43 protein-coding genes (1 of these 43 running past the window's edge) are annotated in these 57671 nt (G+C 61.0%); 16 read left to right on the forward strand and 27 right to left on the reverse strand.

Annotated features, from left to right (window positions below; all coding sequences use genetic code 11):
• Positions 1-242: 242 nt before the first annotated feature.
• The gene (locus FEZ21_RS12055) at positions 243-866 is read right to left on the reverse strand and encodes a TetR/AcrR family transcriptional regulator (RefSeq protein ID WP_010656114.1); all 624 of its coding nucleotides are present in this window, start codon (positions 864-866) and stop codon (positions 243-245) included.
• 119 nt (positions 867-985) lie between these two features.
• On the opposite strand from FEZ21_RS12055, the gene FEZ21_RS12060 reads away from it, so the two are divergent.
• Positions 986-2182, forward strand: a complete 1197-nt coding sequence (locus FEZ21_RS12060; protein WP_010656113.1) for an MFS transporter — start codon at positions 986-988, stop codon at positions 2180-2182.
• A gap of 180 nt (positions 2183-2362) precedes the next feature.
• Here the strand turns inward: FEZ21_RS12060 and FEZ21_RS12065 are convergent, their stop codons facing one another.
• The gene (locus tag FEZ21_RS12065; RefSeq protein WP_238143955.1) at positions 2363-3223 is read right to left on the reverse strand and encodes an IclR family transcriptional regulator; all 861 of its coding nucleotides are present in this window, start codon (positions 3221-3223) and stop codon (positions 2363-2365) included.
• A gap of 601 nt (positions 3224-3824) precedes the next feature.
• On the opposite strand from FEZ21_RS12065, the gene FEZ21_RS12070 reads away from it, so the two are divergent.
• The 6 genes from FEZ21_RS12070 to FEZ21_RS12095 all read left to right on the forward strand — a co-directional run bounded on the left by FEZ21_RS12070 (position 3825) and on the right by FEZ21_RS12095 (position 11640).
• Positions 3825-4877, forward strand: coding sequence for an NADP(H)-dependent aldo-keto reductase (locus tag FEZ21_RS12070; RefSeq protein ID WP_003447519.1), 1053 nt, complete (start codon positions 3825-3827; stop codon positions 4875-4877).
• A gap of 281 nt (positions 4878-5158) precedes the next feature.
• A complete protein-coding gene (locus tag FEZ21_RS12075; protein WP_160627212.1) occupies positions 5159-6844 on the forward strand; it encodes an ABC transporter substrate-binding protein in 1686 nt (561 codons plus the stop codon).
• Between the two features lie 13 nt (positions 6845-6857).
• Positions 6858-7838: an ABC transporter permease gene (locus tag FEZ21_RS12080; RefSeq protein WP_003447522.1), complete on the forward strand. Its 981-nt coding sequence runs from the start codon at positions 6858-6860 to the stop codon at positions 7836-7838.
• Positions 7835-8698 (forward strand): ABC transporter permease, encoded by an 864-nt coding sequence (locus tag FEZ21_RS12085; RefSeq protein WP_003447523.1) that lies wholly within the window; start codon positions 7835-7837, stop codon positions 8696-8698. Before FEZ21_RS12080 ends, FEZ21_RS12085 begins: the two co-directional genes overlap by 4 nt.
• Complete coding sequence (locus tag FEZ21_RS12090) at positions 8695-10407, forward strand: ABC transporter ATP-binding protein (protein ID WP_127196731.1); 1713 nt, start codon at positions 8695-8697, stop codon at positions 10405-10407. Before FEZ21_RS12085 ends, FEZ21_RS12090 begins: the two co-directional genes overlap by 4 nt.
• 24 nt (positions 10408-10431) lie before the next feature.
• Entirely contained in the window at positions 10432-11640 is a 1209-nt protein-coding gene (locus FEZ21_RS12095) for an acyl-CoA dehydrogenase family protein (RefSeq protein ID WP_127196730.1), read from the forward strand.
• 58 nt (positions 11641-11698) lie between these two features.
• On the opposite strand, the gene FEZ21_RS12100 is transcribed toward FEZ21_RS12095, so the two are convergent.
• Genes FEZ21_RS12100 through FEZ21_RS12110 form a run of 3 tightly spaced genes read right to left on the reverse strand, consistent with a single transcriptional unit; the run spans position 11699 to position 17472 of the window.
• Positions 11699-13111, reverse strand: coding sequence for an efflux transporter outer membrane subunit (locus FEZ21_RS12100; RefSeq protein ID WP_160627214.1), 1413 nt, complete (start codon positions 13109-13111; stop codon positions 11699-11701).
• On the reverse strand, positions 13095-14261 hold the full coding sequence (locus tag FEZ21_RS12105) for an efflux RND transporter periplasmic adaptor subunit (RefSeq protein WP_160627216.1): 1167 nt from the start codon (positions 14259-14261) through the stop codon (positions 13095-13097). Before FEZ21_RS12105 ends, FEZ21_RS12100 begins: the two co-directional genes overlap by 17 nt.
• Complete coding sequence (locus tag FEZ21_RS12110) at positions 14251-17472, reverse strand: efflux RND transporter permease subunit (protein WP_160627217.1); 3222 nt, start codon at positions 17470-17472, stop codon at positions 14251-14253. The genes FEZ21_RS12105 and FEZ21_RS12110 overlap by 11 nt, the downstream gene beginning before the upstream one ends.
• A gap of 217 nt (positions 17473-17689) precedes the next feature.
• On the opposite strand from FEZ21_RS12110, the gene FEZ21_RS12115 reads away from it, so the two are divergent.
• The gene (locus FEZ21_RS12115; RefSeq protein ID WP_003447536.1) at positions 17690-18100 is read left to right on the forward strand and encodes a hypothetical protein; all 411 of its coding nucleotides are present in this window, start codon (positions 17690-17692) and stop codon (positions 18098-18100) included.
• Positions 18101-18408: 308 nt separating this feature from the next.
• On the opposite strand, the gene mapR is transcribed toward FEZ21_RS12115, so the two are convergent.
• The 4 genes from mapR to FEZ21_RS22485 form a co-directional block, all read right to left on the reverse strand.
• Positions 18409-19818 carry a GntR family transcriptional regulator MpaR gene (mapR, locus tag FEZ21_RS12120; RefSeq protein WP_003447539.1) on the reverse strand — a complete coding sequence of 470 codons (1410 nt, stop codon included), beginning with the start codon at positions 19816-19818 and terminating at the stop codon, positions 18409-18411.
• Positions 19819-19936: 118 nt separating this feature from the next.
• Positions 19937-21358 (reverse strand): cytochrome c oxidase accessory protein CcoG, encoded by a 1422-nt coding sequence (ccoG, locus tag FEZ21_RS12125; RefSeq protein ID WP_003447541.1) that lies wholly within the window; start codon positions 21356-21358, stop codon positions 19937-19939.
• Positions 21359-21623: 265 nt separating this feature from the next.
• Positions 21624-21860 (reverse strand): DUF3203 family protein, encoded by a 237-nt coding sequence (locus FEZ21_RS12130; protein ID WP_003447543.1) that lies wholly within the window; start codon positions 21858-21860, stop codon positions 21624-21626.
• 157 nt (positions 21861-22017) lie between these two features.
• Positions 22018-22176, reverse strand: a complete 159-nt coding sequence (locus FEZ21_RS22485; protein WP_165439661.1) for a hypothetical protein — start codon at positions 22174-22176, stop codon at positions 22018-22020.
• A gap of 214 nt (positions 22177-22390) precedes the next feature.
• Between FEZ21_RS22485 and FEZ21_RS12135 the strand changes: the two genes are divergently transcribed.
• Genes FEZ21_RS12135 through glgB form a run of 3 tightly spaced genes read left to right on the forward strand, consistent with a single transcriptional unit; the run spans position 22391 to position 30021 of the window.
• The gene (locus FEZ21_RS12135) at positions 22391-24388 is read left to right on the forward strand and encodes an alpha-1,4-glucan--maltose-1-phosphate maltosyltransferase (RefSeq protein ID WP_160627219.1); all 1998 of its coding nucleotides are present in this window, start codon (positions 22391-22393) and stop codon (positions 24386-24388) included.
• A 60-nt stretch (positions 24389-24448) separates the two neighbouring features.
• A complete protein-coding gene (gene treS, locus FEZ21_RS12140) occupies positions 24449-27796 on the forward strand; it encodes a maltose alpha-D-glucosyltransferase (protein WP_160627221.1) in 3348 nt (1115 codons plus the stop codon).
• Complete coding sequence (glgB, locus tag FEZ21_RS12145) at positions 27796-30021, forward strand: 1,4-alpha-glucan branching protein GlgB (RefSeq protein ID WP_160627223.1); 2226 nt, start codon at positions 27796-27798, stop codon at positions 30019-30021. Before treS ends, glgB begins: the two co-directional genes overlap by 1 nt.
• A gap of 234 nt (positions 30022-30255) precedes the next feature.
• Here the strand turns inward: glgB and FEZ21_RS12150 are convergent, their stop codons facing one another.
• The 12 genes from FEZ21_RS12150 to FEZ21_RS12205 form a co-directional block, all read right to left on the reverse strand.
• Positions 30256-31056 carry an endonuclease/exonuclease/phosphatase family protein gene (locus tag FEZ21_RS12150; protein ID WP_010656101.1) on the reverse strand — a complete coding sequence of 267 codons (801 nt, stop codon included), beginning with the start codon at positions 31054-31056 and terminating at the stop codon, positions 30256-30258.
• 61 nt (positions 31057-31117) lie between these two features.
• A complete protein-coding gene (locus FEZ21_RS12155; protein WP_010656100.1) occupies positions 31118-31819 on the reverse strand; it encodes a glycosyltransferase family 2 protein in 702 nt (233 codons plus the stop codon).
• Positions 31816-32415, reverse strand: coding sequence for a class I SAM-dependent methyltransferase (locus tag FEZ21_RS12160; RefSeq protein ID WP_160627225.1), 600 nt, complete (start codon positions 32413-32415; stop codon positions 31816-31818). Before FEZ21_RS12160 ends, FEZ21_RS12155 begins: the two co-directional genes overlap by 4 nt.
• Before the next feature lie 3 nt (positions 32416-32418).
• Positions 32419-33183 carry a PIG-L deacetylase family protein gene (locus FEZ21_RS12165; protein ID WP_003447564.1) on the reverse strand — a complete coding sequence of 255 codons (765 nt, stop codon included), beginning with the start codon at positions 33181-33183 and terminating at the stop codon, positions 32419-32421.
• Positions 33180-34181, reverse strand: coding sequence for an acyl-CoA dehydrogenase family protein (locus tag FEZ21_RS12170; RefSeq protein ID WP_160627227.1), 1002 nt, complete (start codon positions 34179-34181; stop codon positions 33180-33182). Before FEZ21_RS12170 ends, FEZ21_RS12165 begins: the two co-directional genes overlap by 4 nt.
• A 2-nt stretch (positions 34182-34183) precedes the next feature.
• Positions 34184-36346, reverse strand: coding sequence for a glycogen debranching protein GlgX (gene glgX, locus FEZ21_RS12175; RefSeq protein WP_160627229.1), 2163 nt, complete (start codon positions 36344-36346; stop codon positions 34184-34186).
• Positions 36347-36511: 165 nt separating this feature from the next.
• Positions 36512-36763, reverse strand: coding sequence for a DUF2934 domain-containing protein (locus FEZ21_RS12180; RefSeq protein WP_010656096.1), 252 nt, complete (start codon positions 36761-36763; stop codon positions 36512-36514).
• 16 nt (positions 36764-36779) lie between these two features.
• Complete coding sequence (locus tag FEZ21_RS12185) at positions 36780-39548, reverse strand: malto-oligosyltrehalose synthase (protein ID WP_160627231.1); 2769 nt, start codon at positions 39546-39548, stop codon at positions 36780-36782.
• Positions 39545-41626, reverse strand: coding sequence for a 4-alpha-glucanotransferase (gene malQ, locus FEZ21_RS12190; RefSeq protein ID WP_160627233.1), 2082 nt, complete (start codon positions 41624-41626; stop codon positions 39545-39547). Before malQ ends, FEZ21_RS12185 begins: the two co-directional genes overlap by 4 nt.
• Positions 41619-43430, reverse strand: coding sequence for a malto-oligosyltrehalose trehalohydrolase (gene treZ / locus FEZ21_RS12195; RefSeq protein ID WP_160627235.1), 1812 nt, complete (start codon positions 43428-43430; stop codon positions 41619-41621). Before treZ ends, malQ begins: the two co-directional genes overlap by 8 nt.
• Before the next feature lie 14 nt (positions 43431-43444).
• Positions 43445-45013, reverse strand: a complete 1569-nt coding sequence (gene glgA / locus FEZ21_RS12200; RefSeq protein WP_003447579.1) for a glycogen synthase GlgA — start codon at positions 45011-45013, stop codon at positions 43445-43447.
• 396 nt (positions 45014-45409) lie between these two features.
• Positions 45410-45856 (reverse strand): DUF411 domain-containing protein, encoded by a 447-nt coding sequence (locus tag FEZ21_RS12205; protein WP_003447581.1) that lies wholly within the window; start codon positions 45854-45856, stop codon positions 45410-45412.
• A gap of 176 nt (positions 45857-46032) precedes the next feature.
• Between FEZ21_RS12205 and FEZ21_RS12210 the strand changes: the two genes are divergently transcribed.
• Together FEZ21_RS12210 and FEZ21_RS12215 are read left to right on the forward strand one after the other, a co-directional pair.
• On the forward strand, positions 46033-46818 hold the full coding sequence (locus FEZ21_RS12210) for a helix-turn-helix transcriptional regulator (RefSeq protein ID WP_003447583.1): 786 nt from the start codon (positions 46033-46035) through the stop codon (positions 46816-46818).
• Between the two features lie 84 nt (positions 46819-46902).
• Positions 46903-47862, forward strand: a complete 960-nt coding sequence (locus FEZ21_RS12215) for a zinc-binding alcohol dehydrogenase family protein (protein ID WP_160627236.1) — start codon at positions 46903-46905, stop codon at positions 47860-47862.
• A 287-nt stretch (positions 47863-48149) separates the two neighbouring features.
• Here the strand turns inward: FEZ21_RS12215 and FEZ21_RS12220 are convergent, their stop codons facing one another.
• Positions 48150-48803, reverse strand: coding sequence for an HD domain-containing protein (locus FEZ21_RS12220; protein ID WP_003447588.1), 654 nt, complete (start codon positions 48801-48803; stop codon positions 48150-48152).
• A gap of 32 nt (positions 48804-48835) precedes the next feature.
• Positions 48836-49366, reverse strand: a complete 531-nt coding sequence (locus FEZ21_RS12225) for a DUF4946 domain-containing protein (protein ID WP_010656090.1) — start codon at positions 49364-49366, stop codon at positions 48836-48838.
• A 227-nt stretch (positions 49367-49593) separates the two neighbouring features.
• On the opposite strand from FEZ21_RS12225, the gene FEZ21_RS12230 reads away from it, so the two are divergent.
• The gene (locus FEZ21_RS12230) at positions 49594-50871 is read left to right on the forward strand and encodes a serine/threonine transporter (RefSeq protein ID WP_003447591.1); all 1278 of its coding nucleotides are present in this window, start codon (positions 49594-49596) and stop codon (positions 50869-50871) included.
• A gap of 531 nt (positions 50872-51402) precedes the next feature.
• Positions 51403-52392, forward strand: coding sequence for an ADP-glyceromanno-heptose 6-epimerase (rfaD, locus tag FEZ21_RS12235; protein ID WP_160627238.1), 990 nt, complete (start codon positions 51403-51405; stop codon positions 52390-52392).
• 129 nt (positions 52393-52521) lie between these two features.
• Here rfaD and tal read toward each other — a convergent pair whose 3' ends face one another.
• From tal to ccoN, 3 genes are all read right to left on the reverse strand, one after another.
• Positions 52522-53445 (reverse strand): transaldolase, encoded by a 924-nt coding sequence (tal, locus tag FEZ21_RS12240; protein ID WP_010656088.1) that lies wholly within the window; start codon positions 53443-53445, stop codon positions 52522-52524.
• Positions 53446-53601: 156 nt separating this feature from the next.
• On the reverse strand, positions 53602-53829 hold the full coding sequence (locus FEZ21_RS12245; RefSeq protein ID WP_003447596.1) for a hypothetical protein: 228 nt from the start codon (positions 53827-53829) through the stop codon (positions 53602-53604).
• A gap of 61 nt (positions 53830-53890) precedes the next feature.
• Positions 53891-55318 (reverse strand): cytochrome-c oxidase, cbb3-type subunit I, encoded by a 1428-nt coding sequence (gene ccoN, locus FEZ21_RS12250; protein ID WP_003447597.1) that lies wholly within the window; start codon positions 55316-55318, stop codon positions 53891-53893.
• Between the two features lie 315 nt (positions 55319-55633).
• Between ccoN and FEZ21_RS12255 the strand changes: the two genes are divergently transcribed.
• A complete protein-coding gene (locus FEZ21_RS12255; RefSeq protein WP_003447598.1) occupies positions 55634-56305 on the forward strand; it encodes a DUF3313 domain-containing protein in 672 nt (223 codons plus the stop codon).
• 75 nt (positions 56306-56380) lie between these two features.
• Here FEZ21_RS12255 and FEZ21_RS12260 read toward each other — a convergent pair whose 3' ends face one another.
• Positions 56381-57671, reverse strand: partial view of a DUF1254 domain-containing protein gene (locus FEZ21_RS12260; RefSeq protein WP_160627240.1) — the 3' portion only. It continues 149 nt past the right edge of the window; the window shows 1291 of its 1440 coding nt (coding positions 150-1440); its start codon lies off the right edge, out of view; the stop codon is at positions 56381-56383.

The raw sequence follows: 57671 nt of genomic DNA on the forward strand, positions 1-57671 counted from the left end.
ACCAGGCCCTGTAGGAGCGAGCTTGCCTCGCGATAGAGCAATGTCAGCGCCGGATGCATAGACTGACTCACCGCCATCGCTGGCAAGCCAGCTCCCACAGGGTGGTAGCGGTTGCATCCCACCCACCCCACCGTAGGAGCGAGCTTGCTCGCGAGCTGTTGGCGATTCGAAATACCGCACTGAAAAGCTCGCGAGCAAGCTCGCTCCTACAGGGTGTCCGGGCCAGAGATGAGCGAGCCCTTTCAATCCGCCGTGTCGCTGCGCATGGCATCCCAGGCGCTCATTACCTGAGTAATGGCAGCCTCCATCACGCCATGGGCTACGCCATCTCTGGCCAGGGTTGTAAGCCCCAGCAAAAAGCTTTCAAACACCGTGGCCAGGGCGACGGGACTGGTTTGTGCCAGCAACTCGCCCGAGGCAATGCCGCGCTCCACACAGGCAACAAACCCGGCCCGGTTGCGCGCCCGGGCTGCGGCGAGCGGGGCGCAAATGGCGATGGCTTCAGCCGAGCTGGCACTCATAAGTCCCAACGCCACCAGACAACCCCGGGGGTGGCCATCCTCGCATTGCATTCTGGCGGAACCACGCAATGTTCTTTCAATTGCCTCGCGGGCAGGCAACTGCAGGTCAAACAGGCATTCGGTGACCTGGCCATGGGTGTTCAGGTAGCGCTCCATGACTTCCTTGAACAAGGCTTCCTTGGAGCCGAAGGCCGCGTAAAAACTGGGCGCGGAGATGCCAGAGCCGATGCTCGCCTTGAGTTGGCTGAGTGAAGTCGAGTCGTAGCCGTGCTCCCAGAACAGGTGCATGGCCTGGGTGATTGCCGCATCCCGGTCAAACGTACGCGGGCGTCCCATCTGTGCCATTGGAGTCTCCTCGGTAACAGGACTTAAATACTATTCGATACAAAAGTCGTTGACCATTAATCTTTCCCGTGACTACATATGTACTCATCGATACATAACTAACAAGGCTGGAACAAGCGATGGCGGCAGCACAACACAACACTGAACGATTACCCATGGGGGCACTGCTCGCGCTGGCCATGACCGGCTTCATTTGTATCGTGACCGAGACCTTGCCAGCGGGTTTGCTGGCACAAATCAGCAGCGGTCTGCAGGTTTCATCTTCACTGGCAGGGCAGATGGTCACGGTGTATGCGCTGGGATCCCTGCTGGCCGCCATCCCGCTGACCATTGCTACCCAGGGCTGGCGTAGGCGCAATGTGCTGCTGTTGACGATTGTCGGCTTTTTGCTGTTCAACTCGATTACCGCCTGGTCTTCCAGCTATGGCGTGACCCTGGTTGCGCGCTTTTTTGCCGGTGCTTCTGCAGGTCTGGCCTGGAGCCTGCTGGCGGGGTATGCCCGGCGCATGGTGGCACCGCACCTGCAGGGGCGGGCGATGGCAGTGGCCATGGTCGGCACGCCGATCGCGCTCTCGCTCGGCGTGCCGCTGGGCACATGGTTGGGGGCAATGGTGGGCTGGCGCACGGCCTTTGGCCTGATGTCGGGTCTGACCCTGGTGCTGATGGTCTGGGTTCTGGTCAAGGTGCCCGATTATCCGGGGCAGTCGGCATCGCAGCGCACCGGTCTGCGGCAGGTGCTGCTGACGCCGGGGGTGCGCTCCGTGCTTGGGGTGGTGATGACCTGGATGCTGGCGCACAACATTCTCTACACCTACATCGCACCTTTCGTGGCGCCGGCAGGTCTGGGCAATGACGTCGATATCGTGCTGCTGGTATTCGGTCTTGCGGCGCTGGTGGGGATCTGGCTCACCGGCAGGCTGGTGGATCGGCACTTGCGCAAAGCGGTGCTGGCAAGCCTTGGAACATTCGCTGCGATCGCGCTGGTATTTGGTTTTTTTGCTCAATCAGTGGCGGTGATATACACCGGCGTGCTGGTGTGGGGCTTATCGTTTGGCGGTGCTGCCACCTTGCTGCAAACCGCATTGGCGGACTCTGCAGGCGAGGGCGCCGATGTTGCGCTGTCATTGAACGTGGTGGTCTGGAACAGCGCCATCGCGATCGGCGCACTGACCGGTGGCGTGTTGCTGGATCAGGTCGGGGTTGGCATCTTTCCCTGGGTATTGCTGGTGCTGTTGCTGGCGGGACTGTGGATTGTATTCAGCGCCCGTAACCACGGCTTTCCCGAAGGTCAGCGGCAATTGCCAGACTTATCGTAGCTCCCCGATGATAATCGCTGCGTGACCGGACGCAGCCTGCGCCAACGGCTACAAAATGCGCGGATTGTGTAGTCGCTGACCATGAACCAGGCTGTGATAAGGGCCCCAGGGCCCTCAGTTGCGGGGACTGCTGCGCAGTTCATCGCCGCCTCGTGCCTGGTCAGCGACCTCAAGCCCCGATCAGTAAATCCCCAGCATGCCCTCGATGCTGCGCACCATCGATACCAGCCTTGGCCCGATATCGTTTTTAAGTTGCCCCTCATTCAACATAAAGGCCGAAACCCCGCAGTTGAATACCAGGATTTCGCCATCCGGCATGGGCCGCATCGGCACCGCAACCGCATGGATCTCACGCCGCAGATCACCATAGGACACGCAAAATCCGCGCTGGTTATATTCCTGCACACTCTCTTCGATGCGGGTCTGGAACATCTTCCAGTCGTCAGGGGTTTTGACTTTGATTTCGTTGAGCAATGCCGTGCGCTCTTCCCGTGAAGAGGCAGCAATCAATGCCCGCCCCATGGCCGTGCGCACAATCGGATAGCTCAAGCCAACATCCGGTGGATGGCTCATGGGCGCCGCACTGCGGCTGCTCTCCAGATACACCACGCTGAGCCGGTCACGCATGCCAAGGGAAACCGAACCGCGAATATGATCGGCCATCTCTTTCATGAAAGGCCGGGCGATTTGCCGGATGTTGAGGCTGGCGAGCAACGGATAGCCCAGGGATAAAACAGCCGAACCCAACTGGTATTTATTGTTCAGCCGATTGATCCGCAAATAGCCCAGGCGCACCAGGGTGTAGGTGAAACGCGAGATCGTCGCTTTCGCCATACCGGTGCGTGACGCCAGTTCGGCATTGCCCAGTTGCGTGTCCCGCGGGGTAAAGCAATGCAGGATCTCCAGGCCGCGGGCCAGGGTCGCGGCAAATTGCCGGTCATCCGCGAACTCATCCGCCACGTTGGTGTATGGCGCGTGCCGCCATCGTCCTCTGCTCAATGGCACCCCGGTGACAGCCCCCGGGGTGCTGGCGGTTGCCACGGTGACAGGAGTTTCGTTGCTGGCCTGTATGGTCGGGGTGGCTTCAATGCTGGCGGGTTACCCACCGTAGGAGCGAGCTTGCCTCGCGATAGAGCAATGTCAGCGCCGGATGCATAGACCGACCCACCGCCATCGCTGGCAAGCCAGCTCCCACAGGGTGGTAGTGGTTGCATCCCACCCACCCCACCGTAGGAGCGAGCTTGCCTCGCGATGGCGCGATGTCATTGCCGGATGCATAGACTGACCCACCGCCATCGCTGGCAAGCCAGCTCCCACAGGGTGGTAGCGGTTGCATCCCACCCACCCCACCGTAGGAGCGAGCTTGCCTCGCGATGGCGCGATGTCATTGCCGGATGCATTGACTGACTCACCGCCATCGCTGGCAAGCCAGCTCCCACAGGGTGGTAGCGGTTGTCCTGAATATCCCGCCGCTCCTCCGTAGGAGCGAGCTTGCTCGCGAGCTGTTGATGTTTAAAAAGCTATCTGTCCGGCCTTCAACCATCCTGGGCGTTCATTGGGCCCGGGGACACGGGCTTGTGCTACGTGGCATGCTAGCTGCAAGGATCCGCCTGCGTTTTAAACCTCAATCAAAGGATTACCCATGCGTTATCGCCAACTGGGCAGAAGTGACATCAAGGTCAGCGTCATCGGGCTTGGGACCATGACCTGGGGCCATCAAAACAGCGAAAGCGATGCCCACCAACAGATAGAGCTGGCGCTGGCTGAAGGCGTCAATCTGATCGACACCGCCGAGATGTATCCCACCCCGACCCATGCCGATACCTGGCGCACCACTGAACGCTACATCGGCAGCTGGCTGGCCCGCAGCGGCCGTCGCGACGATGTGGTCCTGGCGAGTAAAATTGCCGGCCCGGCCCGTGAACCCGGCGGGCAGTTGCACATTCGTGACGGCCTGACCCGGCACGACCGGCGCAATATTGTCGAAGCGCTGGACGGCAGTCTCAAGCGTCTGAACACCGACTATCTGGACCTCTATCAACTGCACTGGCCGGACCGGGCGACCAATTTTTTCGGCCAGCGTGAATACCCCTATGCCGAAGACAACCAGAGCGTGGCCATTGAAGAAACCCTGTCGGTGCTGGCCGAGCAGGTCAAGGCCGGCAAGATCCGCCACATTGGCGTGTCCAATGAAACCCCCTGGGGTGTGGCCGAGTTCATCAAGCAGAGCGAGCGTCTGGGCTTGCCGCGTATTGTCAGCGTGCAAAACCCCTACAGCTTGCTCAGCCGCCTGTATGAGGGCGGGCTCTCGGAGTTCAGCCATCGCGAAGGCGTAGGGCTGCTGGCGTATTCGCCCCTGGCCTTCGGTTCGCTGACCGGCAAATACCTGGGCGGTGCGCGTCCCGAGGGCTCGCGCCTGGCAGCGGTGTACCGCACCTTCAACCGCTATGACGGCCCGGCGGTGGACCAGGCCGTCAATGGCTACCTGGAGATCGCCAGACAACACAACCTGAGCCCGGCGCAACTGGCCCTGGCTTACGTCATCAACAAACCTTTTGTGGCCAGTGCACTGACCGGCCAGACCAGCCTGGCCCAGTTGCGCGAAAACCTCGGCGCGCTGCACCTGACCCTCGATCCAGACATCCTGGCCCAGATCGAGGCTGTCCATCAGCGCACACCCAACCCGGCGCCTTAGAAGTACGGCACCTGCGATGGACAGCGCCGCAGGCCCCATGGATGACGGGCCTGCGGCCCTTATCGCAGCCTCGTGCGTCGTCAGCGACTGCACAAGAGATATAGGCTTTTCCTGGCCGTTGCCGCAGGTGACGTCCGGCAACTGTTGGCCCACCAACAGTGACCGCACACAGTGTTGGTTTTTACCCCGCATCCCCCCGCGCATTACCCCTGTTTACTAGCCGAAAAACCCGGCATGCCTTGTGCAATAGCCCTGTTCCCGGACTTTAGGCAGTAAGCCCCATGCTCGAACGCTCACCCCATCTGCGATATCAAGGCAGACGATCCAGGTCGCTGCTCAAACGCACACCCCTCATCGGTTTTGCTGCACTGTGCAGTCTGCTGGTCGGCTGCGGCCCGGATACCTCCACGGTCGCGCGCAGTGACAAGCCGGTCAGCGGCGGCACGCTGGTGTACGCCACTGACCGCGAACCCACTTGCCTGGACCCCCATGTCAGCGGGGACATGCCTCAGGTGTTTATCGGCCAGCAGTATCTCGACTCGCTGGTATCGATGGACGAGCAGGGGCAAATAGGTCCGTGGCTGGCCAAGGGCTGGGAGGTGTCGGCCGACGGCCTGGTGTACACCTTCCATCTGCGCAATGACGTGCACTTCACCGACGGCACGCCGTTCAACGCGGCAGCGGTCAAGGCCAACCTGGACCACATGGCCAATCCGAAAACCCAGTCCAGTACCGCCGGTGGTTATATCCGCCAGTACCGCAGCACCGAGGTGCTCGATGACTACACGGCAGTGGTGCATCTGGCCACACCCTATGCCGCGTTTCTGGAGGTGCTGGCCCAAGGCTTTCTGGGCATTGAATCGCCGACGGCATTGCTGCGCTCCCGTGACCAGAACTGTGAAAGCCCGGTGGGCAGCGGCCCGTTCAAGATCGTCAAATGGGACCGCCAGAGCCAGGTCGAACTGGTACGCAACCCGGATTACAACTGGGCGCCACCCACCGCCAGGCATCAGGGCCCGGCATGGCTGGAGCGCATTGTGTGGAAGTTCATCCAGGAGCCATCGGTGCGTTTTGCCTCGTTGCAGGCAGGCGAGGTCGACGTGATCGAGGCGCTGCCGCCCGAGTCCCATGAGGCGGCGCGGCGCAATCCGGACCTGACCATGCTGGTCGCCCTGCGTCCGGGCAACCCCACCAACGGCACGCTGAATATCACCCGCGCACCCTTCGATAACCTGAAGGTGCGTGAAGCCTTTGTGCGCAGCGCCGATGTCGAGGGCGCGCTGAAAAGCGTGTACTTCAATGAATTCCCCCGGGCCGGTGGCGCGCTGAGTTCGGCCACGCGCTTTTACAGTCCGGACTTCGAACATGCCCAGGATTACGATCAGGGCCGGGCCGCGCAGCTGCTGGATGAAAGTGGCTGGACCGGGCGCGACGCCGAGGGTTATCGCACCCGTGACGGCAAGCGCCTGCAGGTGCATGTGGTGATTGGCAACCGCACGCCACCCTCGGAACTGACGCTGTGGGAGCAGGTCCAGGCCACCACACGCAAGGCCGGGTTCGAGTTGCTGGTGGAGCAGATGAGCGATGTCCAGGCCACCCAGCGTCAGGCCGACTGGGACTACGACATCCGGGTGGGCTACTGGAACACCAACAGCGCAGACGTGCTGCGGATTGTGTTCGGCTCGGAGTTCGTGCAGCCGGCAGGCGTCGGTGGCTACCACCAGAACACCGCAGGGTTCGCCAGCCCGCAGTTCGACGCAATCAACCAGCAAGCCCTGGCCACCCAGGACCCCGAGCAGCGTCGAGCCCTGTACTACCAGACCCAGCAGATTGCTTCGCAGCAATACCTGCAACTGACCACCTACCCGCAAAGTTCGCGTCTGGGGATCTACAAGACCACCCAGGGCGTGCGTCTGGAGCCTTCGCTGGCGGTGACTTACCTGTATGACGCCTGGGTGAACAAATGAGAGGGGTAAACCAATGAGCGCAATCACATACTCCAATGCGCGGCACGAACGTCTGGCCCGGCTGGCCCGTCGTGCAACATGGCGTCTGGCAGGCGGGGTGCTGGTGCTGTGGGCCGTCGCGACCCTGACCTTCTTCGCCTTGCACCTGATGCCGGGTGATCCGGTGCTGGCCATTCTTGGCGGCGCCAGTGGCAACCCGACCGCAGAGACCATTGCTCAAGCCACCCGTGAGTTTGGTCTGGACAAGCCGTTGGCGGTTCAATATGCGCTGTACCTGGGGCGTCTGTTGCAAGGCGACCTGGGGATGTCCTACTCCCAGCACTTACCGGTCACGCAGGTGCTCGCCGAGCAATCCTGGGCGACCTTGCAGCTTACCTTCAGCGCCCTGGCGCTGGCCTGGCTGCTGGTCCTGGCGCTGACCGTGCTCACCGCCGGCCGTGGCCGCTGGGTGTCCAGTCTGGCCTCGCTGGCCGAAACCCTGGCCGCTGCCTTGCCGCACTTCTGGCTGGGTATTTTGCTGCTGGCGGTGTTCGCCTTCGGCCTGCGCTGGTTCCCCCCGGCCGGTAGCGATGGCTGGCGCACCCTGGTATTGCCGGCGGTGGCACTGGCCATTCCGCTGGCCGGTTTTATCGCCCAGGTCACCCGTGAATCCCTTGAACTGACACTGGAACAACCCTTTGTCCTGACTGCCCGCACCCGGGGTCTGAGCGACACCGCCGTGCGCTTCAAGCACGCCCTGCGCCATGCGGTGTTGCCCGGTATTTCATTGTCTGGCTGGGCCATCGGCGCGCTGATCAGCGGCGCGGTGGTGATTGAAGTGATCTTTTCGCGCAAGGGCCTGGGCCGCCAGTTGTATCAGGCAGTGCAGGCGCAGGACTTGCCGCTGACCATCGGCATCAGTCTGGCGGTGGCCGCCGTCTATGTGCTGGCCAACATTGTGATCGATCTGCTGTACCTGTGGATCGATCCCCGGCAACAGGGGAAAACAGCATGAGTGAACTGACTTTCGAAACCACGCTGCCCGCTGTCCGGGTTCAGCGCACAGCGTCCCGGCTGCGTCCCGGCCCCTTGCTGGCCGTAACCTTCCTGGCCTTTCTGATCATCGCGGCGCTGGCGCCGCAACTGTTTGCCCACAGCGATCCATTGGCGATTGTTCCCCACGATGCCTTTCACCCGCCGGGCTGGGCGCACTGGTTCGGCACCGATCAATCGGGGCGGGATATTTTCTCGCGGGTTATCTACGGCACCCGCCAGTCCTTGTTCATCGGCCTGGCCGCCACGGCATTGGCCATGGGCATTGCGATTGTCCTGGGTTTGCTGGGTGGCCTGGGCGGCGCCTATCTGGATCGCGGTGTCGGCTGGCTGCTGGAGATTCTGTTTGCCTTCCCCAGTCTGGTGCTGGCGCTGCTGTTCGTGGCGATCTTTGGCAGTGGCGTCGGTCCGTTGATCGTCGCCACCGGGCTGGGCGGGGCACCGGGCTATGCGCGCATGGTGCGCGGTCAAGTACTGGCGGTGCGTAACGCCGGCTACATCGAAGCCGCCGTGGCCCTGGGGCATCCGACACGGCGGATCATCCTGCGCCAGCTGTTGCCCAATGCCATGCGCCCACTGATCGTGACCCTGACCATGGGCGTCGGTCAGGCCATTGTCTGGGCCTCGGCCCTGAGCTTTCTGGGGCTGGGTGCGCCGCCGCCCGCGCCGGAGTGGGGGACCATGCTGTCGATGGGGCGTGACTTTGTCGCCAATGCCTGGTGGCTGACCTTCTTCCCCGGGCTGTTCATCGTACTGACCACGCTCTCGACCACGGTCGCGGGCCGCTATCTGCAACAACGTCTGGAGGGACGCCTGTCATGAGTGACAAACACTTGATCGTTGAAGGCCTCTCCATCGAATTCGACGGCCAGACCGTGGTGCACAACCTGTCGTTTACCCTGGCCCCGGGCAAGACCCTGGCCCTGGTCGGTGAGTCCGGTTCCGGCAAGAGCGTGACTGCCCGCAGCCTGATTGGCCTGGCGGGCGCCGGTGCGCGGGTGACTGCGCGCACTCTGAGTTATGGCGGGCAGGATCTGCTGGGGTTGTCCGAGCGCGGCTGGCGTCGACTGCGGGGCAAGGGCATCGGTTTCGTGCTGCAGGATGCGCTGGTGTCCCTTGACCCCTTGCGGCCAGTGGGCAAGGAAATCCTTGAAGTGCTCAAGGCCCACAACTGGGGCGATCGTCGCAGCCGCGCCGAGCGGGTGATCGAGTTGCTGGATAAAGTCGGAGTGCCGCAGCCCCGGTTGCGCGCCCGGCAACGTCCCGATCAACTGTCCGGTGGCCTGCGTCAGCGGGCGCTGATTGCCAGTGCGCTGGCGCTGAGTCCGGGGCTGGTAATCGCCGATGAACCGACCACCGCACTGGATGCCACGGTGCAGGCGCAGATCCTTGAAGTGCTGCAGGAAATCAAGGCCCGCGGCGACTCGTTGCTGATCATCAGCCATGACCTTGCGGTGGTGGCGCAGCTGGCGGATGAAGTGCTGGTGCTGCGCCACGGCGTAACGGTGGAGCAGGGGCCAATGCAGCAGGTGTTGCGCAACCCGCGCCACCCTTACACCCGCGCCTTGCTGGATGCGGTACCTGCCGAACATGCGCGGGGTACGCGCCTGTCGCCGGGGCAGCCGGCAGTGGGCGGGCAGCCCCGTCCGGCGGCTGACTCGCCGTTGCTGCTCAGGGCCAGCGGGCTGGGCAAGGCTTATGTCGGCCCCGATCATCAATCGCGGCAAGTGGTTGATGGCGTCAGTTTTGAACTGCGGGCCGGGCGTACTCTGGGCATCGTCGGCGAGTCCGGCTCGGGCAAGACCACTGTCGCACGCATGGTGCTGGGCCTGCTGGAACCGGATGCGGGACGGGTCGAGTTTCTCGGTCAGCCGTGGACGGCGGCGGGCAGCCAGCGGGTCACGGAAAAACAGCGGCGCCTGCATCGACGGGATATCAGCGTCATTTATCAGGACCCCCTCAGCTCGTTCGACCCGCGCTGGAGTGTTGCCCGAATCCTTGCCGACGCCCTGGATGTAGCAGGGTTCGAGGCCGGGCAACAGGCTGTGCGCATCCGCCAGTTGCTGGAGCAGGTGCGCTTGCCGGCCGACCTGGCCACCCGCCGCCCGTTGCAATTGTCGGGTGGTCAGCGCCAGCGGGTGGCGATCGCCCGGGCCATTGCCAGCAACCCGAAAGTGATTATCTGCGATGAACCGGTATCGGCCCTGGACGTATCGGTACAGGCCCAGGTGCTCGACCTGCTGGCGGACCTGCAGGCCAGCCTGGGGCTGGCGTATCTGTTTATTTCCCACGACCTGGGGGTGATCCGCCATGTCAGCGACGAAGTGCTGGTGATGCGTCACGGCAAGGTCGTGGAAAGCGCCCCAGTCGAGGCGCTGTTTGACAACCCGCAGCATGAATACACCCGTCGCCTGCTGGGGGCCGTACCGCGTCTGCCCGGTGCCCAGGTGCAACTGGTGGTGCCGCCGCTGGAAGCAGAGAACAGCGCGTGGCTGTTTGATGAATCACAGCTTTGGAAAATCGCCATTTAAGCGTCATCAACCCAAGGAACTGCCATGAGTAAGCTGTTTGCTGTAACCGAACGTCCCGTTGCTACGGTGGCAGAACTCAATGCCCGTGCCGACCGCCTGTTGCCGGAGATCGGCCAGGGCGCGGCGTTGCGCGAACGCGACCGGCTGCTGCCGTTTGAGGCGGTGGCGCAGATTGCCAAAGCCGGCTTTTTTAGCGCCAGAATTCCGGTCCGCTATGGCGGCAGTGGCGGCTCGGTGAAAGAGGTCATCGGTTTATTGATCCGTATCGCGGCGGTGGACTCCAACGTTGCCCAGGCATTGCGTCCCGGCTTCGGTTTTGTCGAAGGGTTGCTGGCGTCCCGGGCGGATGATGCCGAAGGCGAGCGCGAACGCTGGTTCGAGCGCTACCTGCAGGGCGCGGTGATCGGCAATGCGGGCTGGGAAGTCGGTGGCGCCAACGGCTCGATCAGCGCCCGGATAGTGCGTGACGGCGAGCATTACCGGGCCACGGGCAACAAGTACTACAGCACCGGTTCGTTGTATGCCGACTGGGTCAGCGCGGTGGCGCTGGACGAAAACGATCAGCCGGTGTCGTTCATCTTGCCGCGTAACCGTCAGGGGCTTGAGCTGCTGGACGATTTTGACTCCATGGGCCAGCGCCTGACGGCCAGCGGTACTACCCGCCTGAACAACGTACAGGTGCTGGCGCAAGAGATTCGCACCCGGACCGTGGAGGAGGGCAAGCGCACCATCGTCACGCCATTTTTGCAATTGTTCCTGGCGGCGGTGCAGGCGGGTATTGCGCGCAATGCCTTGAATGATGCGGTGGCGTTTGCCAATGAGCATGCGCGGCCGATCAAGCACAGCAGCGCCAACCGTTCGGTGGACGACCCTTACGTGGAGCTGAGCGTGGGGGACATCTCGGCCCGGGCTTTCACGGCCGAGGCGGTGGTGCTGCGTGCGGCTGAGGCCATAGACCGGGCGTGGGCAGGGGATCTTGATCCGCTGTTGGTAGACCGGGCGGCGGTGGACGTGGCGCAGGCGCAATATATAGCTGCGGAGTCTGCGCTCAAGGCGGCGGAGCTGGTATTCGACGTGGGCGGGGCCTCGACCACGGGGCGGGCGCACAACCTTGACCGGCACTGGCGCAATGCCCGCACTGTGGCCAACCACAACCCCCGGCAGTGGAAAGCCGCGGCGGTGGGGGCCTGGCAACTCAAAGGCACCCCACCCCCGACCTCCGGGTTGTTCTGATCAAGGTCTGTGGACAGGGCCGTGGGCTGTTACGCCGACTGCGTCGTCGAGCGCAGGCTCAGCCTGCCCAGCCCCCTCCCAGTGCGGTCAACAATCCCACACTGGCCTGCAACTGCCGGGTGCGCAGGGCTTGTACCGCGCGCTGGGCCTGCAACGCCGCGGTCTGCGCCGTGACTACATCCAGGTAGCTCACGGCTCCGGCTTCATAACTGTTGGTGGCCAGCGCCCGGGTGTGCTCGGCGGCATTGGCCGCCGCCTGTTGGTCCAGACCTTGCTGCCTCAGGTCGCGCAACTGCGCCAGGTTGTCTTCGACCTCGCGCACCGCATGCAGCACCTGGCTGCGGTAGTGTGCCGAGGCTTCTTCGAATTCGGACCTGGCCTGGCGCTCCTCGGCATTCAGTCGCCCGCCATCAAAAATCGGCAGGTTGACCAGCGGCCCCAAGGCCCAGAAACGATTGCTCGCGGCCAGTAAATTACCGCTGCCCTGGGTTTGCCCGCCCAGTAGTCCGGTCAGGCTGAAGTCAGGGTACCAGGCGGCTTTGGCCACGCCGATTTGCGCATTGGCGGCAAACATCCGCCGTTCCGCCGCGGCGATATCGGGCCGGCGCTGCAACAGGGTGCTGGGCAAGGCGCCCGGTTGCGCCGGCAGGCTCAGGGTCTGCTTGCCGGCCGGCAATTCAAAGTTGCTGGCCGGTTCGCCCAGCAGTTCGCCAATGGCGTGTTCGGTGAGGTTGCGCTGGCCGCGCACATCGTCCAGTTGGGCCTCGGCTTCGGCCAGCTGGCTCTGGGCGCGGGTCAGGTCAAGCTCGGATGAAATCTGCCCCTGATAGCGGGCGCGGGTCAGTTGCAGGGCCTGGCTGTAATCATCCAGCGAACTGGAGAGAATGCGCTGCTGCGCATCCAGCCCGTCAAGCTGCACATACAGGCTGGCAAGCTGGCGCTGCAAGCTCAGGCGAGCCACGGCCAGGTCATCTGCCGAGGCCTGAGCCCGGGCATCGCCCGCCGCCACCTGGTTGCGGATTTTACCCCACAGGTCGAGATCGAAATTCAGCGCAAAGCCTGTGGTATTGCTGTTGTATACCGCAGGCTGGTCGGAACCGCGCAGAGGCCGACTGTCCGACTGGCGCTGGCGCAGCGGTTGCCCGCTGGCGGTTATCTGCGGCAATAGCCCGGCATGCAGCTGGCTGGCATAGGCCTGGGCACCCTGGTAATGGGCCAGGGCTGCCGCCAGGTCCGGGTTGGTCTTGAGCAGGCGCTGCTGCAGTGCATTCAGGCGCTCGTCGTGATACAGCCGCCACCACTGGGGTGACAGTTGATCGGCCGGTTGCGCGCTGTGCCACGGGTTGTCGCTGCTCTGTTCGCGATAGTGCTGTGGCAGGTCCAGTTGCGGCGGCTTGTAGGCCGGTGCCAGCGAGCAGCCCTGCAACGCCAGGGCCAGCAACAGGGCGCCGCGTTTAAGCTTTGGCTGCATGGGTGGCTCCTGCATCGGCAAGTTTCACCGGGTCACCTTCGCGCAGGGCGTCGGGCGGGTTGTCGATCACGGTATCGGCAGGTTTGAGCCCTTGATCAATCACCAGCCGGTCACCCAGATCCAGGCCGATATGGATGTTTTGCATGTGCACATGCCGGGCGCTGTCGAGCACCGCCACCTGGGTGCCCTGGGCACGGAAGATCAAGGCACTGGCCGGAATGCTGACGCCATGGGTGTCGGGCGGGATCGCCAGGGTCGCCTCGGCGTAATCCCCGGGCATCAGCACATCGCCGGGGTTTGGCGCGACAAACTGTGCCATCAGGGTGCCCGAGTGCTGATCAATGGCGGCCGAATTGCCGATCAATTTCGCGCTGAAAGTCTGCCCCGGATGCTCCGGCACGCTGAGCTGCACCGGCATGCCCGGACGAATCACGCTGGCGTAGTTCTGTGGCACCGGCACGTACAGGCGCAGCTGATGGGTATCGGCGATGTCGAACAGCTCGGTGTCGCTGTCGGTATCGGCCTTGATCAGTTGGCCGATGTCGGTATGGCGCGCGGTGATGGTCCCGGCAAAGGGCGCGCGAATGGTCTTGTAGTCTTCCAGGCTGGACAGGCGCGCGTAGTCAGCTTCGGCGGCCTGGGCACTGGCCCTGGCGGCGGCAGCGTTGGAGGTTTTCTCGTCCGCCTCCTGGCGTGAGACCGAGTGGCTGGCCAGCAGGTTTTGCCAGCGCGACGCGGTGGTGGCAGCCAGTCTGGCATTGGCCTGCTCTTGCAGCATGTGGGCCCGGGTCTGCGCCAGTTGCTGATCCAGGTCGGGGCTATCAATGACCGCCAGCACCTGTCCGGCGGTGACCTTGCTGCCAATATCGCTGTGCCAGCTTTTCAGGTAGCCGCTGACCCGGGCATGGATCGAGGCCTTGCTCCAGGCTTCCAGATGCGCGGGCAAACGCAGGGTGTCGCCATGGGCGTTCTGCAGCGGCTGGAACACGCTGACCACTGGCAGGGCGGCGACTTCGGTCCAGTTGGCAACCTCATGCCCGTGGCGGCTGCGGGCCGCCAGACCATTGGCCACCAGCAACGCGGCCAGGGTCAGGCCACCGATACCCAGGTACATCAAGCGCTTGGGCGAAGGTTTTGGATCAGACGACATGGGTGGTTTCTCCAGCTGCAGAGCGATTTTTTTCACGACCGTGCACCAGGCTGAACACCACGGGCACGAACAACAAAGTGGCAACAGTGGCCAGCATCAGGCCGCCAATCACAGCGCGGCCCAGCGGGGCGTTCTGTTCTTCGGAGAGGGCCAGCGGCAGCATGCCGATCATCATTGCCAGGGCAGTCATGCACACCGGCCGGAACCGGGTGTAGCCCGCTTCGAGCGCAGCCTTGAGGGCGTCGCCATGTTCCGCCAGGCGCTCGCGGCAGAAACTCACCACCAGAATCGAGTTGGCAGTGGCCACCCCCATGCACAGGATGGCCCCGGTCAGGGCCGGCACCGACAAGGAGGTGCCACTGAGGAACAGCATCCAGACGATCCCGGCCAGGGCGGCGGGTAGAGCGGTGATGATCACGAACGGGTCCAGCCACGACTGGAAGTTGACCACGATCAGCAGGTAGATCAGCACCACCGCCCCCAGCAGGCCCAGGCTCAAACCGCTGAAGGCTTCATGCAGCGCGTCGATCTGGCCGTGCAGGGTGATGGTGGCGCCTTTGGGACGCAGGTCCGAGGCGCCATCAATCACTTTTTGCACATCGGCGGCCACCGAGCCCAAATCGCGGCCCTGAATGTTGGCGTACAGATCCAGGGTTGGCTCGATGTTGTAATGGGTGACCACCGCCGGGCTCTCGCCCCGGGTGATGGTTGCCAGTCCGCCAAGGATTTGTGACTGGCCGCTGCTGCCGGTGACCGGCAAGGCTTCCAGCGAGGGCAGGCTGTCCAGCCGGTATTGCGGGGTTGCGGCCACTACCCCGTAAGACACGCCGTTCTGCGGGTTGAGCCAGAAAGTCGGTGCCACCTGGGAACTGCCCGCCAGTGAGGCCACCATGCTGTTGGTAACGTCACGTTCGGTGATCCCCAGGCCATTGGCCCGTAGCCGGTCAACCTTGACTTGCAGGGACGGGTAGCCGACCGATTGCTGAATCCGCAGATCGGCTATCCCCGGCACATGTTGCAGGCGCCGTTGCAGCTCCAGGGCATAGGTGCGATTGGCGGCGTCGTCGCGGCCGGAGACTTTCACGTCCAGCGCAGCCGGAGCACCGAAGTTGAGGATCTGGGTGCTGATATCGGCCGGCATAAAGGCAAACTGGCTGCCGGGGAAACTCTCGGGCAGGGCTTCACGCAAGCGTTTCACATAGTCGGCGGTCGGGCTGTGGTCGGCTTTGAGGGTGACTTGAATATCGCCATCCTGGGGGCCGATGGTGCCGCTGCTGCTGTAGGCCATGTCGATGCCGCTCAACGGAATCCCGATGTTGTCGATGATGGTGTCCAGCTGGTCGGCGGGGATGATTTCACGAATGCGCGATTCGATCCGGTCGAAGGCCGCCGCGCTTTCTTCAATGCGCGTACCCAGCGGCAGGCGCACATGCAGGGCCAGTGCCCCGGCATCGGTGGCCGGGAAGAAGTCCTGGCCCAGACTCGGCAGCAACACGAACGACGCCAGCACACAGGCCATGAAACCGGACAAAAAGCCTTTGCGATGGGCCAAAGCCAATTTCAGCACGCCGTAGTACCCATCGCGCACGGCCGAGAAGCGCCGTTCGAACCCTTGCTGAAAACTCAGCAGCGCCCGCACCGCTGCGCAATGTTGTGGGGTGTGCCGGTCGCCCTCGTGATGGTTGATGTAGCCATCTTCGGGGTGATGGCCCGGGCCTTGCTCCGCAACATGGGGTTTGAGCAGGAACATCGCCAGGGTTGGCACCAGGGTGCGCGACAGAATGAAGGACGAGCCCATGGCGAAAATCACCGACAGCGCCATCGGCCGGAACAGGTAGCCGGCAATTCCCTGCAACATGAACATCGGCACAAACACGATGCAGATACACAGCAGCGAAACGAATGCCGGGCCGACGATCTGCCTGGCGCCATCGAGAATCGCATCACGTACCGACTTGCCTTGTTCAAGGTGCCAGTTGATGTTCTCGATGGTCACCGTGGCATCGTCCACCAGAATCCCCACCGCCAACGCCAGCCCCCCTAGGGTCATGACGTTCAGGGTTTGCCCGCTGAGGGCCAGCAGGGCAATGGCCGAGAGCACCGCCAGCGGGATCGACACGGCAATGATCAGGGTCGAGCGCCAGCTGCCGAGGAACAGCAGAATCATCGCGCTGGTGAGCAGGGCGGCGATGATCCCTTCCTGGGCCACACTGCCCACCGACTGTTTGACGAATACCGAAGCATCGCCCAGCAGGGATGTCTTGAGTGAAGGTGGCAAGGTTTCGTTGATTCGCGGCAGCATCGAGCGGATGCCGTCGACAATCGACAGGGTCGAGATATTGCCGTTCTTCAAGGCCGGCATCAGTACTGCCCGTTGCCCGTCCACCCGCACGATGTTGGTTTGTGGCGGCGAACCGTCACGCACGTGGGCCACCTGGCCGATGGTAATCAGGGCGCCATTGACGGTCTTGATCGGCAAGTCATTGAGTTCGTCGATGGCTTTGGGGCTGTTGTTGAGCAACACCGTGTATTCATAGGTGCCGAGCTTGGCGGTGCCCACCGGGATGATCTGGTTCTGCGCCGCCAGTGCGTTGCCCACGTCCTGGGCCGACAAGCCCTTGGCTGCCAGAGCCTGGGGGTCGAGGTCGAGGGTGATCTGCCGCTGTTTACCGCCCATGGGAGTCGGCATGGCCAGACCGGGCAGTGAGCTCAGGGGCAGGCGGATGTTGTTCTGCACCAGATCGCGGATTTTGGCTTCCGAGAGCGTGGGGCTGGAAAACGCCAATTGCAGGATCGGTACCGTGGAGGCGCTGTAGTTCAGAATCAGCGGCGGGGTGATCCCCGGCGGCATCTGTTTGAGTACGGTTTGAGATACCGCAGTCACCTGGGCATTGGCGGTGCGGATATCGACGCCGGGCTGGAAGAAAATCTTCACGATGCCCATGCCGGGCAAAGACTGCGACTCGATGTGTTCGATGTCGTTGACCGTGGTACTGAGCGAGCGCTCGTAGGTGTAAATCACCCGGCCGGCCATATCTGCCGGTGCCAGGCCGGTGTATTGCCAGACGACGGCGACCACCGGAATACCAATGTCGGGAAATACATCAGTGGGCGTGCGCAGAGCTGCCAGCGGCCCGATGATGCAGATGAAAATCGCCAGCACGATAAACGTGTAGGGCTTGTGCAGTGCGGTCTTTACCAGCCCGAGCATGCCTGAACCTCCGAGGAGTGGAATTGCAAACCTCGGCAGTCTTACCGCCGGATCTTAACGATCCGCTTTCAGCCAGGTGAAGGATCCTTTAGGAAAGAGCTGAAAATCCCTTCACTTTCATTCATTTGGCGCAACACACGCTGAGTCGCAAGCTTGAGGCCTGTTCGACGGGTCAGTCTGTCGTCCCTTTTTCAACTTTGTGCGAGGCGTACTTGCGATGACTCTTAAACCGCTGTTGCTGGTTCCGTCCCTGGGCCTGGTGTTGTTGCTGTCGGCCTGTGCCGGACCGATGCCCAAACAAGACCCGGGTGAAGCCTGGATCGGTCTTAAGGAAGAGGGCAACAGTGACCTGATGGCCGAGCGGGTAGACGGCAAGAACATCAATGATGGTCGCTATTTTGAAGTCACCCCTGGCGCTCACCGGCTGGACGTGACCTTGTTTGAGGGGGCCACCGGTGATGAAAACCAGGTCGATTGCCAGGGCAAGGTCAATTACCGGCAATTCAAGGCCGGAGAGCGTTACCAACTGATCGAGTCGAGCCTGGGGCCTGAAGTCAGCGCGACGCTGGTGGACTCCCACGGCAAGGAAGTGGCGCACACCGCGGACTTCACCTGCATGCCGGGCTGAGATCCCCGGACCCACAGCCTCTGCAGGAGCGAGCTGTTGCGAATTGCGCTGAAAAGCTCGCGAGGCAAGCTCGCTCCTACAGAGGGGGGGAGGCGTACTGGGGGATACGATTTCACTGACACCCCGCACACCTGTAGGAGGGAGCTTGTCTCGCGAGCCGTTGCGAATTGCGCCGAAAAGCTCGTGTGCTGCGGGATACGATTTCACTGACACCCCACGACCTGTAGGAGCGAGCTTGCTCGCGAGCTGTTGCGATTTTCGCCGAAAAGCTCGCGAGCAAGCTCGCTCCTACAGGTGTTGCGGGGGCTTTAGAATGAGCGGACGATCTTGCCCAGGGTCTCCATGGCCTTTTCACTGGCTTCGTTCCACGGGCTGCCGTAGTTCAGGCGGATGCAGTTGCGAAAGCGCTGGGTGGCCGAAAAAATGGGCCCCGGGGCAATGCTTATGCCTTGGGCCAAGGCCATCTGGAACAACTTGAGAGAGTCCATTTGCTCGGGCAGTTCCAGCCACAAGAAATACCCGCCCGACGGCTGGCTGACCCGGGTTTGCGCCGGGAAGTAGCGGGCTATCGCCGCCAGCATCGCGCTCTGTTGTTCTTCCAGGGCATAGCGCAGTTTGCGCAGGTGGCGATCGTAGCCGCCATGTTGCAGGTAGTCGGCAATCGCGGCCTGGGCCGGCATCGAGGCGCACAGCGAGGTCATCAGTTTGAGACGCTCTATTTTCTGCGCATATCGACCCGCCGCCACCCAGCCGATGCGATAGCCCGGGGCCAGGCTTTTGGCAAACGAGCCGCAATGCATCACCAACCCTTCGCTATCAAAGGCCTTGGCCGGTTTGGGCGCGTGCTGGCCGTAATACAACTCGGCGTACACGTCATCTTCAATCAACGGCACCTGGTGGCCGCGCAACAGTTCCACCAGCGCCTGTTTTTTGGCCTCGGGCATGGTCGCGCCAATCGGGTTCTGAAAACTGGTCATGCACCACACCGCCTTGATCGGATGGCGCTCCAGGGTTTGCGCCAGCACCCCCAGGTCGATGCCGTCACGGGGATGCACCGGGATTTCCACGGCTTTGAGTTTGAGCCGCTCCAGCACTTGCAGGCAGGCATAGAACGCCGGCGCTTCGATGGCCACCAGGTCGCCGGGCTCGGTGACGGCCTGCAGGCACAGGTTCAAGGCTTCCAGGGCACCATTGGTGATCAGCAGCTCTTCCATGGGCAGCATCAGCCCCCCGACCATATACCTCAGGGCAATCTGGCGCCGCAGTTGCGGGTTGCCCGGGGACATGTCGGTGACCACCATGCGCGGGTCCATTTCACGGCTGGCGGTGGCCATGGAGCGGGCCAGCCGCTGTAGCGGGAATAAGGTCGGGCTGGGGAACGCCGAACCGAAGGGCACGGTGTGCGGGTCTTTCATCGAGTCCAGCACCGAGAACACCAGAGCACTGACATCCACTTCGGTGGACTCGGTTACATGGCTGCTGAATACCGGCTCGGAAAACGGACTCGGCGCATGCACGTTGACGAAGTAGCCGGAACGCGGCTTGGCCCGGATCAGGCCACGACGTTCCAGCAGGTAATAGGCTTGAAACACGGTGGAGGGGCTAACCCCGTAGGTCTGGCTGGCATAACGTACCGAAGGCACGCGCTGGCCGGGGCCGAGCACCCCGCTGCGAATCAGTTCAGCAATATCGTCGGCGAATTTTTCGTAGCGTTTCATTAATAAGGCTCGGCTAATCCTGCAGGAGCGAGCGTGCTCGCGATGGCTCACCCCGGTCAGTCTGATTGACCGTGCTGATGCTATCGCGAGCACGCCCGCTGCCACAGGGATTTATCGTTTATCGATTCAACGGTGCCACAAAACGGCTTTTGGCCACACTGCGTACGCTCGGTTGATCTGTGTCGGTGACCACAAACCCGATGGTTTGCGAACTGCTTTTCGGGCGTTCGGCCAACAGCGCGACCGATACCGGTACATCGACAATTTCGCCGGGGGCCAGGGTCAGCTCGGTCTTGCCCTGCAGGCGGAAGTCCTGGTTGTCTTGCAGCGATACCCGGTAATGCTGCGGCTCCTGGGTCTTGTTGATGATTTTGAGGCTGTAGATGTTCTCGATCTGGCCCTGACTGTTTTCGCGAAACAGCCCCCGGTCCTTGATCACATCCAGTGACACCATTGAGCGCTGGTCAAGCGCCACCACCAGGGCCCCGATCATCAGCACCAGCACCGCTGCGTAGCCAATCAGGCGCGGGCGCAGCAAATGGGTGGTGCCGCCCTGTAACTGGTGTTCGGAGGTGTAGCGCACCAGCCCGCGGGCGTAGCCCATTTTGTCCATCACCGTATCGCAGGCGTCGATACAGGCCGCGCAGCCGATGCATTCCATCTGCAGGCCATCGCGAATGTCGATGCCGGTGGGGCAGACCTGCACGCACATCTGGCAGTCGATGCAATCGCCCAGACCTGCCTGCGCCGGTTCGACCCCGCGTTTGCGCGGGCCGCGGCTTTCGCCACGGTTCACGTCATAGGAAATGGCGAGGGTGTCCTTGTCGAACATCACGCTCTGGAACCGCGCGTAAGGGCACATGTGCATGCACACCGCCTCCCGCAGCCAGCCGGCATTGATATAGGTGGCGCCGGTGAAAAACAGCACCCAGAACAGACTGATGCCGGCCATTTCCAGGGTCAGCAGCTCAGTGGCCAGGGGCCGGATCGGGGTGAAATAACCGACAAAGGTCAGCGCCGTCATCACGCTGATTGCCATCCACAGCGCGTGCTTGGCAGTGCGGCGCAGGATCTTGTTCAGGCGCCAGGGTGCGGCCTGGAGTTTTATGCGCTGATTCCTGTCACCTTCGGTGATCTTCTCGCACCACATAAACAGCCAGGTCCAGGTACTTTGCGGGCAGGTGTAACCACACCACACCCGGCCAGCGAATACCGTGATCGCAAACAGGCCGAAGGCGGCAATGATCAGCAACGCCGACAACAGGATGAAATCCTGCGGCCAGAACGTCGCCCCGAAAATATGGAACTTGCTTTCGGACAGGTCCCAGAGGACGGCTTGTCGACCGTCCCAATTGAGCCAGACCGTGCCAAAGAACAGCAAAAACAGAAAGCCGGCACCGACTATGCGCAAGGTTCGGAACAGACCGGTGAAACTGCGGGTGTGGATCAGGTTGTCGCTGGAGCGGCTTTTATTTTTTGCGGCCCGGGGTCGCGAAGCCTCGAATGTTTCAAGTATCTGGACGGGAATTTGTTCGCTCATGGTCTTTCGCTCATCAGCCTCCATCAGGCCTGAGCACTATCCCCTGCGAACTGTTTGCATAACAGACTCAGTTATTTGATTAAAAACCGGATCAGATGTGTTTTCAGGGTGACCTGCGACAACTTGCTGCACCCTGGTCGCGGCCACGTGCAGCAGGGGCCGGGCGCCTTTAACCCAGGCGCCGGCGGGTAATCCTGATCGGGGTCAATTAAATCACCGAATCACCCAGGATGAGCCCATGCTGGGGCTCATCAGTCCTGCAGCTTCAGATAATCGACTCACTGCCCCCGGCCCGCAGCAACTCGCGGCTGTCCTTGGCGCCCGCCGCAACCAGGGCTTCGGCTTCGTCCGAGGTAATGGCAATGCGCAGGCCGTTCATCAGCGCCATGCACATTCTCGAGGCGTGGTCTGTGATGACTTCTACCCGCTCGGCCGGGGAGTGCTCCGAGCCTTCGGGTGATTCATACCAGCAGCTTTTGTCGGCATCGATTGTGATAGTCATCAGCGTGGTCCTTTTATGGGGGTTAAACGTTAGTGCGTGGAAAACCGGCCAGGTTCGATCGAATGGATTGGCGGTCATCGGCTGCGGGTTGCGCCCGCTGCGGCCCCGATCGCAACCGTCAGCGACCGGGCAGGTCAAACAGCGCTCAAGACGGGCATCAGATTCTCATCGGCGCATCTTCGCAGGGGGGATCGCCAATCGGGTCGGGGTCCTTGAGCGGCGGATCTTCTTCCGGAACCGGCTCGGCATCACCGGGCGGTAACACCGGGTCGTCAATATTGGGATCGGGGGTTTCTGCGGGAATGGGGATATTCATGGACATGGCCTCATTGCTGCATGGAAAGGATTACAGCCGGTCGACCTCATTGAAGGCCGCTCGGTTCCCCGGCCAATGACCAACGGAGTATCGGCAATTAGTCTGAACTTTTAATTCTTTCCCCCGCTCCCAACCAGGTGCCCGGTGATCGATGCCGGGAATGGCTTTGATACGACCACCCATAAACGTCTGCGGGCGTGAGGAGTGCTGCTCGATGACTGCTGATTTCCCGCAAGACCCTGATTCCACTGTGACGTTGCCGTTATCCCAGGCATTGCTGTTGCCGCGCATTGTTATTGAAGCCACGTCCCCGGTGCTCGAAAACGGTGAGTTCGCGGTCAAGGCGACTGCGGGGCAGCAGGTCGACGTGCTCAGCAAAGTGTTTGTTGACGGTCACGAGCAGCTGGCGGTCATGCTGCACTGGCGTCTGGCCAGTTCCGCGCACTGGTCGGCAACGCCTATGCATTTTTTAGGCAATGACAGCTGGAACGCACAGTTCCCGGTGCCCGAAGTGGGGCGCTATCTGTTTTGCATCGAGGCCTGGATTGATCGCTATGCCAGCTTTTGCCATGAGCTGGAGAAAAAGCATCAGGCAGGCATTGCCGTCAGTCTGGAGTTGCAGGAAGGGCGGATTCTGGTACAGCACGCCATCGAGCTCAGTCAGGGTGAACGGCGCGAACAGTTGCAGGCGTTGCTCGGGCAACTGTCTGGTCTGCTGGAGACCGAGCAGGTGGCGCTGTTCATGCACGAACACAGTGCGCAATTGATGGCCGAGACACAAAACCACGCGTATTTGAGCCTGAGCCCCGAGTACCCGGTGGAGGTTGAACGGTCATTGGCGCAGTTCGCCAGCTGGTACGAGCTGTTCCCCCGTTCGGTCACTGACGATCCTGCCCGCCACGGCACTTTCAATGATGTACACCAGCGCCTGCCGATGATTCACGACATGGGCTTTGACGTGCTGTATTTCCCGCCGATCCATCCCATTGGCCGCCGACATCGCAAGGGCCCCAATAACGCGTTGCAGGCCGGGCCGGACGATCCGGGCAGCCCCTATGCCATCGGCAGCGAAGAGGGAGGGCATGACGCGATCCATCCGCAACTGGGCAGCCGTGACGACTTCCGGCGCCTGGTGGCCGCTGCCGCGGACCACGGTCTGGAAATCGCTCTGGATTTTGCCATTCAGTGTTCTCAGGACCACCCGTGGCTCAAGCAGCACCCCGGATGGTTTAACTGGCGCCCCGACGGCAGCATTCGCTACGCGGAAAACCCGCCGAAAAAGTATCAGGACATCGTCAATGTCGATTTCTATGCCCCGGATGCGATTCCCGGCCTGTGGCTGGAGTTGCGCGACATCGTGCTGGGCTGGGTGGACGAGGGGGTAAAAATCTTCCGCGTCGACAACCCGCACACCAAGCCTCTGCCGTTCTGGCAATGGCTGATCGCGGATGTACGTGCCCAGAACCCCGAGGTGATGTTCCTCGCCGAGGCGTTCACCACCCCGGCCATGATGGCGCGCCTGGGCAAGGTCGGTTACACCCAGAGCTACACCTATTTCACCTGGCGCAACACCAAGGCCGAGCTGGCAGCCTATTTCACTGAGCTGAATCAAAGCCCGTTGCGGGAGTGCTTCCGGCCCAACTTCTTTGTCAATACCCCGGACATCAACCCCGGCTTCCTGCATGACTCGGGGCGCCCCGGCTTTTTGATCAGGGCCGCGTTGGCAACCATGGGCTCGGGCCTGTGGGGCATGTACAGCGGCTTCGAGCTTTGCGAGTCGGCGGCGGTGCCGGGCAAAGAGGAATATCTGGACTCGGAGAAGTATCAGATCCGCCCCCGTGATTTCAGTGCGCCGGGCAATATCGTGGCCGAAATTGCCCAGCTCAATCGCATCCGCCGCCAGAACCCGGCCTTGCACAGCCACCTGGGCCTGACCCTGTACAACGCCTGGAATGACAACATTTTGTACTTCGGCAAACGCAGCGCCGATGGCAGCAATTTTGTGCTGGTGGCTATCAGTCTCGATCCCCATAACGCCCAGGAAGCTCATTTCGAGTTGCCGTTGTGGGAAATGGGCCTGGCCGATGACGCCTGGACCTCGGGGGAAGATTTGATGAACGGCCATCGCTGGACCTGGTATGGCAAAACCCAATGGATGCGCATCGAGCCCTGGCATCAGCCGTTCGGCATCTGGCGGATCAAACCCCTTTAAGCCCCTCTTGCCGGGCGGCTTCACTGGCCCCGGGCAACCGAATCAGCAGGTATTTCCCTTATGGCAAACCAACCCGCATCGGCCAGCTTTATCAAGGACCCGCTCTGGTACAAGGACGCGGTGATCTACCAGGTGCATATCAAGTCATTTTTCGATTCCAATAACGACGGTATCGGCGACTTTCCCGGCCTGATCAGCAAGCTGGATTACATCGCCGAGCTGGGGGTCAACACCCTGTGGCTGCTGCCGTTCTATCCCTCGCCGCGGCGCGATGATGGCTACGATATTGCCGATTATCGAGGCGTGCATCCGGACTACGGCACCCTGGCCGACGTCAAACGCTTTATCGCCCAGGCCCACAAGCGCGGTCTGCGGGTAATCACTGAACTGGTGATCAACCACACCTCGGATCAACACCCCTGGTTTCAAAAGGCCCGCCGTGCCAAGGCCGGCTCCAGGGCTCGGGATTACTACGTGTGGTCGGATACCGATGAAAAATACGACGGCACCCGGATCATTTTTCTCGACACCGAAACCTCGAACTGGACCTGGGACCCGGTCGCCGGCCAGTACTTCTGGCACCGCTTTTACTCCCACCAGCCGGACCTGAATTTCGACAACCCGCAGGTGATGAAAGAAGTGCTGGCGGTGATGCGCTACTGGCTGGACATGGGCATCGACGGCCTGCGCCTGGATGCCATTCCGTACCTGATCGAGCGCGATGGCACCAATAACGAAAACCTGCCCGAGACCCATCAGATCCTCAAGCAGATCCGCGCCGAAATCGATGCCCATTACCCCGACCGCATGCTGCTGGCAGAGGCCAATCAATGGCCCGAAGACACCCAGCAGTATTTTGGCGACAGCGATGGCATCAATGGTGATGAGTGCCACATGGCCTTCCACTTTCCGTTGATGCCGCGCATGTACATGGCCCTGGCCCAGGAAGACCGCTTCCCGATCACCGATATCCTGCGCCAGACCCCGGAAATTCCGGCGAACTGCCAATGGGCAATTTTCCTGCGCAACCATGATGAGTTGACCCTGGAAATGGTCACCGACAAGGAACGCGATTACCTGTGGAACTACTACGCCGCCGACAAGCGGGCGCGGATTAACCTGGGGATTCGTCGGCGTCTGGCGCCGTTGATGGAACGTGATCGCCGGCGCATCGAGCTGCTCAACAGCCTGTTGTTATCGATGCCGGGCACGCCGACCCTGTATTACGGCGATGAAATTGGCATGGGGGACAATATTTACCTCGGTGACCGCGACGGGGTGCGTACGCCGATGCAGTGGTCGATTGACCGTAACGGCGGATTCTCGCGGGCCAACCCGGCGAGCCTGGTGTTGCCGCCGATCATGGATCCGCTGTATGGCTATCAATCGGTGAACGTAGAGGCCCAATCCGGCGATCCGCATTCATTGCTCAACTGGACCCGGCGCCTGCTCTCCGTGCGCCAGCAGCAACAAGCCTTTGGTCGCGGCACCTTGAAAATGCTGTCCCCCAGCAACCGGCGGATTCTGGCGTACATTCGCGAATACACCGACGGCGACGGCAAGACTGAAACCATCCTCTGCGTGGCCAACGTGTCGCGCAGCGCCCAGGCGGCAGAGCTGGAGCTGTCCGAGTTCGCCGGGCGGGTACCGGTGGAGATGCTGGGGGGCAATGCCTTTCCGCCCATTGGCCAGATGGACTTCATGCTGACCCTGGCGCCCTACGGTTTTTACTGGTTTTTGCTGGCTACCGAGAATCAGATGCCGAGCTGGCACGCAGAACCGGCGCAAAGCCTGCCCGAACTGCTGACCCTGGTGCTCAAACAACGCCTTGAAGAGTTGCTCGATACCGCGCCGCGGACCACTCTGGAAAACGTGATCCTGCCGGCGTGGTTACCCAAACGCCGCTGGTTCGGGCAAAAAAATGCACCGGTCGAGCAGGTCAAAATTCTCCACGGCACCCGTTTTGGCGATGCCTTGCACCCCATGTTGCTGACCGAGGTACAAGTCACCAGCGGCGGCGAACAACACCATTATCAAGTGCCCCTTGGGGTATTGGGCGAGGATCAGGCAAGCAGCACGTTGGCCCAGCAATCGGTACTGTCGCGGCTGCGGCGTGGCCCTCAGGTCGGTTTCATGACCGATGCTTTTGCTCTTGAAGCCTTTGTCAGGGCCGTACTGGCGGGCATGCAAAGCGGCGAGAAAATCAGCAGCAGCGCCGGTACTATCAGTTTTACCGCGACCGCGCAGCTGGCGGCCCTGGGGCTCAACGAACAGAGTGAAGTGCGTTATCTCACGGCCGAACAATCAAATAGCTCGGTGGTGATCGGCGGCGCCATGGTGCTTAAGCTGATCCGCAAAATCAGCAGTGGCCAGCATCCGGAGCTGGAGCTGGGTGCCTATCTGACCGAGGCCGGGTATCAGCATATTTCTCCGTTGCTGGGGGCAGTGGTGCGCCATGGAACCGGGGGCGAAGAGACCTTGCTGATGATTGCCCAGGGCTATTTGAGTAACCAGGGCGATGCCTGGACCTGGACCCAGAACAACCTGGAACGGGCCATTCGTGACGAAATGGCCGACGCCATGTCCGAGCACGAACAGCATTACAACGCCCTGGTCGAACTGGCAGATTTTGCCGGTTTGCTCGGCCAGCGTCTGGGGGAGATGCACGGGGTGCTGGCGCAAGCCAGCGACAACCCTGACTTTGCCCCTCAGACCACGTCCGAGGCCGATACCCGGCAGTGGGCAAGCCATATCAACGGGCAATTGAAGCAGGCCTTGAAACTGCTCAAACAACATCTGCCCGAGCTTGGCGAGCCTGAGCAAAAACAGGTGAAAAAACTGCTGGCGCAACAAGGCGCGATCACCGCCCATGTCCAGCAACTGGCCAAGAGAACCCAGGGTGGCCTGAAGATCCGGGTGCATGGCGACCTGCATCTGGGGCAGGTGCTGGTGGTCAAGGGCGATGCCTACTTCATCGACTTTGAAGGTGAGCCTGCGCGCCCGCTGTCAGCCCGGCGCAGCAAGCACAGCCCCTATAAAGACCTGAGCGGGTTACTGCGCTCGTTCGATTACGCAGCGGCCATGGCGGTCAGCAACGTGCAACAGTCGGATCACTCGGATCAGGCTGACGATGCACGGCAACGGGTGGTTGAACGCTATTTGCAAGAAGCCCGGACAGCATTGGTCGATGCATACCGGCAAGCAACAGCTAGCCTTGCCCATGACTGGAAAGTGGCCGGGGGCGAGGATGCCGCACTGGCGCTGTTCAGTCTGGAAAAGGCGGCCTATGAAATTATCTATGAAGCGGCAAATCGGCCTGCCTGGTTGCGGGTTCCCTTGCAGGGTTTAAGCGATTTGCTCACCCACTTGCCAAGTACGGCCAAGCCTTTACCGGATGGAGAGAAGTGATGAGTTCAAACAAGGTTCCTGGCCCGGGGAAAATGGCTGTGCTGCCCGCGCGCGACGACATCGAAGCACTGATCAACACTCGGCACCGAGACCCTTTTGCGGTGTTGGGGCCGCACCCGGACGGTGAGGGCGGGCAAGTGATACGGGCATTTTTGCCCGGTGCCCTGAGCGTCAAGGTAGTGGCCCGCGACTCGGACGAGGTGATTGGCACGCTGGACAGCAGCGAGGTCCCGGGCCTGTTTGCCGGGCATTTTGCCGATGTCCGCGGCTATCGGCTAAGCATCAGCTGGGCCGGTGGCGAGCAGACCAGTGAAGATCCTTACAGCTTTGGGCCTTTGCTGGGGGAAATGGACCTGTATCTGTTTGCAGAGGGTAATCACCGGGACTTGAGCAGTTGTTTCGGCGCCCAGGTCATGAGCGTCGATGGCGTTCCCGGTGTGCGTTTTGCGGTGTGGGCGCCGAATGCGCGGCGAGTGTCGGTGGTGGGGGATTTCAATATCTGGGATGGCCGCAGGCACCCCATGCGCCTGCGCCATCCAAGCGGGGTCTGGGAGCTGTTTATTCCGCGTCTTGCGCCAGGTGAAGCCTACAAGTACGAAATTCTTGGGGCCAACGGTATCTTGCCGCTCAAGGCTGATCCGGTGGCGCTGGCCACCCAGTTGCCGCCCGATACGGCCTCCCGGGTGGCCTCGCCGCTGCAGGTGGACTGGCAGGACGCGGCCTGGATGCAGAGTCGCGCTGAACATCAGAAGCCGGACGCGCCATTGTCCATTTATGAATTGCACGCCGGCTCCTGGCAGTGCGAGGTCGACGATATCGGCGAAGTTGCGCGCCTGTATAACTGGCATGAACTGGCAGAGCGCCTGATCCCTTACGTACAGAAACTGGGGTTCACCCATATCGAGCTGATGCCGATCATGGAACACCCGTTTGGCGGTTCGTGGGGCTATCAGCCCTTGTCCCAGTTTGCGCCGAGTGCCCGATACGGTTCGCCGGATGATTTCGCAGCCTTCGTCAATGCCTGTCATGTGGCCGGGATCGGGGTGATTCTGGACTGGGTGCCCGCGCATTTTCCCAACGATACCCATGGCCTGGCGCAATTTGACGGCACGGCGCTGTATGAATATGCCAACCCGCTGGAGGGCTATCACCAGGACTGGAACACCTTGATCTACAACCTGGGGCGCACCGAAGTCCATGGCTTCATGCTGGCCTCGGCGTTGCACTGGCTCAAGCATTTCCATATCGACGGCCTGCGGGTGGATGCGGTGGCCTCGATGCTGTATCGCGATTACTCGCGCAAAGCGGGCGAGTGGGTGCCGAACATTCATGGGGGCCGGGAAAACCTCGAAGCCATTGAGTTCTTGCGCCATCTCAACGACGTGGTAGCCCTGGAAGCCCCCGGCGCTCTGATGATTGCCGAAGAGTCCACCGCGTGGCCGGGGGTCAGTCAGAGTACCCAGCAGGGCGGTCTGGGTTTTTCCTACAAATGGAACATGGGCTGGATGCATGATTCGCTGCACTACATCCAGCAGGACCCGATGTACCGTGCCCATCATCACAACGAGTTGAGCTTTGGCCTGGTGTACGCCTGGAGCGAGCGCTTCATCCTGCCGATTTCCCACGATGAAGTGGTGCACGGCAAGCATTCACTGATCGACAAGATGCCCGGGGATCGCTGGCAAAAATTCGCCAACCTGCGGGCCTATCTGAGTTTTATGTGGGCGCATCCGGGCAAGAAGTTGCTGTTTATGGGCTGTGAGTTCGGACAGTGGCGCGAGTGGAACCACGATCAGCAACTGGACTGGTACTTGCTGCAATACCATGACCACCAGGGGGTGCAGAAGCTGGTGGGTGATTTGAATCGCCTGTACCGCGAAGAACCGGCGCTGCATGACCAGGACGATGTGGCGCAAGGCTTTCAATGGCTGATCGGGGATGATGCGACCAACAGTGTCTATGCCTGGCTGCGCTGGAGCAAGGCGGGCAAACCGCTGCTGGTGGTCGCCAACTTCACCCCGGTGCCTCGTCCGGGATATCGCATTGGCGTGCCGTTTTCCGGTACCTGGCAAGAGGTGCTCAACAGTGATGCGGATACTTATGCTGGTTCCAACTATGGCAATGGCGGGGGAGTGATGACCCAGGCCTTGCCAAGTCATGGCCAGGAGGTTTCGCTGGCATTGAATCTGCCGCCGCTGGGGGTTCTGATTTTACAGCCGACGTGATGCCTGGTGGTATGCCCCGGTGCTTTTCCTTTTCAGCCTGCCGGGGCAGATTTTTCCGGGTAGTCGCTGACGAGCAACGAGGCTGCGACAAGGGGCAGCAGGCCCTTCAGTTGCGGGGCCTGCTACGCAGTCCATCGCAGCCTCGTCAGCGACTACCGGTGAAAGGCCTCACAAGTGTGACGGTCCCAGGGCAACCGGGCGCAGCCTTCGGCAACTGCCGCTACCAACGATTGTTTACAGATGCACTTCCACCGCCAACGGCAGGTGATCCGATAGATGGGGCCACGGTTTGTGGCCCAGGATGGTCGGGTGGTGACTGGAGGCATTGCGCAGGTAAATCCGGTCCAGACGCAGCAGCGGCCAGCGCGCCGGGTAGGTCCTGGCCAGTTTGCCGTGGTGACGTTCAAATACTTCGTGCAGGTCGTCACGCTGGGAAAGCATGGCATTGCCTTGCTCTTTCCAGTCATTGAAATCACCGGCAATGATCACCGGATCGTCAGGCGGCAAGGACTTGAGCAGCTGATTAAGCAGCACGATCTGCAACTGTCTGTGGCTTTCCAGCAGGCTCAAGTGGACGCATATCGCATGCACGTTCTCGTGCCCCGGGACATCCAGCACGCAGTGCAGCAGGCCACGCCGTTCCGGGCCGGTGATGGATACATCGAGGTTGCGGTATGACTTGATCGGGTACTTGGACAACACCGCATTGCCGTGATGACCGTCGGGGTATACCGCATTGCGCCCGTAGGCGTAGTCGGTCCACATGCTGTCAGCCAGGAATTCATATTGCGATACCTGTGGCCAGGCGTCGTAGCGCGATGCGTGCTTCTCATGTTCGCCCAGCACTTCCTGCAGAAAAACCAGGTCGGCCGATGTACTGCGTACGGCGTCGCGCAGTTCGGGCAGGATGAAACGGCGATTGAAGGCGGTGAAGCCCTTGTGCATGTTGACCGTGAGCACCTTCATTCGGTGTACATCAGGCACTGCGCCCGGGGCGGGTGACTCAATGTCGTTACCGGCAATATCAAGGGTCATGGTTTCTCCTGGGTTGTCAGGGTCCGACCCGGTGCGAGCCTGGCCGTTCAACACAGGCTATTTATAGCGCACCGGGCCGTGGGTCCGGTTGATGTTGATCAGCTGCCGGGGCGATCAGCAGTGACTTCAGGTAATCGCCGAAGCCACCCCTGGCGCGACAGTCCAGCCGGGCACTGGTGGTCACCCTGGGCCGGTGGCTCCAGGCGATGGAGGCACCACTGGCCTGCAGCCGCTTCACCAGATGCACATCTTCATGGCACGCCAACGGCTGAAAACCTCCAGCATCGCGATATGCCCGGGCACTGAAGCCCAGGTTGGCGCCATGAATGTGCCGATGCCCGTCCCGGGCCTCATAGGCCGCCAGATATCGGGCGCGGGCAGGGGCATCGACCAGGGGGCCCCAGTCATCGATCCGCACGGTGCCGCATACGGCATCGGTATTGAGCGCCAGTTGCGCCACCAGCCAGTCATCGGCTACCAGGCTGTCTGCGTCGGTGCAGGAGATCCATCGCGCCCCCTGCTCAAGCAGCCACTGTGCACCGGTGCCCCGGGCGACTCCGACATTGCGGGCCTTGATGTGCAGCACCTTGATGTCGTACTTGGCGGCTATGTCTGCCGAACCATCGCTGCAACTGTCGAGCACCAGCGTCACCTTGACCGCCTCGCCGTTGAGTTCGGGGTGCCGGGCTGCCGTGAGCGCAGCTTGCAGGCATTGCGCGAGCAGATCTTGCTCGTTGTGAGCAGGTATCAGAATGCCGATCATCGCAGGCCCTCCTGGCTTGCCACTGACATAGGGTCGAGGCCCCAGACTTCAAGTACAAAATCATCTTCCAGGTGCTGTGCGAGCCGGCTCAGCCCCAGGCCGGCATGCAGCAGGCCATGCACTTGATCCCCGGTCAGGGCGCAGCCCTCGATGGCCGGGCGCCAGTGACAGGCCAGTACCTGTCCCTGCTCTGCAAGGCTGCCCGCGATCCGCTCAATCATGGACTGCAACTCGTTGGCATCCAGGTAGTAGCCCAGTTCACTGAGTACGATCAGGTCAAAACGGCCACTGGCCCAATCGGCCGGTAACCGGCTCTGGCGAACTTCAACGTTCGGGCAGTGGCTCAGGCGTTGCTGTGCCAGTTCGACCGCCCTGGCTGCTGCGTCGCAACACAACAGGCGGTCAGTGCGCTGGGCCAGGCCTGCACTTAACTCGCCATTGGCACAGCCCAACTCATAGATCGACCCATAATGCTGACGCGGCAAGCTGGCCAGGGTCAGTGCGCGTTTGCGCTGTTCGTACCAGCGCTCGCGAAAAGCCCACGGGTCCGGGTGCTGCTCATACAGCTGATCAAAAAAAGCCGTGGAAACACCCATGTTTCACTCCTGTACAAAGACTATTTCGTAGGGGCGCAGCAGGCGCTCGAGTGCCAGGGCCGGCAAAATCGGGCCTGAGCCGGTACTCGGGTCGTCCTGCAACTGACTGCTGAACGCACTGGCCGCATAGCGTTTACGCGCCATGGCACTGGGGCTGAGGTTGATTTTGTACGCGCGGGCCCAAGGCACCCGGGCATCGTCATCGCGGGCCCAGTGCCAGGTCCAGATCGGCAGTTCATGCAGGGTCGCGCCCACTGCTTTGGCGGCAGTGCTGCTGGCGCGGCCGACCGCATCGTGATCGCTGTGGCCGTCCTCGCGCCAGGTCGCGAACAGCACATCACCGGGGCGTAACTGCTGCTCGATAAACACTGCCACGGCGGCTTCCCGGGTGGCGACCTGACTGTCCTCAAACCCTGCCCGTAGCCATTGCCACTGCGGTAGCGCGAGCCCCAGGCGGCGCAGCGCTTCTTCGGACTCCTGAACGCGCAACGCGCCCAGCTGCTGCGCGGGCCACCGGGTTGACCCCGGGTGGCTGGCAGTGCCGTCGGTGACCGAGATAAGCAGCAACTCACGGCCGGACGCGCCGATCATCTGCAGCAAGCCACCGCTGCCCAGTATTTCGTCATCCGGGTGCGGGGCAATGATCACCGCGCGGGCGCCTTCGGGTACCAGGTCCGACAGCTGTATTTCCGGTAACCCGGCCAGGCGCCGGGATTCGCTCCAGTGCTCCAGCGAGGTACCGGCCCCTACGATCAGATTGGTTTTCATAGCGGCCACCGGGTGTCAGGTTGCAGCGCCACCAGTTTGCCCAGGGCTTGCAGGTCGCGTTCGGCATGGCTTTGGCGCAGGTACACCGGCAGGTCGGCGCTGAGCCGGGCAAAGTGCGGATTCTGGCAATAAGGGCCCGCGCCCAGTGCCCGGCCCACATGCTGAATCACCTGTTCGGCGCAGGCTTCAATGTGCGCCCGGGCCTGACGTGCCAGCAGTTGCGCGTCGGCCTCTGGGTTCTCATCGACCCGCCGGGCGCACTCGCGCAAAACGCAGGAGGCGCTGTACAGCGCAGCATTCACCGCGCCCAGATGGGCCTGGGCGTGGGGCTCTTCGCGCTGGCTGCAGTGCTGTTGCAAGTAACTGCCCAGCCGGCTGGCTGCAGCGTGCCAGCAGGCGGCGATACCGATGGCGCCGTGCCAGAAACCCGGGCGCTGCAAGTAGTCGCCGGGGCGGCCGATACAGGTGGCGGGCGCCTGCTCGAAGGTCACCTCGACACTGGCGGTGGCGCGCATGCCAACCGCTTCCCAGCCATGTGACGAGACGCTGATGTGTGGCTGGTGCATGTCCACCGCGACCAGTTGCACCGCGCCTTGCTCATCCCGTGCGGTGAGCAGGCCATGACTGACCACCGCCGCGCCCGAACACCAGGCCTTGCGGCCGGTGAGGATGGCCTGGCCATCGACCAAATGCACATCGACCCGGGCATCCGGCGGTTCTGCCGCCCACAATCCCCAGGTGCTGCCCGGTGCAGGCCGGGGGGCACCCAGTTCGTGGAGGGTAGCCAGGGCATCAGTATGGCCTTCATAAAGCTTGCACAGGCCCAGGTCCTGGCTTGCGACCCGCCCCAGTCGCTGCCAGCGCTCCAGGGTCTGGCCGCTGCCCGGCATCGGCAGTTGATCGAGGCCGGCCTGCACCATTTGCCGCAGGCAATCGCCCAGCGCCTGAGGGGTGTCCAGGCGCGGCGCGTGGATTTCAAAAAATGCGTGCAGATCCATGTTCAGGTCCCTTGTTCACGCATCAGCTCGAACAGCGCCATCGAACGTCCATTGACGCAATAGGTGCTGTTGAATGCCAGGACATCCTGGCCCTTGATGTCCGGGTCGAAGGTGTCGAATTTACAAATCCAGCCGGTGCCCTCGGGCACTTCGGGCAGGGTGAAATTGACCCCGTCATGGTGCGCGTTGACGGCAATCAGCAGTGTGGCGTCGGCACCGGCCCGTTGTACCCCCGAGACCCGGGCCCGGCCGTCCAGCAGCATGCCCAGACTGCGGCCATTGGCGTCTTGCCACTGCTCGATACTCATTTCATTGCCGTCGGCGGCCAGCCAGGTCACGTCCTTGACCCCCAGTTCTTCGTTGTAGTGGCCGACCAGAAACAGGTTACGGCGCAGGATCGGATAGCTCATGCGCAGTTTGATCAGGCGCTTGACGAACTTGAGCAGCGACTTGCCGTCTTCGTCCAGGTCCCAGTTGATCCAGCCAATTTCGCTGTCCTGGCAATAGGCGTTGTTATTGCCGTGCTGGGTACGGGCGAATTCGTCACCGGCGACGATCATGGGTGTGCCCTGGGCCAGCAGCAGGGTGGCAAAGAAGTTGCGCATCTGGCGCAGGCGCAGGCCGTTGATTTCGGGATCGTCGACAGGGCCTTCAGCCCCGTGGTTCCAGGACAGGTTGTTGTTGCTGCCGTCCTGGTTGTCCTCGTCATTGGCCTCGTTGTGCTTGTCGTTGTAGGACACCAGATCGTGCAGGGTGAAACCGTCGTGGGCGGTAATGAAGTTGACCGAGGCATAGGGCCTGCGCCCACGCTGATTGAACAGCTCGCCGGAAGCGGTCATGCGCGCGGCGAAATCGGCCAGTTGGCCCTCGTCGCCTTTCCAGAAGGCCCTTACGGTATCGCGAAAGCGGTCGTTCCACTCCGCCCAGCCCGGCGGGAAACCGCCCACTTGATAGCCCCCGGGGCCGCAGTCCCAGGGTTCGGCAATCATCTTCACCTGACGCAGCAACGGGTCCTGGCGGCAGGCCACCAGGAAGCTGTGCCGCTCGCTGAAGCCTTCGTGATAACGCCCCAGAATGGTCGCCAGATCGAAGCGAAAACCGTCCACGTGCATTTCATGGGCCCAGTACCGCAACGAGTCGGTGACCATCTGCAGCACGCAGGGGTGGCTCAGGTCCAGGGTGTTGCCGGTGCCGGAATCATTGATGTAGTAGCGATTGTCATCGGGCATCAGCCGGTAGTAGGAGGCGTTGTCGATCCCGCGCATCGACAGGGTGGGGCCTTGCTCGTTGCCTTCGGCGGTGTGGTTGTAGACCACGTCGAGAATGACTTCCAGACCGGCCTCGTGCAGGTGCGCGACCATCTCCTTGAACTCGGCGATTTTGCCGCTGGCCAGGTAGCGCGGGTCGGGGGCAAAAAACGCGATGCTGTTGTAGCCCCAGTAGTTGGTCATGCCTTTTTGCAGCAAGTGCTGGTCGTTGACGAACGCATGCACCGGCAGTAGTTCGACGCTGGTGACCCCCAGCTTGCGGATGTGCTCGATCACTTCGTCAACCATCAGCCCGGCAAAGGTGCCGCGCACATCTTCGGGTACCGCCGGATGGCGCATGCTGATCCCGCGAACATGGGTTTCGTAGAAAATCGTACGGTCCCAGGGCACTTGCACCCGATGGTCGTGGCCCCAGGTGTGGGCGGGGTCTATCACTTTGCATTTGGGCACGAAGGGCGCGCTGTCACGTTCGTCGAAACTCAGGTCGGCGTCGGGATGGCCGATGGTGTAGCCAAACAGCGCTTCAGACCATTTAAGCTCGCCGACCAATTGTTTGGCATAGGGATCGATCAAGAGTTTGTGGTGATTGAAGCGGTGGCCATTTTCCGGGTCATAGGGGCCATAGACTCGGTAGCCGTAGATTTGCCCCGGGTGGGCATCGGGCAAGTAGCCGTGGAAGGTTTCGTCGGTGTACTCGGGCAGTTCAATGCGCTCAAGCTCGATTTCGCCGCTGGGATCGAACAGGCACAGTTCGACTTTGGTGGCGTTGGCTGAAAACAATGCAAAGTTGACCCCCAGCCCGTCCCAGGTGGCGCCGAGCGGAAAGGGCAGGCCTTCACGAATGCGCGAGGGTTCAACGTCCGGAGTTGCAGGGGGGGGCGACTTGGGCTTGGTCATGACTGCTCCTGGGTAATGGGTTAAATCCTGAACGTTAATTCGCAGCGCGACTGGCGAAGGCACCGTGTTTTCAGGGCATAGCTTTGCCGTCAGGCATTACTGGCCTGCTAAAAATCTGATCAAAGATTCAGTGCGCAGACAGGTCTGCGCACTGCAAAAACCGGGTTAGGGTTTTGCCGGCTTGCGGGTTGCCTTGGGCTTTTTCGCCACGGGCTCTTTCGCAGCCGGTCTGGCGGCCGCGCCAGGGTCTGGTTTGGCCCGGGCCTTGCGAGGTTCGGACTGGGACGGGGCGAGTGCTTCGGCCTGCGCCAGTTTGTGCGCCATCTCCCAATGCCGGGCTTCCTGGCCCTCGGGCTGGCCTTCGGATTCCCAGATCTGGTAAGCAAACTCACGGATGCGTTTTTCGTTGTTACTCATCGCAAAGCTCCTGAACTCAAGGGTTGATCATGAGATTGACGGGGAAGGTATCGAGAGCATCGCAGACCCGCAGCGTCTTACTTTTAGTGACTACCGGTGTTTCAAAAAGTCCCTTTAATTTGAGGTTTAATCCGTCAAACGGTAAATCGATGCAGGTATCTGCCCAAATGGACTTTGAACTAAAGACGGGCGCCTGTTTTTGCAGGTCGGCGGCGCTCAAGCGTGGCACCACGATCACCGCCAGTTGATCCTGCCAGCGACGGGCAAATGCGAGTACTTGGGTGGCCCGCGGACCGCTTACCGTCAGCGGGATATAGCTGCCGCGACTGAACAGCTGCGGGTGGCGCGCGCGCAGATGCAGGGTGCGGGCAATCAATGCCTGTTTGATCGCACCACTGCGCCACTGCAGCAGCAGTTGGTCTTCACTCAAAGGGCTGGCAAGCAGTTGTTGGCGCTGTTCGAAGTCCACGGGCCGGCGGTTGTCCGGGTCCACCAGACTCAGGTCCCAGAGGTCGGTGCCCTGGTAGATGTCGGGAACCCCGGGGGTGGTCAGTTTCAACAGACATTGCGCCAGCCCGTTGACGGCCCCGGCACTGGCGATGTCTTCACAGGCCTGAAACAGTTCGGTGCGTAAAGCGAGCCCGGCCGGTTGCAGCAATAGTCGGGCAACAAAGGTTTTGACCCCTTGCTCATAGGCTTCGTCAGGGGCGTCCCACTGGCTCTCGAGCTTGGCTTCGCGCAAGGCCTTGAGTTGCCATTGCCAGATTCTGTCGTGGTATTGCTGCAGGCCCGGGGCATCGTCAAGCCGCAGATCCAGCGGCCAGGTACTGAGGATGATTTGATACAGGATCAACTCATCGCCGGGCGTCGGGCCACTGGCGTCTGCCCGCAGTGCCTGTGCCAGGGGGTGCCAGCGCTGCACGCACTGCACGTACCAGGCACTGCGCTCACTGAGTACGGCAAGGCGCGCGCGGCTGTCTTCGCCGCGCTTGTGATCATGGCTGGCGGTGGCCAGCAGGTTGTCCGGGAAGTGCTTTGAACGCTGCTCGCAGACGCGGTGAAAGTCTTCGCCCGGAGCACTGATACGTTCGGTACTGAAGCCGACATCGTTGCGCGACAACAATCGTCCATAGCGATAGAGCGCCGTGTCTTCCACGGCTTTGGCGGCAGTGGGCGAGGTCAGTTGCTGAAAACGCACACAGGCATGCTTGAGGCGTTTGCGTGAAAGGCCTGCAGGCCAGTTGCGCCAGGCAGCGCCCCCCAGCCACTGTTGCAAATTGGCCAGCACGGGCCAGTCGGCTTCACCCAACTGCTCCCGGGCGCCAGCCAGTGCCTGCTCAAAGAAGACCTCATCGGCCGCGCTGCGGCCGTTCGCGCCGATATAGATGCGGTACACCGGAAAATGCATCACCAGCGCTTCCAGAGCCCGGCGTATGGCGCCCAGGGTCAGGTCGCGGCTCATGATGTCGTCGCGGGCAACGTCCAGCAATGCCTGGGCCACGCTTGAAAAATCACCGGCAAGGGAACCGTTGAGGATCTGTTGGCGTGCCAGCAAGGCTTCGGCGTGAAAGTCGGCTGGTCGCTGGCTGAGGCCGGACCATAACTGCGCCAGGGGTTGCTCACCCTCGGGTTGATGCTGAAGCAGTGACACCTGATCCATGAATTCATAGCCGGTGGTGCCGTCGACACACCAGTCGCCGGGCAGCAGCTCGTCCATGGCGAGGATCTTTTCGACATAGATGGGTATATGCCGGCCCGGGCTCAGGCTATCTACCCGGCGGCGCAATTTGCGGCAATACCCGCGCGGGTTGGCCAGGCCGTCAATGTGATCGATGCGCAATCCGTCCACCAGGCCCTGTTCAATCAGCTGGAATATTTTGTCGTGGGTGGCATCGAAGACCCTGGAGCGCTCAACGCGCAAACCCGCAAGTTCGTTGACATCAAAGAAGCGGCGCCAGTTGATGTCGTCGGCGGCAGTGCGCCAGCTGGCCAGTCGGTAGGCCTGACGCTCAAGCAACTGGTGCAGGCGGGCAAAACCCTGGGCGTGGCGTGAATCGAAGTGTGACAACAGCTGCTGTATGGCGTCATCAGCGCCGGGCGACTGGCTGAATACGGCCAGTTGCTGTTGCAGCGCCAGGCCCTGTTCCCGGGGGCTGTCACTGTCTTTAAGCGCCGAAAATTGCTCTGCCAGCACCTGCAAGGGCTGCTGCGGGCTGTTGCCGAGGAGGGTGGCGTAGTGCAGCGGGCAAATGGGGAAATGATGGGTGCCATACTCTGCGTGAAAAGCGCCCGTGTCGGCATTGAAGCGCAAACGGATACTGCCTTCTTGCAGGCTTGCACCGTAGTCATTGCCCAGAAACGGCAGCAACAGCTGACCCTTTAGCAAGGGGTCGGAGGAGTGCCACTGGATGTCAAAAAACTCGGCGTACGGGCTGGCCCGGCCCCAGGCCAGAAGGTCTTGCCACCAGGCATTGTCAGACCCGCCCACGGCCATGTGATTGGGCACGATATCGAGGATCAGGCCCATGTCGTGGGCCCGCAGTTCGGCCACCAGACGCCGCAGCGCCGATTCGCCGCCCAGCGCCGGGCTGACGTGGGCCGGGTCCACCACATCGTAACCATGCATCGAGCCTGCGCGGGCGGTGAGCAAGGGCGAGGCATATAGATGGCTGATGCCCAGGCGCGCGAAGTAGGGCACCTGAAGCCGCGCATCATCCAGGGTGAAACCGGCATGCAATTGCACGCGCTGGGTCGCGCGCACGGGCACTGGCGGCTGGCCGTTCATTGATCGCGCTCCTGGGCTTGCAGTCGCGCGCAGGCGAGCAGTTCCAGGCGTCGGGCAACGTCTGCTGAATCAAGCAGGGTGTCGCAGTCCGCGGGAAGGCGTCGGCACCAGTTGGGGTGGCTGCTGATGGTCCCGGGCAGATTGGCCTGTTCTTGCAGGCCCAGGGCATCTTCGATGGGCAGCAGCACCAGCGGCGCGCGGGTATGTCCAAGGAAGCGGGCGCTGGCGTCGAGCACCTGGTCGGCCCCGGTGGATTCGTCCAGAAAATTCTGCCGGTCCTGACTCAGCGCCCGGTGCAGGCCATTACGTTCATGCTGGCGGTTTTCCCGCCAGTGGGCCTCGGTTGCCTGATCCACCATGCCCAGCCGGGCATTCCAGTCGATGTCGCGCTCCAGCCACCAGCCATTGAGGGTTGGCAGATCATGGGTGCTGGTGGTGGCCAGTGCGTTATCCGGCCAGTCCAGAATGGGCCGGAAATGGGCCCCGTAATCCTGTTCAAACAACAGCACGCGCATGCCCAGAATCGAGCGCTCGCTGAGTTTTTCGCGCAAGCCGTCGGGCACTGTGCCCAGGTCTTCGCCCAGGACAATGGCTTGATGGCGTACGGATTCCAGCGCCAGCAAGCGCAGCATGTCTTCGACCGGGTAGTACAGGTAGGCCCCTTCATGGGCCGGGGCGCCCAGGGGGATGACCCACAGGCGTTGCAGGCCCATTACATGGTCGATACGCAAGCCGCCGGCGTGGGCGAAGTTGGCCCGCAGCATTTCGATAAAGGCGCGGAAGCCGTTGCGCTTGAGGCCATCGGGGGAAAATGCGGAGATGCCCCAGCCCTGGCCCTGACGATTGAGCAAGTCCGGTGGAGCACCGACGGTGAGGTGCGCCAGCAGTTCATCCTGACGGCACCAGGCCTGGCTGCCGCCGCCATCGGCGCCCACCGCGAGGTCGGCGATCAGGCCAACCGCCATGCCGCTGTCGCGGGCGGCCTTTTGCGCCTGAGCCAGGCACCGGGCAATCAGCCACTGGCAAAAGGCGTAATAGCCGATGTTGTGGGCTTGTTCTTCGGCAAATATCAGCAGTGCCGGGCTGTCGGGATCGCGCCACTGTTCGGGCCACTGCCGCCAGTCCAGGCTTTGCTGCTCGGCCACATGCTGCGCCTGCAAGGCTTCGAACCGGCAGTGGTTTTCCAGGGCTTCACCGCCTTCGTCGCGAAACTGCAGGAAGTCGTCCAGCAGCGGCTGTTCACCGAGCAGGAAGTCTTCGTAGAGCTGGCGCAGCAGGGTTTGTTTGGCCAGGGTTGCCGCTGGCCAGTCAATCAGCGGCAGTTGCTCCAGCCGGTGCAGTTCGGGGGCAAGACCGCAGGTCTCGATGGCCCGTTGCACCGGGACCTCACCCAGTACGGTGGCGGGGGCGGCGTACAGGCTGTTGAGAAACAGCCGGCTGGAGGGTGAGTAGGGGCTGTAGCGATACGGGTCGCAGCTGAACATGGCGTGCATCGGGCTGATCGCCAGGGCATCGGCGCCACGCTCGCCGGCGGCCTGGGCAAAGTGCGCCAGGGCCCGGGTGTCGCCAAAGCCACCATCGCCCTGGCGTTTCAGGGCGTACAGTTGCGTGCTCAAACCCCAGGCCCGGGGTGTGGCACTGTTGACGGCGTCCGCCATGCTGTAGCACCGGGCCGGAGCTACGGCGAGGATGAAGTGCTGATCTTCGACCTGGGCCCGGTGATAACCCACCCCGATCATGCCGGGAAGCCAGGCGTCGGCGTCCAGTTGAATGTCCAGGGTGCCGCCGGTTTCCAGATGGATGACGCACTGGCTATGGGGGTTGAAATACCGCGCCAGGTTCAGGCTTTTACCCACGTCGGCAGTCAGCAGCGGCGGCAGGTGTTTGTTTTGCTGTTCCAGCTGCAGGTTAAGCAGGCTGGTTTCTATGGCTTCGGCCGTATCGGCAGGCAGACCGAGCCCGGCCAGTACCGCTCTCAGTGCGTGGGCCGGTACATGCTGGGGCGTCCCGTTGGCATCTACCCAGTCCACGGCCAGGCCGGCACGACTGGCCAGTATTTCAAGTTGCGCTTCACTCATGGGCGCTCTCCGGTGGGGGCGATTGACGGGGGGCGGCAAGCAGGCTGACCAACGCGCAATAGGGGGCCAGCAGATGCTGCTCGTGGAGTTGCGAGGCCACTTGGGGCTGGCTTTGAAACAAGATTTCGGTAGCAGGCGCCGGGGTGTGGAGCACCGCGCGGGAACTCAGATTGAGGGTGATGTTCAGCACGCTGCCGTCACCCATGCGCCAGTGAGCGGCCACGGCGCCTGCCGCCAGTACATGGGCCCCCAGGGATTGGGTTCCGGGCAGGCGCGCAATGATCGATTGATGGCGTATGCGCAGCAATTCTTGATAGAGCGCCAGCATGTTATTGCGCTGCCCGTCATCGACCCCGGGCACTGACGGGCGGGCATGGCTAAAGGTCGATAACAGATTGGGATCGGGAATTTCCGGCCCCTGGCTTATCGAGTTGAAGCTGCTGAAGTCGGCGAATTCCTTGCGTCGGCCCTCGGTGACGGCCTGGGCCAGTTCGCCGGTGTAGTCGGTGAAAAACAGAAAGGGCTCGGGCGCTGCACTTTCTTCGCCCATGAACAGCAACGGAATCATCGGCGATAACAGCAGCAAGGTGGTCGCGGCGCGCAAGGCCTGGGGCGGGCAAAGCTGATGCAGGCGATCACCCAGGGCGCGATTGCCGACCTGATCGTGATTTTGCAAGAACAGGACGAAGGCGGTGGGCGGCAAATGGCTGCTGGATTCACCCCGGGCATTGCCGTGGCGATCGTTCTGGCCTTGAAAGACAAAGCCCTGACTCAAGCAACGAGCCAGCTTTTGGGTGTTGTTTTCGACAAACTCGGAATAATAGGCGTCGGTTTCTGCCGTCAGCAGTACATGCAAGACGTTGTGCCCGTCGTCATTCCACTGTGCGTCGTAGTCTTTTTCCAGGAGAAAGGCCTGATTGGCCTCGTTTTCCAGGGTCAGCCACAGCTGTCGTTCCGGGCCTGCGCGCTGGCGTACATGCTGCGCCAATTCATGCATAAAACCCGGGTGATTGATTGCATGCACTGCATCCAGGCGCAGCCCGTCGCAGCGATATTCAAGCAACCACATCAGCGCGTTGCCGATGAAAAAGTCACGTACCTCACGGCGTTCGTAATTGATGCCGGCCCCCCAGGGGGTGTGGGCCTGCTCGTTGAAAAACGGGTTGGCATAGGTGGGCAAGTAATTGCCTTGCGGCCCGAAATGGTTGTAGACAACGTCCACTATGACCATCAGGCCCAGGCCATGGGCCTGGTCAATCAACTGCTTGAGTGCCTGGGGTGAGCCGTAGGTGTCATGGGGCGCGTACAGCAGGGCGCCGTCATAGCCCCAATTGCGTTCGCCGCTGAACTGCGCCAAAGGCATCAGTTCGATGCCGGTGATGCCCATTTGTGCCAGGCGCGGCAACAGCTTGGCCACTTCGGCATAGCCACCGAGCACGCCGACATGCAGTTCATAAATCACCGCTTCATGCCAGGGCCGGCCTTGCCAGTGGCGGTTGCGCCAGTGGTAATCATTGGGGTCGAGTACCACGCTGTAACCCTCGAGCCCGCCGTCCTGCGCCCGGGAGGCCGGGTCCGGCACCGTAAATTCGCCATTGATGCAGTAGCGATAACGGGTGCCCTTGGGGCAGGGGGCATCCAGCACAAACCAGCCCTGCGCCCGGGCCGGCATTGGCAGCGACCGGCCGTTATCCAGCTCAAGGCTGACCGAATGCGCATCCGGGGCCCAGAGGGTGAAGCGTGTGTGTTGCGCGTCCAGCAGGTGGGCGCCATGGGGCCAGCTTTGCAATGTCTGTGAAGGCATCGACTAAGGCCTCTTTAAAATTTGCCGGCGTTGCTCAGAGACGTGCTGACCAATTGTTCATAGAGTTCGGCGTAGGGTTCCACGGCCTTGCACCAGTTGAACGGCGCAGTCATGGCGCGGCATCGCATGGCATTGAGCAGGCCCGGGTAGGCAAACACCTTGAACGCCCGGCACAGGGCCTGCTGGTAGCTTTCGACAGTGGATTCATCGAACAAGAAACCGGTCACGCCATCGTCAATGGTGTCAGCCAGGCCGCCGGTATTGCGCGCCACGGGCAGCGAGCCGAAGCGTTGCGAGTACATCTGGCTCAAGCCACAAGGTTCATAGCGCGAGGGCATCAATAAGAAGTCGCTGCCGGCGAACATGCGGCGGGCGTCGGTTTCGTTGAATCCGATGCGCACGCCGACCTGTCCGGGAAAGCGCAGGGCCAGGTCGCGCATGGCCTGTTCTGCTTCGGGTTCGCCGCGCCCGATGATGCAAATCTGCCCGCCCGAGGCGACGATATACGCCGCCACGGCCTCGGTCAGGTCCAGCCCTTTCTGGTACACCAGACGCGACACCACGGCGAACAAGGGGCCTTTGGATGGTGTGAGGCCAAACAGGTTGCGCACGTGATCGGCGTTCAGGGCCTTGCCCTTCCAGTCGCCAATGCTGAACGGCGCGACCAGATGCGGATCGGTAGATGCTTCCCAGCTTTCATCAATGCCGTTGGGGATTCCGCTGAGCAGGCCCTGTTGGGTTTTGCTGGCCAGGAAACCATCAAGCCCGCAACCAAAGCTGGGGGTGGTGATTTCGGCGGCATAGGTGGCACTGACGGTGGTGATATGGCTCGAATAGGCCATCCCGGCCTTGAGAAATGACAATTTGCCATAAAACTCCATGCCATCCTGTTGCAGGGCATGGTCCGGAATGGCCAGCTCGGGGCAGCAGGCCCGGCTGAATACACCCTGATAGGCCAGGTTGTGGATGGTGAACAGGGTGGGGGTGCGCTGTCCGCGCCAATGCATATACGCCGGTGTCAGCCCGGCCGGCCAGTCATGGGCATGCACCAGATCGGGCTGCCAGTGAATTTGTGCCAGATTGGCCGCAATATCGGCCGCAGCCAGGCCCAGGCGGGCAAAGCGGATATGGTTGTCCGGCCAGTCACGGCCATTGTTGGCACCATATGGACTGCCTTCGCGCTCATACAGTTCGGGGCAGATCAGTACATAGATGACCAGCCCGTCCTTGAGGTCCATGCGCCCGATCTTGCATGGGGGCAAGGCTGCGTGACCGCTGAGTTCGCCGATGATATGGATCGGATTGTCGCTGTTTAGCACCTGGCGGTAGCCCGGAATCAGGACCCGCACATCATGCAGGTGGCGCATGGCCCGGGGCAGTGCGGCGGATACATCTCCAAGGCCGCCGGTTTTAACCAGATCAGCCAGTTCCGATGTGACAAACAGCACCTTCTTTTTATTGGGGTTGGCATTTCCTGCCGGCAGTACTGCCTTCCCTGCAGGGCCTGAATCTGACAGTGAAATCAGATTGGAGGCCTGCGGGTCAAGCCGATCATCTTGTTGGGAAGCAGCAGCACTGATCATGACTCTCTCCCTTTGTACTTATAGATTCACTTTGTCTGTCCGGCAGGGAAACAATCATTTCCTCAGGGGCGACATTCAACTCCAGATTGTTAAGCGGTTGACCACCGAAGCCATGGGCGCGCAGTCGGCTGACAGATCGCTGCAAGGAATGCACCACAAAGGGTGACTTGCCTTTAACTTGACCTGTAGCCAATGCAGAAGGTTCGGTTTATTTAAGCGCGAAAATCAAGCGTCGCAATTGCGACAGCCTCAAGTGTAGGAGGGATGCCGGGAGGCTGTGGGACAGGTGCCTGAAATAAGCGCCATAAGGTGGGGATTCGGCTGAGCGGTACGTCCTGGCAGCCAGGCGGTCTTGTCCGCAAACGCACCTGTTCGGTGCGTTTGCGCAGGCAGGGGTCAGTTGCCCGGATATTGCGCAATGACCTCATCACTGCCGTCGTTACGCAGACCTATCACCTGGTAGGCATCCTTGCGGTCGCCCATTTCCATGCCCGGGGAGCCCACCGGCATGCCCGGCACGGCAATACCCTTGAGGTCGTTGCGTTTGCTCAGGGCGACCACTTGATCGGCCGGCACATGACCTTCCACGAACTTGCCGTTGATCATGCCGGTGTGGCAAGAAGCCAGTCGCGGCTCTACGCCAGCCTGCTGTTTAAAGCTGCTCATGTCCGCTTCAACATGGTCATTTACCTTGAAACCATTGGCTTGCAGGTGGGAGATCCAGGTTTTGCAGCAGCCACAATTGGCATCGCGGTGAACATCGATGGTCAGTTGCTCGGCAGCCTGTGCCATTGAGGTCAGCAACAGGGCCGAAAGGGCGACAAGACGCAATGGGGTTTTCATCGGGTTTCTCTTAATCCAAAAAGTTTCAGCCTGAGTGCCGGGCACTGTCAGGCAGCTGATAACAAGATGACGATTTTGTCAGGTAGGGGCATTTTTGGTGCATTCAAGACCTCAGTCTGGTTGTCGAGCAGCAGCTTGGCTACCATGGCTCTTCACTTTTCTGACGTCTTCAGTTCATGGCACTTGCAGTCCCGCCTGATTTGTCTGATCCCGGCGTGCCGGTTCAGCCGTTGGCCCGTACCTATCCGCGTGGTTTATACATTGATCCCCATGAGCATGAATGGGGCCAATTGTTATATGCCATGTCCGGGGTGATGTGGGTCGACACCCCGGAGGAAGCCCTGGCGGTTCCGCCACAACGGGCGGTCTGGCTACCGCCGGGGGTGCCCCACGGGATCCGGGTGGTCTCGGACTTGCAGATGCGCAATATCTATCTGCCTCCGGCACTGGCCAGCACTCTGGACAGCACCGTGCAGGTGATTGAAGTCGGACGTTTGCTGCGCGAATTGATCATCAATCTGGTGGAGCAGGCTGCTGGGCAATCGTCCTACACCGAGGCTGTGCTCAATCTGACGCTGCTCGAGTTGCAACGCGCGGGGCGTACCTTGCTCAGGGTGCCAATGCCCGATACACCTGACCGGCGCCTGCTGAACCTGTGCCAGTCGGTAATGGCCAGCCCGACCCTGGATATTTCCTTCGAGCAACATGCGCAGAACGCCGGGGCCAGTGTCCGTACCCTGGCGCGGCTGTTTCAGATGGAACTGGGTACGGGCTTTGCGCAGTGGCGGCGCCAGGTGCAACTGGCGACCGCAGCTGCCGAACTGATTCAGGGGACTTGTGTCAGCCAGGTCGCACGCTCGCTGGGCTATTCCCCCAGCAGTTTTAGCGACATGTTCCGACGCGAGTTGGGGGTCAGTCCTTCGTTATATGCACTGCGCCAGGGCGCAGCAACGGCGGTTTGACCGATAGGCAGAAGGCTTTGGCCGATACCTGTCGGCTGTCGGTCATACACTGGGGGCATCAATACACCACCCAGAGGGCTGAGCATGAAAGCACTGCAATTCTCCAGAACCGGCGATCTGGCCGCACTGACCCTGGTTGAAGTGCCAACCCCCGTACCCGGTGCAGACGAGGTGCTGGTGCAGGTCAAGGCGGCCGGCCTGAACCCCAGCGATGTGAAGAATGTGCTCGGGCGTTTCCCCTACACCACCTTGCCGCGTATTCCGGGGCGTGACTTTTCCGGGGTGATTGTCGAGGGACCAGCGGCGCTGATGGGGCAGGAGGTATGGGGTACCGGCCAGGAACTGGGCTTCTATGGTGATGGTTCCCATGGGGATTTTTTGCGCTTGCCGGTTGCGGGAGTCGCGCTCAAGCCCCGCACATTGAGCTTTGTTCAGGCCGCCAGCCTGGGCGTGCCCTATACCACGGCATGGGATGCGCTACAGCGCAGTGATGTAGGGGCGGATACCTGTTTATTGGTGATCGGTGCCAACGGTGCTGTAGGCAGTGCCGCCATTGCGCTGGCGAAAGTACTCGGCGCCAGGGTGCTGGCTGCGGTGCGGCGCCCTGACCAGGCTCAAGTGCTACGGGAGCAAGGGATTGAAGTGATTGTGCTGGGCAAGCCCGAAGATCTGGCCGCTCAGGTCAGCGCAGTGTTCAGCGATGGTGCTGAAGTCATATTCGACACCACCGGGCACTGGCTGCCAGCGACCGTTGCGGCGTTGCGGATTTTTGGTCGTGTGGCCTTCATTGCTGCACCTCTGGACGGCCATGTGCACTTGCCGGCGCTGGCGCTGTATCGCAAGGGCGGCACGTTGATCGGGGTTAACTCGCTGCTTTACAGCTGTGGCGAGTGCGCCCGGATGCTTGATCAATTTGGCCAGTATTTCGACCAGGGCCTGCTGCCCGTGCCCCGTGGGCTGCAAGAAGCGCGGTTGGCAGACGGGTTGAGCAGTTATGCCGAGGTCAATGCAGGGACCTGCGCCAAAGTGGTGCTGATCCCGTAGGCGCACTGCCGGCCAAACCCTGTAGGAGCGAGCTTGCTCGCGATCTTTTTGCTGCGGTATCTGAGGCTGCAACAGCTCGCGAGCAAGCTCGCTCCTACAGAGGCGGGGGGTGGTGAAATTCTTGTAGGAGCGAGCTTGTCTCGCGATTTTTTTGCTGCGGTATCTGAGGCCGCAACAGCTCGCGAGCAAGCTCGCTCCTACAGAGGGTGGGGTTGGTGAAATTCTTGTAGGAGCGAGCTTGCTCGCGATTTTTTTGCTGCGGTATCTGAGGCCGCAACAGCTCGCTCCTACAGGCCGGCTATTTCATCCATGAAATCCTGCACAAACCATTCAAGGCGCTTATGTCTGATGGCTGCCAGTCGCGCACCTTCCGGGGTTTGAAAACCTGACGCCAGCTTGAGCAACTTGGTATGGAAATGCTCGAGGGTGTAACGCTTGTCCTGATACTCGCGTCCCGTCGCCTGCGGGTTTGTGAAGTCGTACAGCGCCGCCCCCATTCTTCCCGATACATAAAAGCAGCGTGCTACGCCGATCAGGCCGATGGCATCCAGGCGGTCACTGTCCTGCAGTATCTTTGCTTCCAGGGTGGCGGGCGTCAGTGCCGCGGAAAAACTGTGGGTCTGTACCGCGTGGGCCACTGCGTTCACTCGCGACTCGGGCCAGCCCAGCCCCGTCAGGATGGTCGCGGCTTTATTCGCAGACAGGGTTGAGGCCTGCGCCCGTAAAGGCGAATCCTTTTCCACTGCCACGCAGTCGTGCAGAAGGGTGGCGGCCAGGAGAATTTCCAGATCGCCGCCTTCCCTGGCCTGAATCACTTGTGCATTGGTCCACACACGGTGGATATGTGACAGATCGTGGGAGCCGTCCCCGTTGTCCTCCGCCAGCCAGGCCTGCAAGGTGTCGGCCAGAGCCTGAAAGGGAAAGAATGGCTGAGTGTTCACGGGGCAGGCTCCGGTCCGGACAGGTAAAGGGCTTATTGCGCCAGACGCAGGCTGGCACGGATCCCCAGTACTTCAGCTTCGTTGGCTTTGTAGCCGTCTGCAGGACCTGCGTAGGAAAGGGCATAGGCGTTGCTGTCATGGGTGGCGGCGACCAGGGTCTGGGTGATCACGTGGTTGCCGTTCTGGGTGATTTTGCAGGTGGTTTCCAATGCCTCCAGACCGCCCAGGGTGCTGCTGTGAATTTTGTTACAGGCACTCTGGTAGCCGGCGCCGGCGAAGTTCTTCTGCAAGGTCTTGCGCATCTGCAGCAGTACCGCTTCCATATTGACCTTGTGGTCAGGAGCCAATGTGGTCTGGGTAAGCTCCATCACCATCAACGGATCACCGTTGGGGTCATTTTTTACCGCCCGCTGGCGCTGGCCATTGTCATCGGGGGCAGGTGGCACGGCCTGCACCTCCCAGTCGCCGGGCCAGGTAATCGTCAGACTTTCGGCATTCGCCGTCGGCAGCGAAAGGGCGGCGAGAAGTCCGATGAGTGCGGTGTAACGGTGCGAAAAAGTCATGGGCGACAGGCCTTTAGAGCGGTTTCATGGCAAGCATAGTGTATCAATTAGTGTCCAGCTCTTGCTTTGGGATGGAAGATCATTTGTACCATTGCTCAGCTAAACCTTTGCTTCTTATGACTAATCCCGGAGAATCGCGCCCTTCTTACGGCCGGGGCGTTGTCTGTAAGGTGTGTTTTGTCCGCCCCGGCTGCGTGGTAACGACCGGCTAGCGGAGATTCGACCGGATGAATGACCAGGCTAACAGCGTCGATGAACGCTTTGACGCGGCACCCGCGACCCTCAGTCGCTGGAGTCGTCATGACACTACCTGGATGCTGGGCCTGTTTGGCACGGCCATTGGCGCAGGTACTTTGTTTTTGCCCATCAATGCAGGGCTTGGCGGCTTTTGGCCGTTGCTGATTCTGGCGTTGCTGGCGTTTCCGATGACGTTTTATGCTCACCGCGGTTTGACCCGCTTCGTACTCTCCGGACGCGAAGGCTCTGACATCACGGATGTTGTTGAAGAGCATTTCGGCTTGCGGGCCGGTGCATTGATCACGCTGCTGTATTTCTGTGCGATTTTTCCGATTCTGTTGATTTACAGCGTTGCTCTGACCAACACGGTCGGCAGCTTCATGCTCAATCAACTGCATGTCACACCACCACCCCGGGCGATTTTGTCGCTGGTGCTGATTCTCGGCCTGCTGGCCGTGGTGCGTTGCGGCGAGCAAGTGATAGTCAAGGCCATGAGCATGATGGTCTATCCGTTCATTGTCGCGCTGTTGTTTTTGGCGGTGTTTTTGATTCCCCACTGGAATGGCGGGATTCTGAGCACGGCGAGCACCTTGCCGGCGCCTTCAGCATTGCTGCACACCTTGTGGCTGGCGATTCCGGTGATGGTGTTTTCGTTTAACCATTCGCCGATCATCTCGGCCTTTGCCGTTGATCAGAAGCGCCGTTATGGGGCGAACGCCGATGAGCGCAGCTCGCAGATCCTGTCCCGCGCCCACCTGTTGATGGTGGCAATGGTGCTGTTCTTCGTCTTCAGCTGCGTGCTCACCCTGTCACCTGAGCAGCTGGCTGAAGCCAAGGCGCAGAATCTGTCGATCCTGTCCTACCTGGCCAACCACTTCAGCAACCCGACCATTGCCTTTGCCGCCCCGTTGATTGCCTTTGTAGCGATAGCCAAATCGTTCCTGGGTCACTACATCGGCGCCAGCGAAGGTCTTAAAGGCCTGGTCCTGAAGACCGGCAAGCGCCCGGCAGCGAAAGCCCTGGACCGCATGACCGCAGCGTTCATGCTGATAGTGTGCTGGGCAGTAGCAACGCTCAACCCAAGCATTCTGGGAATGATCGAAACTCTGGGCGGCCCGGTGATCGCGGCCATTCTGTTCCTGATGCCGATGTACGCGATTCGTCGGGTACCAGCCATGCGCCAGTACTCGGGCAAGATCTCCAACGTGTTTGTCACCGCCGTTGGCCTGGTAGCAATTTCGTCGCTGGTTTACTCGCTGATTCCTTGATTCAGCTCCGCCCGTCGCTGCCATTCCGGGCGGCGCCGGGCGGGTGATTGTCCCTCGCAAGCCGTTCAAGGCTTGAGTCTGGCAAGCGCACCGAGGGTTCCCGTGGGCCATCCCCGTCGAACCCACTGCCGTTGCATGCAGACCTTCATACCCTCTATAGCGACCATACGGCTGGCTGTTGATCTGGCTGCGCCGGCGCCTGCGCGCTATTACGGCGATCCGCGTAACACATCCATACGTCTTATGCGTCTTCTGCGTCTTCTGTAGGAGCGAGCTTGCCTCGCGAGCTTCTGGCGATTCGAAGGACTGCGCAGGAAAAGCTCGCGAGGCAAGCTCGCTCCTACAATGAATGCGTGAATGCGTGAATGGCTGAATGAATGGTTGAGCGGCAATCGAATCTCGGCGCTGTGGTCCGTGTGCCGTATGTCACGTTCGGCTATGTCACTCACTTGCGCGCTTGATCTGCATCAAGGCTGTCGGCCCGCACCGGCATAGCCTGAGCCCAAGCCATATTCCAGGAGGTAGTGACAGATGAGCATCATCGTAACCGGGGCCGCCGGTTTTATCGGCAGTAACCTGGTAAAGGCACTCAACCGGCGCGGTGAGCGTGACATCATTGCCGTGGACGATCTGACCGATGGCGACAAGTGCCGCAATCTGGCGGACTGCGATATCGCGGACTACATCGATAAACGCGAGTTCGTGCATCGTTTTTCCAATCGTCAGTTGGGCGATATACGCGCCGTTCTGCATCAGGGCGCGTGCTCCAGTACGCTGGAACGTGACGGCCGGTTGATGATGGAGAACAACTACCGCTACAGCTGTGACGTGCTGCAAGCCTGTCAGGAGCAAGCGACGCCCTTTATCTATGCCTCTTCGGCAGCGGTCTATGGCGCCAACCGGGACTTTCGCGAAGTTCGCGAGTGTGAGCGGCCGTTGAATGTCTACGCCTACTCAAAATTCCTCTTCGATCAGCATGTGCGGCAATTGTCGGGCAAGGCGCGCAGCCAGGTGGTGGGGTTGCGTTACTTCAATGTGTTCGGCCCCCGCGAGCAACACAAAGGCCGTATGGCTTCGATGGTGCGGCATTGTTTCAATCAATACCGCGACCACGGGCATGTCGAGTTGTTCGGTGAGTACGGCGGCTATCCGGCAGGCGGGCACATGCGTGATTTTGTTTCGGTGGAGGATGTGGTCAAGGTCAATCTGCACTGGCTGGATCACCCGCAAACCAGTGGCATTTTTAATCTGGGCAGCGGTGTGGCCCGCTCATTCAACGAGCTGGCGCTGGCAACGATCAACTGTTTGCGTGGAGCGCAGGGCCGGCCTTCCCTGACCCTGGAAACTGCAGTGCTTGAAGGGGTGTTGCGCTACTGCGAGTTCCCCGAAGAGCTCAAGGGCAAGTATCAGGTCTACACCTGCGCCGACTTGAGCCGGCTGCGCGAAGCGGGTTATGAGGAACCGATGTCGGGGCTGGAGGCGGGAGTGGAGGGGTATTGCAGGAGTCTGCTGACTTGCTGAGTTACCGGGGGGCTGCCATCGCGGGCAAGCCCGCTCCCACAAGATAAGCGCAGCTTCTGTCGCTGGGCCCGCTCCTGCAGGTTGTGTGCAGCTTCTGTAGGAGCGGGCATTGCGCGGTCTGTTGCGGGATTACCTGGCCGTCAACAACGCCTCTAGCTTTTCCTGGTCACGGGCGAACTGGCGGATGCCTTCGGCCAGTTTTTCGGTGGCCATTGCGTCTTCGTTCGAGGCCCAGCGGAACTGCGCTTCGTTCAGGCTCTGGCGCGGTTCGCCCTGATGCCCAGGGCTCAATTTGCGCTCCAGTTTGCCTTCGTCCAGGGCCAGTTTTTCCAGCAGGTCCGGGCTGATGGTCAGACGGTCGCAACCGGCCAGCTGTTCGATCTGGTTCAGGTTGCGGAAGCTGGCACCCATGACCACGGTCTTGTAGTCATTGGCTTTGTAGTAGTTGTAGATGCGGGTCACGGACTGCACACCCGGATCATCGGATCCTGTGTAGTCAATGCCGGTGGACTTCTTGTACCAGTCGTAAATACGGCCCACGAACGGCGAAATCAGGAACACCCCGGCATCGGCACAGGCTGCGGCCTGGGCAAACGAGAACAACAGGGTCAGGTTGGTCTGGATGCCGTCATTTTCCAGTTTTTCGGCGGCACGGATGCCTTCCCAGGTCGAAGCGAGCTTGATCAGTACCCGGTCGCGGCCCACGCCGGCCTTGTCGTAAAGCTCGACCAACTGGTTGGCCTTTTTCAGCAAGGCAAATTCGTCGAACGACAGGCGGGCATCGACCTCGGTCGAAATACGGCCCGGAATGACCTTCAAGATACCGCTACCCACCGAGACCGCGAAGTGGTCGCAGGCCAGGCCGACATCACCGTTGGCGTGGGCGATGGCATTTTTCAGCAGCTCGGCATAACCCGGCATGGCTGCGGCTTTGAGCAGCAGGGATGGATTGGTCGTGGCATCAACGGGTTTGAGGCGGGTAATTGCGTCGAGGTCGCCGGTGTCTGCGACCACGGTGGTGAACTGCTTGAGTTGTTCCAGCTTGGAAGTCATGAGCGTCTCTGTCGGAAAAGGTGTTAATGGCTGTAAAGATTGAGTGCGGTGTCGATCAAAAGTTCGTTAAACCCAGGCTGGCAGAATGCCGCCGAATACCTTGGTAGTGCAACTGATCGTGCGATTTAATCTGCCTCAGCAGCCATTTACCTCGATTCAGAGTTCCAGCGTGTACCGGTCTGGCTCGCGGCTTTGCTCACTCATCTGTACTGCGTTGATGGTTTTGCCCGTGGCCTGCTCAACCCGGCGCGCCACTTCAGGGTCGTCGGCAAAGGGAATCAGGCTGGCTTCGTCGATATCGGTCGCGGTTTTATGTTTCAAACACCAGCTAATGGCGCAATAGAGGCTGATGACGGCTGCGCTATTGAGGGCTATTTCGATCATGTCCGGCACTCCTTGTCGAAAGCACCCGATACCGGTCCGGCGACCTGCATCGGGTTGTTGGTCAGGCTATCTGAGCCGTCAGTTCGGCTTGCTTGAGGTCGGCCACGCGCACTGTTCGCCACAGGTTCCAGCACATCAACAGCATGCCGCTGAGGAAGAACAGCCCGCCCACCAGACGTACGACGTAGCCCGGGTGGCTGGCGCTCAGCGACTCCACGAACGAATAGGTCAGGGTGCCGTCATCGTTGATCGCGCGCCACATCAGGCCCTGGGTGATGCCGTTGACCCACATCGAGGCGATGTACAGCACGGTGCCGATGGTCGCCAGCCAGAAGTGCAGGTTGATCAGCCCGATGCTGTACATCTGCTCGCGGCCGAAGATCTTGGGAATCATGTGATAGAGCGCGCCGAAAGTGATCATCGCCACCCAGCCCAGGGCCCCGGCATGGACGTGGCCGATGGTCCAGTCGGTGTAGTGGGACAGGGCATTGACGGTCTTGATGGCCATCATCGGCCCTTCAAAGGTCGACATGCCGTAGAACGCCAGTGACAGCACCAGAAACCGCAGGATCGGGTCGGTGCGCAATTTATGCCAGGCCCCGGAGAGGGTCATCATGCCGTTGATCATGCCGCCCCAGCTGGGAGCCAGCAGGATGATGGACATGGCCATGCCCAGCGACTGGGCCCAGTCCGGCAGTGCGGTGTAGTGCAGGTGATGGGGGCCGGCCCAGATATAGAGGGTAATCAGGGCCCAGAAATGCACGATGGACAGGCGATAGGAATAAATCGGCCTGCCGACCTGTTTCGGCACGAAGTAGTACATCATCCCGAGAAAGCCGGTGGTCAGGAAAAAACCTACCGCGTTATGCCCATACCACCACTGCACCATGGCATCGGTGGCTCCGGCATACACGGGATAAGACTTGAACCAGTCCACCGGAATCGCCAGGTGGTTGACCACGTGCAGCATGGCGATGACCAGAATGAAGGCGCCAAAAAACCAGTTGCCGACATAGATATGTCTGGTTTTGCGCTGCACCACGGTAGTAAAGAACACGATGGCGTAGGCGACCCAGACCACCGTCAGCCACACGGCACCGGTGAATTCTATTTCGGCGTATTCCTTGGTGGTGGTATAGCCCAGCGGCAGGGTGACCAGCATGATCACAATTACCGATTGCCAGCCCCAGAAGGTAAAGGCTGCCAGCTTGTCCGAGAATAACCGTACCTGACAGGTGCGCTGCACCGCGTAGTAGCTGGCGGCAAACTGTGCGCTGCCGGCAAAGCCGAAAATCACCAGGCTGGTGTGCAACGGTCGCAGGCGGCCGAAGGTGGTCCAGGGCAAATCCAGGTTCATTTGCGGCCAGACCAGTTGCGAGGCGATCCATACGCCCATGGCCATGCCGACCACCCCCCACACCACGGTCATGATGGCGAATTGGCGGACGACCTTATAGTTATAGGCCTGCCCGTTTAGTGCTGTGCTCATGCTCAAGTCTTCCACGGTTCAAAGTCCTGCCAGGCCTGGTGGTCTGGCGCTGGGTGAACTCTAGGAAGTTGGCAGGAAACAAGACAGATTCAGGGGGGGAGAATTAATACGGAGCAGATTTAGCGGCATATTTAAAAGTGTTTTTTAAAATCTGATCTGGTTTTTAGCCGATTTACATTTTTTAAATACTTCTGAGCTGTACTGTTTTCCCTCTGTGTCTCGGGAAAATTGGTCGGCGAAGCAGCGCTTTTTCCGCAGATTAGCTATACATAAATCCGGCACACAAATAGTTACGTTCTCCACAGGAGTTACAGAATGAAGCTCGGACTGATGATTAGTACGTTGTGTATTGCCTCGATCGGGGTAGTGGGCTGTGCAAGCAAGGTCCAGCAGCCGGATGAATACTCCGGTTTTTTGAAGGATTACAGTCGCCTTAAAGAAGCCAAATCGCCTTCGGGCGCCGAAGTGATGCGCTGGATCGATCCCAAGCTGAATATTAACCAGTACACCAGCGTCTATATCGAGCCAAGCCAGCTCTACCCGGCGCCGAAGCCGACGGAGAAGATTCCGCAAAGCACGTTGAACGGCATTACCCGCTACTACGATCAAGCACTCAAGCGTGAACTCAGCAAATCATTGCCACTGGCCAGCGCCCCCGGGCCGGGCGTGATTGTGGTGCGACCGGCGATCACTGCCGTGAGCAGCGAGACCGAGAGCCTGGCACCTTACGAATATATTCCGGTAGCGCTGGTGGCGGCGGCGGTCAGTACGGCGTCGGGCATTCGCGATCAGGAAACCCAGCTGGCAACCGAAGCCGTATTCATTGACGGGCAGAGCCAGGACGTAGTGGCGCAGGTGGTGCGCAAAGGCACCGGCAAACCGCTGGAGAACAGCAGCCAGCAAATGAAGACCGACGATGTGAAAAAAGTGATAGATGGCTGGGCATCAGATCTTCATCAGTCGTATTTGAAACTGAAGAGCCAGTAAGCTCCGGGATCTGCAACTGAGTGCGGGCAAAACAGTTTCAGCACCCCGGCTTGCCGGGGTGCTGCAGGTTACAGCTCAGGGTGCTACAGGTGTCAGCAAGGGCATTTTCCATTGCCCGTCGGCAAGTTCAGGCTTGGGCATATAAATACGCAGTACGCCGTAAAACGGCCCGTCAGGCGCCGGCAACCAGTTGTTTTGCAGATCCCCGGCCGGGGGTTGAGGCTGGAGGTACAGGGTCACACCGCCATCTGCGTCGCGCTTGAGATCGGGCAACATGCGCGAATTGATCAGGTAGCGATCCAGCGGGTTGTCCACCAGCAATTTGCTTTTGCCGTCATACATTGTCAGCGACCAGAAGGCATTGGCAGGGGGCAGGGCATTTTTGTCAAAGTGCAAGGTATAGCGCTGTCTGGAGCCGTCCAGGGGGCGGCCCTGATTGTCGACGAAATAGCCGATGTAATCGGCCTCTTCGGCAGAGTTACCAAAGATCCCCATATTGGCCCCCGCATAACGGTACACGTAGTTGTTTTTCAAGTGCTCGCGGGAGCCGAACAGGTCTCCACTGCTGATCTTGTGCGTGTCGACCTGCTCTTTCTTGAACTGCTGGAATTCGGCTTTACCTGCTGCAATTCCTTCTTCCAGGGCCTTGCGTTGCTCGGCGGACAGCTGGCCCGTTGCATAGGGCAGGCCCGGTTCAATGCCAATTTTTTTGAAGCGCTCGCGTAATGCCGTTTCACCGGGCTGCGGCTCGGCAAATGCGAGCATGAAATTCAAGTAGTTGAACAGCTCGGGGCTGTCACTCATGTTCGCCACGGGGGCCGGCCAGTCAATGGCTGCAGACAGCGGCGGGGCGGGTTGGCCGAGGAACTGGCTCAAGGGTTGCACTGTGTAACCGCGCTGGATTTCCTTGACCCTGGGCAGGTCTTTTTCATCAAACAGCTGGGTCCGGTACAGGCCGTAGGCAATTTCGCTTTCGCTGGGAATCACGGCCTCGATACCGGCCGGTTTCTCACCTTGCCAGCCCGGCCCGACAATCAGGAAGTTCCCGCCTTTGTTGCCCGTGGTACGGCTACCGAGGTAGGCGAAGTTTTGCGTGTACAGGTCGATCAACTGCGTGGAGTAGTAACGACCGTCTTCAATTGCCGGCAGCGTCAGCACCAGCGGCTCGGCTCGCAGGTCCATCCATAGAAATGAATAGGGCGTGTCCGAATTGGGGGGCACGAAAGCGCTGTCTTTGGGGCTGAACACCATGGCGGTGTTGCCGATGTCATTGAACGGCGCCTTGAAGTCCTTGCCGCCTTGGTCCACGGCCTGGGCGTAGAGGGTTTTGTACATCTCCACCACCGGGAAACCATACAGATAGGCT

It is taken from the genome of Pseudomonas sp. 9.1(2019) (assembly GCF_009910445.1).
Lineage (GTDB): Bacteria > Pseudomonadota > Gammaproteobacteria > Pseudomonadales > Pseudomonadaceae > Aquipseudomonas > Aquipseudomonas paraversuta.

Coding starts and splice junctions, on each gene's coding strand:
- FEZ21_RS12055 (WP_010656114.1), bottom strand. CDS start 866: ATGGCACAGATGGGACGCCCGCGTACGTTTGACCGGGATGCGGCAATC.
- FEZ21_RS12060 (WP_010656113.1), top strand. CDS start 986: ATGGCGGCAGCACAACACAACACTGAACGATTACCCATGGGGGCACTG.
- FEZ21_RS12070 (WP_003447519.1), top strand. CDS start 3,825: ATGCGTTATCGCCAACTGGGCAGAAGTGACATCAAGGTCAGCGTCATC.
- FEZ21_RS12075 (WP_160627212.1), top strand. CDS start 5,159: ATGCTCGAACGCTCACCCCATCTGCGATATCAAGGCAGACGATCCAGG.
- FEZ21_RS12080 (WP_003447522.1), top strand. CDS start 6,858: ATGAGCGCAATCACATACTCCAATGCGCGGCACGAACGTCTGGCCCGG.
- FEZ21_RS12085 (WP_003447523.1), top strand. CDS start 7,835: ATGAGTGAACTGACTTTCGAAACCACGCTGCCCGCTGTCCGGGTTCAG.
- FEZ21_RS12090 (WP_127196731.1), top strand. CDS start 8,695: ATGAGTGACAAACACTTGATCGTTGAAGGCCTCTCCATCGAATTCGAC.
- FEZ21_RS12095 (WP_127196730.1), top strand. CDS start 10,432: ATGAGTAAGCTGTTTGCTGTAACCGAACGTCCCGTTGCTACGGTGGCA.
- FEZ21_RS12100 (WP_160627214.1), bottom strand. CDS start 13,111: ATGCAGCCAAAGCTTAAACGCGGCGCCCTGTTGCTGGCCCTGGCGTTG.
- FEZ21_RS12105 (WP_160627216.1), bottom strand. CDS start 14,261: ATGTCGTCTGATCCAAAACCTTCGCCCAAGCGCTTGATGTACCTGGGT.
- FEZ21_RS12110 (WP_160627217.1), bottom strand. CDS start 17,472: ATGCTCGGGCTGGTAAAGACCGCACTGCACAAGCCCTACACGTTTATC.
- FEZ21_RS12115 (WP_003447536.1), top strand. CDS start 17,690: ATGACTCTTAAACCGCTGTTGCTGGTTCCGTCCCTGGGCCTGGTGTTG.
- mapR (WP_003447539.1), bottom strand. CDS start 19,818: ATGAAACGCTACGAAAAATTCGCCGACGATATTGCTGAACTGATTCGC.
- ccoG (WP_003447541.1), bottom strand. CDS start 21,358: ATGAGCGAACAAATTCCCGTCCAGATACTTGAAACATTCGAGGCTTCG.
- FEZ21_RS12130 (WP_003447543.1), bottom strand. CDS start 21,860: ATGACTATCACAATCGATGCCGACAAAAGCTGCTGGTATGAATCACCC.
- FEZ21_RS22485 (WP_165439661.1), bottom strand. CDS start 22,176: ATGAATATCCCCATTCCCGCAGAAACCCCCGATCCCAATATTGACGAC.
- FEZ21_RS12135 (WP_160627219.1), top strand. CDS start 22,391: ATGACTGCTGATTTCCCGCAAGACCCTGATTCCACTGTGACGTTGCCG.
- treS (WP_160627221.1), top strand. CDS start 24,449: ATGGCAAACCAACCCGCATCGGCCAGCTTTATCAAGGACCCGCTCTGG.
- glgB (WP_160627223.1), top strand. CDS start 27,796: ATGAGTTCAAACAAGGTTCCTGGCCCGGGGAAAATGGCTGTGCTGCCC.
- FEZ21_RS12150 (WP_010656101.1), bottom strand. CDS start 31,056: ATGACCCTTGATATTGCCGGTAACGACATTGAGTCACCCGCCCCGGGC.
- FEZ21_RS12155 (WP_010656100.1), bottom strand. CDS start 31,819: ATGATCGGCATTCTGATACCTGCTCACAACGAGCAAGATCTGCTCGCG.
- FEZ21_RS12160 (WP_160627225.1), bottom strand. CDS start 32,415: ATGGGTGTTTCCACGGCTTTTTTTGATCAGCTGTATGAGCAGCACCCG.
- FEZ21_RS12165 (WP_003447564.1), bottom strand. CDS start 33,183: ATGAAAACCAATCTGATCGTAGGGGCCGGTACCTCGCTGGAGCACTGG.
- FEZ21_RS12170 (WP_160627227.1), bottom strand. CDS start 34,181: ATGGATCTGCACGCATTTTTTGAAATCCACGCGCCGCGCCTGGACACC.
- glgX (WP_160627229.1), bottom strand. CDS start 36,346: ATGACCAAGCCCAAGTCGCCCCCCCCTGCAACTCCGGACGTTGAACCC.
- FEZ21_RS12180 (WP_010656096.1), bottom strand. CDS start 36,763: ATGAGTAACAACGAAAAACGCATCCGTGAGTTTGCTTACCAGATCTGG.
- FEZ21_RS12185 (WP_160627231.1), bottom strand. CDS start 39,548: ATGAACGGCCAGCCGCCAGTGCCCGTGCGCGCGACCCAGCGCGTGCAA.
- malQ (WP_160627233.1), bottom strand. CDS start 41,626: ATGAGTGAAGCGCAACTTGAAATACTGGCCAGTCGTGCCGGCCTGGCC.
- treZ (WP_160627235.1), bottom strand. CDS start 43,430: ATGCCTTCACAGACATTGCAAAGCTGGCCCCATGGCGCCCACCTGCTG.
- glgA (WP_003447579.1), bottom strand. CDS start 45,013: ATGATCAGTGCTGCTGCTTCCCAACAAGATGATCGGCTTGACCCGCAG.
- FEZ21_RS12205 (WP_003447581.1), bottom strand. CDS start 45,856: ATGAAAACCCCATTGCGTCTTGTCGCCCTTTCGGCCCTGTTGCTGACC.
- FEZ21_RS12210 (WP_003447583.1), top strand. CDS start 46,033: ATGGCACTTGCAGTCCCGCCTGATTTGTCTGATCCCGGCGTGCCGGTT.
- FEZ21_RS12215 (WP_160627236.1), top strand. CDS start 46,903: ATGAAAGCACTGCAATTCTCCAGAACCGGCGATCTGGCCGCACTGACC.
- FEZ21_RS12225 (WP_010656090.1), bottom strand. CDS start 49,366: ATGACTTTTTCGCACCGTTACACCGCACTCATCGGACTTCTCGCCGCC.
- FEZ21_RS12230 (WP_003447591.1), top strand. CDS start 49,594: ATGAATGACCAGGCTAACAGCGTCGATGAACGCTTTGACGCGGCACCC.
- rfaD (WP_160627238.1), top strand. CDS start 51,403: ATGAGCATCATCGTAACCGGGGCCGCCGGTTTTATCGGCAGTAACCTG.
- tal (WP_010656088.1), bottom strand. CDS start 53,445: ATGACTTCCAAGCTGGAACAACTCAAGCAGTTCACCACCGTGGTCGCA.
- FEZ21_RS12245 (WP_003447596.1), bottom strand. CDS start 53,829: ATGATCGAAATAGCCCTCAATAGCGCAGCCGTCATCAGCCTCTATTGC.
- ccoN (WP_003447597.1), bottom strand. CDS start 55,318: ATGAGCACAGCACTAAACGGGCAGGCCTATAACTATAAGGTCGTCCGC.
- FEZ21_RS12255 (WP_003447598.1), top strand. CDS start 55,634: ATGAAGCTCGGACTGATGATTAGTACGTTGTGTATTGCCTCGATCGGG.